Consider the following 57,671-nt stretch of genomic DNA (forward strand, 5'->3'; position numbering starts at 1 on the left):
GCTACGCTTTAAGCGCTCAGGCAGGTTGTCGCGCCCGAGAATGTACGTGATTTAGGTCAAATCTGGTACAAAATGCGGAAACAAAAGCAAGAATGTTAATAGTAAAATAAAAGATAAGTAACGCCAACAAAACCAACAAAACGGGGGAAACATGCAAAACGAACATGCGCAATGGCTGCGCGACGCCGTATTCTACGAAATCTACCCACAAAGCTTCTATGATTCAAACGGCGACGGAATCGGCGATATTCCAGGCATAATCGAAAAACTCGACTACGTAAAATCACTTGGCTGCAACGCAATCTGGTTAAATCCTTGCTACGATTCGCCATTTAAGGATGCAGGCTACGACGTGCGCGACTACAAAAAAGTGGCAGCGCGCTACGGCACAAACGAGGATTTGCAACGTCTTTTTAGCGAAGCGCACAATCGCGGAATGCACATTTTGCTAGATCTTGTTCCAGGGCACACAAGCGAAGAGCACGAGTGGTTTAAGCAAAGCTCGCGCGCGCAAGAAAACGAGTTTAGCAAGCGATATATTTGGACAGACAGCGCGTTTAGCGGCTATTCCATGCCGTTTATTGGCGGAGAAAGCGAGCGAGATGCAACGTATATTCTTAACTTCTTTAAATGCCAGCCAGCGCTAAATTACGGTTTTGCGCATAGGGATCGCGCATGGCAATCCGCGCCAGATTCCACGGAGGCTGCGCAAACGCGTGCCGCGATGGTTGATGTTATGCGATTTTGGCTTGCGCTCGGCGCGGACGGATTCCGCGTAGACATGGCGGATTCGCTTGTAAAAAACGACGACAACAATGGCGAAGGAAGCCTTGGCAAAGACAACACGATTCGCGCATGGCAAGAAATGCTGGGTGCTGTAAAGGCCGAGTATCCGCAGGCTGCTTTCGTTTCGGAGTGGGGCAGGCCTCGTCAGGCGCTGGCTGCTGGATTCGACATGGACTTCTATTTGAATTGGCGCTGGGATGGGAATCCTAACGGTTACGCGCGCTTGGCTCGCGATGTGGATAATGCGCTAGATAGCAATCCCGAGCACGACCACAGCTACTTTAATGCGCGCGGCGGTGGCAGTATTTGCCCATTTTTAGACGATTATTGCCCACAGTATGAGGCCACTTGCAACGAGGGCTACTTTAGCTTTATAACGTGCAATCATGATACTCCGCGCCTGGCTCCGCGATTAAGCGAGCGCGAAAGGCGGATTGCGTTTGGCATGATTCTTACAATGCCAGGCGTGCCGTTTGTGTATTACGGTGACGAAATCGGCATGAAATACCGCGACATTCCTACAAAAGAGGGCGGTTATGCGCGCACGGGCACGCGTACGCCAATGCAGTGGGATGATTCTAAGAATTTTGGATTCTCCACGGCCGCAAAGTCGAAGTTGTACCTGCCTGTTGAGGCGCGCGCGGATGGAAGGACTTGCGCAAACTCGCGTAAGCAGGCCGTGCAAAGTGGCGAAATTCCAACGGTTTTGGGGCAGGAGCAGAATGGCGATTCGCTGCTTAACTGGGTGCGCGCGCTGATTTCTTTGCGTCACGAGTGCGCGGCGCTGCACGCGGATGCCACTTGGCGAGTGTTGCACGCGCCTGTGGATGGTCGCAGTTTTGCGTACGAGCGATGCGCGGCTGAGTCGGATGGGTCTAATGGCGAATCCTCTACAGAACGAATCATTGTTGTTATGAATCCTGGATTAAACGAGGAGACGATTGCGCTTAGTTCGCTTGCAGGGCTTACGCCAGAGGCGATTTTGCAGCCGCGGCTTTCGATTGGGGCGGTTGCTTGCGATTCTTCCGCGCTTAAACTCGGCGCGCAATCCTTTGCCCTGTTTGCTTTATAATCCGTTTCATCGTTTGTTGTTGCGCGAGCGATGTGACGGGTTTTGTACCAAATTTGACCCAAATCACGTACAAAAAGCGGAACCAATTGACGCACTTTGTACCAAATTTGGCCTAAATCACGTACAAAGTGCGGAAAATATGTCGCGCAAACGTGCCACATAGATTTAAGTTAGGGTTTGATACAATTGCAATGATGTCAACGCTGTTGTCAACTCTGATGTCAACGCTGTTGTCAATAACGTTGCAATGACGGCAAAAGCTTATACGCACTAAACGCAACGAGTGCTAGCAAGAGGTGAATTATGGACGCGCTAAAACCAAAGATCCGCGCAGACAAGAACATAAAAATGGGGATTACGCTCAAAAAGTTCAAGCTGCTCGGCGCTGTAATGATGATGATCAGCGCGTTCGGTACAACCGTGATTCCGCACCTTTTTGGCGGCCTTTCCACTTCCAACATGTGGAGCCTCACCGCTGCCGTAGTGTGCGAAGTTATAAGCTGGTCGGCTCTGCCGTGGTACGCGTGGCTGCTCGTTCGCGGATATCAAAACACGCATAACCTCAACCTTTACACGCTCCGTCTGCTTGTGTTGGCTCTTATTTGCGAGGTTCCGTACGACTTTACAACCTTTGGCTGCGCTTTCGATATGCGCTCGCAAAACCCAGTGTTTGGGCTTGTTATTGCGCTTTTTGTGCTTTCGGGAATCGACATGGTTCGCGCGCGTTTTAAGGGCGCTCAAAAAGTGGCGTCAATCGCAGTGATCCTGGTTGCAGGAATATTGTGGAATCTTTTCGGCAAAGTCGGCTTTAGGCAGAATATTTTTTGGGGCGGAGCTTTACTTTTAGGATTTGTTTTGATTTTTAGGTTCCTAGAAAACCACGAGATTCGCATGGAGCTGATTGCCGGCGCTTTCGGTGCTATGTCGCTTTTGGCGCCTGGCGTTGGCGTGGCTGTGCTGCACTATCGCAGTCCATATGGCGACGGCCCTAAGCAAACTGAGCAATTCCGCTGGCTTATGTATGCGTGGTATCCGCTTATGCTTGTAATCGCAAGCTTGTTTACTATTTTGCTTTAGGCGCTGTCTTAGTATTCACGATTTTGCTTTAGGCTTTAGGCGCAGCCGTAGAATTTCTTATAATAAGTTGCACTGGGGCTGTAAGATGTCTTCGCGCTACAGCTTTACCTTCTATAAGAGATATCGCAATGTTCCCAGCTTGTTCTGCCATTGTTTTAGGATTTTGACGGATTGTGGTTAGTCCAGCCTCTTTTGCATAAGTGCCATTGTCGAATCCTATAATCGATAAATCTTCAGGCATGCGAATTCCTAGTTTTTGCAATCTAAACAGAAAGGGCATTGCTGTTGAATCCTGGTGGAAGCATATTGCAGTAGGCGGATTTTCTTGTGTAAAAAGCTCAGAAAGAGTGGCATCTATAGGGTCATCTTTTATGTCTATTGGCAGTACTTTCCCTTGTATTCCATAAATATTGTTGCACACGTTTTCAAAGCTTGTTATTCTTCTTGACGAGCTAAAGCGGAAAGATGAACAAAAATGCTCATACACGTATAAAAGACGCTTATGCCCTAATGTTGCTAAGTGTCGAATCGCAAGTTTTATACCCAGAGCATCGTCGATTCCGATTGATGCAGAAAGCACTTTAGAAGCTGTGCAGTTTATTCCAACAATTGGTACGTTTATGCGTTGTAATTGTTCGGCCTCGTTGCTGCTTATGTCAAATGACGATACGATTATTGCGTCTGTGTTTGCGCGTAAAGGCAGCTCTTTAAAGAAGTTTTTCCTTTGTTCAACTCCCTCTAAAAGGTGTATTACAAGGTCGTAGCCGTTTTTGTTAAGTACGCTATTTAATCCTTCTATAATTGCTGCGCTAAACCATTCGATTTTACTGCTTCCGATTAGTAGCGTTATGCGATACGATTTGCCTGTTTTAAGCTCTCCAGCGGTTCTAGAAACAGTGAAATCCATTTGTTCGGCTGCGCGCATGACTTTGGCGCGTGTAGATGCGGAGACTTTTTCTGGGTGTGCGAATGTTCTGGAGACTGTTGCAATCGATACTCCCGCCAGTGTTGCTACATCGCAAATACTAGTTTTTGACAAGTCGCACCTCTTTTAAGCGTTTTAGCTGAAGCGTTTTAACCGCATCTCTTGTAATCACCCTGCTTTTAGTTATCATAAATGAAAAGGTTTACATTTTTAGACACGCCGCCTAAAAAGTATTTATTCATGCAAAAATAGCCTAGTATTAAGGATTCAAAATGAAAACCTTTACATTTACATTTTTAATGTTTGACCGAGCTAAACGTAAAGCAATATTATAAAGTTACCCATCAATTTCACGAGGAAGTGGAGTAGTAATGAAAATTAAAAAAATATGCATATCCTGCATAGCAGTTTTAGGAATGATTTCTACGCTTGCCGCATGTGGGAATAGTGGTGCAGCAGGAGTAACCGATACAAAGAAAGACAAAGGCCTAGCTGTTATGGGTCAAGCTTTAAAGTATGATCCGAATCATTTAGTAAATCAAGGAAAGCCAATCCAACTCGAGTATTGGAGCTGGGGAGATGCATCCACCGATCCAATTTACGAAATGATTAAGGATTATCAAAAGATTTATCCAAATGTGAAGTTTAAGACTAAGAACGTTGCCTGGGATGATTATTGGACAAAGCTTCCACTTGCTCTAAAAGGAACAAAAGGCCCAGCTTTGTTTAATATTCACAATTCCAAAGATGAGCTTATTCGCCCATACGCTGCTGACTACAAGATTGACAAAGCTGCTATGGAATCGGATTACGCAACGGCTAGTGCGCATGAAGATGCTAAAGGTAATGTAAAGTACATTGATTCCGTAATCAATACGGGAAACATCTACTACAACAAGAAGCTTTGGAAGGAAGCTGGCTTAACCGAGGCAGATATTCCTGCTACTTGGGATGAGTTGCGCGAAGTGGCAAAGAAACTCACTAAGTGGAACGGTTCCAAGATGGAACAGGCTGGATTTAACGTGAATGGCGATGCTTATGCTGCAATCAATCAAGGATTGAACTATCAGCGTGGTGAACTTGCTTTTGATGCAAGTGGCAAGAAGCCTAATTTTGACAACAAAGTCACGCGTGAAAACATGAAGTTCTTGAAGAATTTGTACGACAAAGACAAGGTCATTTCTACCGACTTTGGCACGGATTATACGCAAAGCTTTGGAAACGGCCAATCTGGAATGGTTTATGCCTGGGGATGGCTCGAAGGTGTGCTAAAAGAAAAGTACCCAAATATTGAATATGGAGTCTTCCCAACTCCAACATTCACAAAAGAAAAGCCATTTGCGTACGATCGCTACAATGGAGAATCCACTCCAGGAATTAACGCGCATCAGTCGAAAGAGCAGCAAGAGGTTGCTCAAGACTTTATTAAGTTCATTCTTGCTAACGACGCGTTTATTCGCTCGGCAGTAAAGCATTTGAACTCGTTCCCAGCAAAGAAGTCTTTGCAAAACGATCCTGAGATTCTAAAGGCTCCAGTAATGGCTGCGATTCAGCCGCGTGCAAATCGCCTAATCTGGCCAGGAATCACGCCTTCTACCGTGGAAACAAGTAGCAAGGCTGCTTTCCAGAACGTTATGCAAAATGGTGAGTCTATTGATGATGCAATCAAAGAGGCTCAGGCAACAATGGTCAAAGATATGAAGAATTCTAAGTTTACGTCTGCAGAAAGTAAGTATGAGTTCTTCAAAGAGCACAAGTAAAAACAAAGCAGACTAGTTAGCTAGTTGTAAATCGTAATCACTGTGCTCAGTAGGTAAGGCAAGGAAAATCATGGAACAAGTTAATCAGGATTCTCATTTGAGCAAAATGAGAAAACATAATGGTGGTATGTTAAAAATAAGCACTGCTCTTTCTCGAACCTTCTCCTTTCGGAATATAGCAGTAGTGTTTCTGATTGTTTATTTTGTGATTTTTCTTGCCTATCCAATATATAAGGCTTTTGCAGGCAGCTTCCATGAATGGAATCCGCTTGTTGGAACATACAATTGGGTTGGGCTGGATAATTTTAAGCAGATTTTAGTAGATAAGTTATTCTGGAAGTCCATTGCAAACACTGCAATCTTTACGTTTGTATCTGTTGTATTCCGCGTTATTCTTGGCATTGGTTTTGCAATGTTGTTAAGCTCCAAGCTTGTTAAGTGCAAAGATACTCTGCGAGGTCTTTTCTACATGCCAACAATTACGCCGTTGGTGGCAGTGAGCTTTGTGTGGATGTGGATGTTTGACCCGCAGTTTGGCATGATTGATAGAGTTACGGGCTTAAATATCAATTGGCTGCACAGTTCCACTTGGGCTATGCCAGCAATCATAATAATGACAATTTGGAAAGATTTTGGTTACGCAACGGTGCTTTATTTGGCTGGATTAATGAACTTGCCAAAAGATGTTTACGAAGCGGCGGAAATCGACGGCGCTAATAGCGTGCAAAAATTCTTTAGAATAACAGTTCCATTGCTAAAACCAACAACACTTTTTATAGTAATCACATCTATGATTGGCTATATTCAAGCGTATGTTCAGATTCTTGTTATGACCAATGGCGGCCCAGGAACATCAACGTACACAATCAGCTATCTGATTTTTGATCAAGCGTTCCAAAAGTATAACTTTGGAATCGCATCTGCAATGAGCGTCATTCTGTTTATAATCACTGGAATCCTAACATTCATAATGTTTAAAGCGTCTAAGGATAGTGAGTTAGTATGAAAAAACAAAATCTTAAAAAGAGCATTATTGGATGGTTTCTAACAATATTCCTATTCTTATTGTCTTTCTTAACAATCGTGCCATTTATTTGGATGTTTGTATCTTCCTTTGCTCCAAACAGCGACATTGTGCGCATAGATGGTGGGTTGTTTCCAAAGCCGAGTACGTTTGGGAATTACGTTGGGATTCAAGAGAAATTCGACTTTTTGAGGCTATTCTTTAACTCATTGTTTATATCGGTAGTTAAAACGGTAATAGCCATTTACACGAGTGCCGTTCTTGGATATGTGTTTGCAAAAATGAGATTCCGTGGCAGAAATCTGCTTTTTGGAATAGTAATAAGCACGATGATGGTACCGTGGGCAGTAACAATTATTCCTCAATACGACATGATGACTAGCTTTGGTTGGCAAGACACGTATCGCGCGCTTATAGTTCCAGGCTTAATAAGCGCATTTGGAATCTTCTTATTCCGACAATCAATAAGCGGAATATCCGACGAATTGATTGAAGCAGCAAAACTAGATGGAGCTTCGGATTCTAGAATATTCCACAGAATAATTCTGCCAATGAGCCACAATACTATTGCTGCGCTCGCAATATTTACGTTCTTGTGGAATTGGGAAGACTATTTGTGGCCATTCCTTATGATTACAGACGAGAAAAAGCAGCTTCTTGCAGTTGGATTGAAGACGTTTAGCGGAAGATTTGGAACTGACTACGGCGGTTTGTTTGCTGCGGCATCGCTTGCTATTATTCCTGTAGTAGTAGTGTACTTGGTGTTCCAAAAACAGTTTATTGCTGGAATTTCAACTGGTAGTGGCAAGTAGAAGTGGTAAGTAGAGAAGTCGCAAGTAGATGTTGCAAGTAGATGTTGCAAGTAGAAAAGGGCAAACCGAATGACTTTACAAGATGCGCACAATCCACAAGACGCGCACATTTTTTACGATTACGCTAAAAATCCGCTGTCTAAGGCAAAAGAATCGCAGGTTATAAGCGGCAAAAATTGGCGAATCACGTTAATCACGGATTCGCTTGTGCGCCTTGAGTGGAGCGAAAACGGCGAATTTGTAGACGCGCCTACGCAAACAGTTGTAAGGCGAAACTTCGAGGCTGGCACGCAGTTTGCCGCGGAAAAGTCGCAAGCAACCGAAGATGAGGCCTTGCGCGCTTTTAATCCAAAATCTTCTAATCCAAAATATAGTGTAAAAAACTTGGAAAATGGCTGGATAGAAGTCGAAACCGAAAAACTGTTGATTTCGTACAACCAGCAGCCGTTTAGCAAAGAGGGCTTGAGCATTGTTGTGCGCGGAGTGCCAGGCTCGCAATTCAACACATGGCATTACGGCGACGAATGCCACGGCAATTTGCTCGGAACGGCGCGAACAGTGGACGAGGCGGATGGTGCCGTAAAGCTTGGAATGGGCGTAATATCTCGCGACGGATGGGCCGTGTTAGACGATTCGCGCTCGGCACAAATCGCGTACGCGGCTGCTGTTTATGGAAAAGAAAACCCATACGGGGCATGGGTGGAGCCGCGCGCAAAGGCGAATGGCGGCGTGTCTGGAGAAAACTCTAAAGACTTATACTTCTTTGGCTACGGTCACAACTATATAGGCGCAATTCGCGACTTTTACAAGCTTACGGGCGCGCAGCCGCTTCTTCCGCGATTCGCGCTAAGCAACTGGTGGAGCAGGTACTACAGGTACAGTCAAGACGAATATTTGCAGCTGATGAGCCGATTTAAGCGCGAAGGCATACCGTTCTCTACTGCCGTAATCGACATGGATTGGCACGTAACGGATGTTGACCCAAAGTATGGTTCGGGATGGACTGGCTACACGTGGAACCGCGATTTGTTCCCAGATCATCGCGCGTTTTTGCGCCGACTTGCCAGCGAAGGGCTTGCCGTAACGCTTAATTTGCATCCGCGAGACGGTGTGCGCGCGTTTGAAGAAGACTATGCGCAAGTTGCGCGCGATATGGGAATTGACCCTGCAAGCTGCAAGGCAGTTGAGTTTGACCTTACAAATCCGCGCTTTTTGCGAGCATACCTAAACATGCATCGGCGCATGGAGAACGAGGGCGTTGGGTTCTGGTGGATTGACTGGCAGCAGGGCGGAGTTACAAAGCAGGCTGGCTTGGATCCGCTTTGGATGCTTAACCACGTGCATTACCAGGATTCGGGGCGCGGCGGCGCGTGGCCGCTTACGTTCTCGCGCTACGCGGGGCCTGGCTCGCACCGCTACCCAGTGGGATTTTCGGGAGATAGCGTAACAACGTGGGATTCGCTGGCTTTTCAAACTTACTTTACTTCTACGGCCTCCAACATTGGCTACGGCTGGTGGAGCCACGATATTGGCGGCCACATGCTTGGCGTGCGATGCGATGAGCTGGAGGCGCGCTGGTATGCGTTCGGCGCGTTTAGCCCGATTAATCGCCTTCACTCCAGCTGCTCGCCGTTTGCAGGCAAGGAGCCGTGGAACTTCCCTGCTGAGACGCGAAATGCAATGGTTAAAATGCTGCGACTTCGAGCGCAATTGCTGCCTTATTTGTACACGATGAACTATCGCGCGGCGGTTTGCGGCAGGCCAATTGTAGAGCCAATGTATTGGCAATCGCCAGAAACGCTTGCAGCGTACGAGATGCCGAACGAGTACCGTTTTGGCAGCCAGCTTGTTGTTGCGCCAATCGTTAGCAAGGGATGCGCGCAGGTTGAGCGCGGGTGCACTGCCGTTTGGCTTCCAGAAGGCGATTGGTACGATTTCTTTGACGGAAGGCGCTATGTTTCGCGCGGCGGTGCGGGTCGCAGATTTGAGGTTTGGCGAGGAATCGACCGCGTGCCAGCATTTGCGCGCGCTGGGGCTATTGTGCCAATGCAAGTTTTGCCGAGTGAAGCGGATTGCGCAAGTAGCGAGCAGGCTGCGGCGCATGTTAATAGCGTTGAAAATCCGCGATCTTTGCGCGTTCTTGCATTCCCAGGGGATTGCGGCGAGTTTGTTATGCGCGAAGATAATGGCCGCTTTGAAGATGCGTGCGCTGGGAAAACTGCCGATACGCGCATGGAGCTTATTTGGCGAGATGGCAATGGATCTACACAGTTTGTGATTGATGCAGCAAAAGGATGCGCTAGTGCCGTTTCTTCGCTGCCTTCTAAGCGCGATTGGAGCGTAGTATTTAGAGGCGTGGCTTGCCCAGACTTTGGCAAAATTCGCGTTTTTGTTGGGGAAAATCAGCTTGAATCTGACTCTGTAGAAGTTTTATATGAAGGCGAAGAGGGCGACTTAAGTCTTACTGTTTCTGTGCGCGATGTGCCTGTTGGCGATTGCGTGCGAGTGATTGTGGATGGCGGACTGTGCATTGCGCAAGACCCTAAGATTGGCGATTGCTACAGGTTGCTTTTACAAGCGCAAATGCCGTACCGCGGCAAGGAGATTGCTTTTGATGCGATTCGCCAAGCTGGCGGTAGCGCGAGTGCTATAAGTGAGCTTTGCACACTTGAGTACACTAGCGAGAGCGAGTTTGAGCGACATCAGCAAAGCGTTGACTTGACTAACGCGCATGCACCGCAGCACCCAGAGGTTGCTAAGTGGGCGCAATGGAAGTGCACGCTGCCTGACTCGGTTAAGCGCGCGCTTGAGGAGATTTTAATTCGCAGCGCGCTTTGATTGATCTTGGTGTAGTGCGCGAATCGACTTGCATGGGCGCTTTGACTGAGCTTGAAATTGCATAACGCGTTTTAAGCTCCTTCAAAGCGTGATTTGGCTCAAATGTAAAGTCCAGTGGACTTTACATGCGGCGAAGACGTTAGCGCGCTTAGACCGCGCTAACGATTGCCTGTCTTGTAGTGCGTTTGTACCTAAAATACGGCGTGTCGCCATACAAACGCACTACATAAACACGCAGAACTGTAGTGTGTTTGTACTGAATTTTGGTGTTTTTTGATACAAACGCACTACATAAAACTGGAGTTGTCTTATATACAAATGTTTAGATAATTAGGCTAAAAACGGCGCTTGGCGTGTTAAAATCGCAAGTGTTTTCTAAAAAATTATCTCGCAAAAACCCTTGAAATAAAAGGCCTGGGGGGGGGGGTATGTATCTCCAAAAGCTATAAACATTTGTTTATGTAGTGTCAAAAATATTCTCTAAATGTTATAATGACTTGTTAAAGATTGCTGCTCCTTTATAGTTGCACGCTATTGAAAATTAAATAACTACCTTTAGAGCTTATGACTTTTTGTCACTCGTGGTTAGAGCGTTCAAAACTTTTTGACTATTTGTTCTAATAGAAAGAAGAGGAAAATGACTACAAAATCTGGTAAGCACGCAAACAAGATTGCAAAGAATGCATTGGATTCTGCAGCTAACAATGGTGTTGCAAAGGCTGTTGATATGCGCAAAGTGGCTGCTCTTTCGGTTGGTGCTGCTGGCGTGATTGCTGGCGCGGCGATTGCTTTTGGCGCAACTCCTGCAATGGCTGCGGATGCTACTACTTCTACGCCTGTTGATACGACTACGCCTGCAAATATGCAGGATGTAACTGCTAAGAAGGATGATGAAAAGCAGAAGTCTGGTGAAAAGCAGCAGGCTGATGAGACTAATAAGCAGGCTGCAGATAGCACTTCTGCACCAGCTTCAACTCCTGCAGAAACCCCAGCTACCACTGCGTCAGCTCCAAAAGGTTCTGATCGCGCAGCTACACCTGCACCTACTCCAACAGTTAGCAGCGAGATAACGCTTTCAGAAGGAACAAAAGACACGCTGCCAAACATGTACGCATGGGGATCTTCCGACAATGTGTATATTGAAAAAGGGCAAAACCAAGCAGTAACCTTTAAATTTGCAAAACCTTCTGACGGTAGCACCATTACTAAGGTAGCTATTTTCCCATCTGATGGTAATACTGTTGATAATACTAAGAGTAGAAGGTTTCTTGAATATTATTCTGATTCTACTGAGCGTCAGCCGTATTCAGGTGAATATGCATTTGCTACAAACCCAGACGGCTCTGCTACTCTTACCATGAACAAACTTTATAGAAACAACAACATGGCTGCGGAAAAATATGCTGCCAACCGCTGCATCTATGTGTATGGTAAAGACAAGGAAGGTAAAGATGTCTTGCTGTACAAAACGAATATTGCGCGTGCAGCAACACTTGTTCCGCCTAAAACAGCTGGCTCAATTGTTTTGAAGTATAACCAAGAACTTACCGCGGAACAAATTCAGAATAAGCTCAAGGATGCTTTAGATGCTCCTACAGAAGCTACTGGTAAGAAGTCAGTCAACAATCAGATTATAGCTGCAAGTAAGTCTAATGGTGTGGGTGGTCGCACTGGAGAAAATGGTAAATTCGTTCAGACACCAGATGACCCTGAAAACAAGGTAATTATTAACGATCAGCGCGCATACAATCCAACTGAGCTTAAGCGCTTTAATACAACAACATCGAAACCTGGTGCTGCTGAAACAACGTACATAACTACGGTACAAACTCTTAAAACTCGCCTTATAACCGACACAGGTTATACTTCTGATGATTTGCCGCTTACGGTTGCGCGCTACGATGATCGCATTGACAAGCCGATTGTTGAGGACACTGACCCGTCCAAGGTGTCCGATGAAGTAAAAAACGAGATTAAAAAGAAGCTTGCACAGCTTAATCATGTGTCACAAGACAAGGTGACCATTGGCGATGACGGCACATTTACCATCAACTTCGACGGCGTGGATGCTGCGGACGCTCCTAAGATTCCTTTGCGCAACCTCGTGTTGAAGAAGCTTGAAGAAAAAGACATTACTGTTCCTGCAGCCGACAAAGCAACCGTTATTTACAATCCACTTGGCTACTCAAAAGCAGAGCTTGCGCGCATTAAGCAGTCGATTCTTGAAGCGAACAAAAATAATACAGATCTTGGCCTTACCAGCGTAAATCAAATTACGCTTTCGTACGTTGAAGGCGATACTGTCATTGGTCATGAAAATATAGGTATTTCGAACGGTCAGCAAGAAAACAAGATTACCGTTAAGATCAAGACCGATAAAGCCTATGCAGAGTTTACTTCTGACGTAAAGGCTGGCAAGCTCACGCGTTTGGTGGATATTCGCAAAGATTACGACGTCTCGTGGGAGCAGGATAAGAATAAGATTGACGGTCGCACCTCCGATGAGGGATTATCCTGGGGCAACGATAGCCATACCACTATCATTTACCGCTACGACCCAACTAAAGCAGAAGAGTTTGATACAACAAAGATTCTTGGTTTGCTCAAAGCTACGCCGAAGAAAGGTGCAGATGGCAAACCTCTCGTAGCTGGCTTGCGAGATCTTACAGGCGGCGAGCAGCTTGATCACGAAGATGTAAACGGTAAGCCACGCAAGTCGCACATGAAATACGCCCTTAAAGGTGACGAGCCAACTGGAGAGCTTTCGGTGGGCAATATGAGCGGTGCATACTGGATAGGCAACCAAAAGGTGAGCCATTCCGACGAAAAACTCGGCGATAATCAGTCGATTGCTGGACCGTATTCGTGGGATCCAGAAGCTGGCCCTGTAACAGTAGCTGGTAAGAAGGATAAGATTTACAAGGCGCGCTTGTTCGTTCAGCCGTATGCAATGACATACTACAAGGACGTGTATATGGAATCAGGGCGCAATCCAGGAAATACTGCAAAGGCAATCAACGTTATCTTTGTGCCGCAGACGAATCATAAGAAGGATGATCTTTCGAAGTCGATTGGTGAGCACAAGACTATTACTGTTGAAGGCAAGGATGTTCCAACCGAGTCTACGTACTACAACGCTTCTGACAAGAAGAAAGATGCGTACGACGAGGCGTTGAAGGAAGCTAAGAAGGCTTTGGAGCTTGCTGGTAATACAGAAGATTCCAAGCTTAGTGAGAATCTAAAGGCGCTCATCGATAACGCGACGATTAATCTTAACAAGGCACGTGCCGAGCTTGATGGTGATCCAACTAATAAAGACGGCTTGAACACCTCGATTGAGGCAAATGGCAAGCCTGCTCAAGGTCAAACTCCTGCGTCTGGTACGCAAGCAACTGATAGGTATAAGAACGTTACGGATCCTGACTTTAAGACAGACGATGGCAAGCCTGATACTACCAAGAACGATAAAGCTAAGGCTGCTAAAAAAGCTTATGATGAAGCGCTTCAAGCAGCTAAAGAACTAAAGGATGACGCCAACGCCACGCAAAAGGATGTTGATGCTGCCAAAGCTAAGCTTGACGCTGCACGCGCAAAGCTTAACGACTTTACCACTAGCAAAGACAAGCTGAACGCTGCCATCGCTGAGCATGGCAAGGTGAAGGATGGTAGGGATGCTCAAGGCACTCAAACGATTGCAAACGCTGACCCAGCTTATCAAAACGCAACTGAAAAAGAGCGTGAAGCATACGATGCTGCTGTAAAGAAGGCAAACGAACTTTCGGCCGATCCAAACGCTTCCCAAAAGGAAGTCAATGCCGCCATTGAAGCACTTGAGGCTGCTAAGAAGGCTCTTGACGCTAAAGCAACTGATAAGTCGCAGCTGATAGCTGCCGAAAAGCTCAGTTTCGATAATCCTGTTGCTAATGACCCAAGCAAGCAGAGCACCTTCTACAAGAATGCTCTTAACAAGAAAGATAACGGCGCTAACGATCAAGAAAAACAAGCTGCTAAAACTGCTGTTGAAAACTATGACAACGCGTTAGATAATGCGCGCAAGGTTCTTAAGAACGATAAAGCAACTCAGGCTGAAGTTGATGAGGCTAAAAAGAAGCTTGAAGCTGCTGAAAAAGTATTGCATGATACTTATGCAACTGACCCTAACGAACTTACGAAAGTGCTTGCGGATAACTTTAGCGGTTACCTGATGCCTGCATACTTTAACGCTTTTGATAAGGCGCAAGCTGGCGACGCAGATGCCAAGAAGGCATTCAAAGACTACAACGATGCTTATCAAAAAGCTAAGGAGCTTAAGAAGAATTTTGAGGCAACTGATCCGTCTAAGCAGCCAACTGCTACAGACATCGCCGATGCCAAGACAGCTCTTGAAGAAGCACGTAAAGTCATCGACAAGTATGCAACTAATACCAGCAGGCTTTCGGCAGCTGTGTTTAATGACCTTGCAATACAAAACAGCCCAGCGTATAAGAACGTATCCGCAGATGATGCAAGTGAAGCGGCAAAGGCTGCTAAGCAGAAGTATGATGATGCCGTAAAGAAGCTAAACCAGGCGCTTAATAAACAGATGCCTAGGGATAAGCAAGGTAATACAGAAATCCCAACTTCTAATACTCCTGATGTGAATATTGATGTTAATAATGCGAATGCATTGGATAATATTCAGGCACATGCGCAAGGTGAGCCTCTGGATAGGGATGTTGACGCTATCCTTAAGGAAATGAACGCTGCAGCTGCTGAGTTGAACAAGTTTGCAACCAAGACTGACGCTCTGCTTAAGTCTGTCAACGAGCATGACAATACTCAGCAGACGCCTGCATTCAAGAATGCAAATCATCCTGATTTCAAGCAAGCTGACGGAACTGATGATACTGCTAAGAATACTGCTGCTAAGGCAGCTGTAGATGCTTATGGTGACGCTCTCAACAAGGCAAAGGAATTGCTCAAGAATCCTGCTGCAACGCAGAAGGAAGTCAATGATGCGTTGAAGAAGCTTGACGATGCTCGCAAAGAGCTTGACAAGTACAACACCGACACCACCAAGCTCGATGAAAGCGTAAAGAAGCACGGCTCTACAGAGGGCGCTGCACCTACAGAAGGAACGCAAACTTCTGATGCGTATCGCAACGCGTCTGATCCTCACTTCTTAACCGCTGATGGCAAGCCTGATACGGATAAGAACGCGAAGGCTGCTGCAGCCAAGAAGGCGTATGACGAAGCTTTAACAAAAGCTCAGGAGCTTTTGAAGAAGCATGATGATGAATCCACGCCGCAAGACGCAAAGCCAACGCAGAAAGAAATTAACAAGGCGCTTAATGCTCTCGATGATGCTCGTACCAAGCTTGACACGTACAAGACTGATACCACTAAGCTTGAGGAAGAAACTAGGAAGTCTACTGCGGAGAATGCTCATGCTGCTACTGAAGGCGACTTCGAGTATACACCAGAGTTCAAGAACGCTCAGGCTAAGACGAGCAACGGTGTGGAAAACGCAGATGTTACTGCTTACAAAGAGGCTCTCAAGAAGGCTCGCGATCTTGCAAAGGCTGCTCATCCTACAGATCCAGCTGCGAAGAACAGTTCTCATCCAACGCAAAAGCAGATTAACGATGCGCTTGACGCACTTAAAGCAGCTAAGAAGCAGATTGAAGACAACTACAAGACGAATCTTGAAGCGTTGACTGCTGCCAAAGACTTTGCAGATGGTGATTTCAAGAAGACGCCTGAGTATAAGAATGCTGTTGCTAAGAAGACTGCTGGTGACCAAGGTGCTACAGCTGCCTTAGGTACAGATGGTGGCGACACGGGCTTCGACAATGTTCTGAAGAAAGTTGCCGAAAAGCTTAATGACGAAGATTGGAAGAAAAAAGCAACTCAAAAGCAAGTAAACGCTCTGCTTAAACAGCTCCAAGACGCTCAAGAGAAGATTGCAAAGGATTATAAGACTGATGCAATTAAGCTTGAACGTGAAGTAGGCGATAAAGATCAAGATGGCAAGCCAGTTGTTCCTCCGTTCGAGGCGTCGGTAACGTACAAGAACGCGCTTGCAAAGGCTGATACCGAAGAAGACAAAACTTCTGATAGCTCTGCCACTAAGAAGTTGGAAAATTATAATGCAAAGCTCAAAGCTGCGCAGGAACTCATCAACAAGGTGAATAACCCTGATCCAAACGCAAAGCCAGAAGATCGTCCAACGCAGAAGCAGGTTGATGATGCTCTTGCAGCTTTGAAGCAAGCTAAGAAAGACATTGACGACAACTTCAAGACCAAAGTCGATAAGCTCCAAAATGAAGTTGATGATAAAAACGAGGATGGCTCTGCGCGTACTCCAAAGTTTGAAGAATCAACTGAGTTTGCAAACCTTCAAGGAAAGACTAAGAATGGCAAAGAACCTGAGGATCTAACTGCCTATAAGCAGGCTTTGGCAAAGGCTAAGGAACTCATTAAGAAGAACACGGGCAAGATGACCGACCCTCAGGATCCGACTAAGGAAGTTGACGTTCCAAAGGATCAACTTCCAACTCAGAAGGAAGTTGACGAGGCTCAGAAGGCTCTTAAGGAAATCAAGGACAAGATTTGTGATAACTACAAGACCAATCCACACGACTTGTATGAAGAATTCGACAAGTCGAGGGACGGCAAAGACGATACGCGCAATGGCTTGTTTGATGATACTCCAGAGTTCAAGAACGCTGATGCTAAGAAGGATGCAGACGGTAAGGATAATACCGACATGGCGGCCTACAAGAAGGCTCTTGCCGATGCCAAGGCTCTGCTTGACAAGTTTGATCGTAAAACTGGCAAGCCAAAGCAAGGAGAAACTTCGCCAACTCAAAAGCAGCTTGACGACGCTCTAGACGCCTTGCAAGCCGCCAAGCAGAAGATTACTGACGGCTACAAGACTAATAAGACTGATTTGAACACTGAGGCTGGTAAAGATGGCGACTTTGCAAAGACGCCAGAATTCCAGAACGCTGCAGGAAGCCCAGAGGCAGACGCGTACAAGAAGGCGCTCGACGAAGCGAACAAGGTTCTTGGCGATAAGAACGCAACTCAGGCGCAGGTTGACGATGCTTTGAAGAAGCTTAAGCAAGCTAAGGATGACATTACAAGCAAGCACAAGACGGATAAGAACAAGCTCTACCAAGAGATGGGCAATGACCCTGAATTCCGCAAGTCGATTCCGTTCTTGATTGCAGATGGCAAGGATATAGCTGAGTACAACAAGGCACTGAACGAAGCAAATGCTGTGCTCGCGGATCCAAACGCTACCCAGGCTCAGGTTGATGAAGCGCTCAGAAAGTTGCAAGCTATAAAACAGAGGATACTTGACTTCTACAACTCGCTTGGTTCGAGTAGTGATGACGATTCCGATGGCGGCAGCACGGGCGCAAACAACGCGAATGCGAATGCGAACGCTGCGAACGCGGTTGATAAGTCTATGTTGCATGCCGAAGTGAATGGTGCTCTTGCGGACATTGCCAATGGCGCGGCGAATGGCGCTAAGGGCACGAAGGGCGCACTTGTAGACGCAAGCGTGATGAAGGAGTTTAATGATGCTCTAGAAAACGCTCGCCGCGTGCTCGCTGACCCGAACGCTACACAGGAGCAGGTTGAAGCTGCGACTATGCGACTTCGTGCGGCTCGTGCTGCGCTTAATGCAGCAAAGGCAAACAAGGGCAGCAACTCGCGTGGAAACATGGGAGTGCAAACTGGCGTTGATTCCGCAACGTTAAGCGCGTTCGCTGCCGTGTTTGTTGGGCTTGCAGGACTTGGAGTGTCTGCTAAGCGCCGTAAGCACGCTAGGTAGTTGGCTGCGATGCGCGCTTGCGCTTATGTCTGTTAGTAGCTAATAACTGATATAGCACAAAATGGCTTGGAGATAATCTTCAAGCCATTTTTGTTGCGCGCTCCGACATGCCTTTTCGCTTAAAGCGTAGCGCGAGAGGCGCTTTGACTGAGCTTGAAATTGCATAACGCATTTCAAGCTCCTTCAAAGCGTGATTTGGCTTAAGGCATAAAGTCCAGTGGACTTTATGCGCCAAATCAGCCGAGCGGCTACTAATAGCCGCGAGGAATAGAGCGCTGAGCCGCTCAAACGTAAAGTCCAGTGGACTTTACGTGCGGCGAAGACGTGAGCGCGCTGTAACGCGCGAGCGGTATCTCCTATTTGGTATTGCGCGAGGTTTGAGTATTTCTCTCCTCGCAGGCGCGCCAATCTGCCTTCGAGCTTAGAGCGTAGCGCGAGAAGGCAATTTGGAGCGCTGAGCAGCTCAAGGTAGAAGCACTGCTTCTGCGCTGCGAAGACGTGAGCGCGGCTAATCCGCGCGAGCGATTTGACGGGTTTTGTACCAAATTTGACCTAAATCACGTACAAAAAGCGGAAAATAATACGCGCAACACCAAGTAAGGAAGGCGCGCTCGCTGCGCAAAGTTGAGTGGGGGAGTATTAAGTTTTTGCGAAACGCGCGCAAAAATGCTTGACTTTAATAACTTGAGTGTGTTAGACTCAAGTTTTGTAAAAAGAAAAAGCGGCTAGTCGCAAGGCTGGCTGCCAAGAATTTGAGTACATAGATTAAAAGGTACATAGATAAGATAGCTAGGAGATATTATGGGACGCGCAGTAGGTATTGATTTAGGAACAACGAACTCCTGCATTGCAACGCTTGAAGGCGGCAGCCCAACAGTTATTGTTAACGCAGAAGGTGCGCGTACAACACCGTCCGTGGTGGCTTTCAGCAAGTCGGGAGAAATCTTGGTTGGCGAAGTCGCTAAGCGTCAGGCTGTAACAAACGTTGACCGCACGATTAGCTCCGTAAAGCGCCATATGGGTACGGATTGGTCCGTTGAGATTGATGGCAAGAAGTGGACTCCGCAAGAGATTTCTGCTCAGGTTTTAATGAAGTTGAAGCGCGATGCAGAAGCCTACCTTGGCGAGCCGGTAACCGATGCCGTTATTACATGCCCAGCATACTTCAACGATGCTCAGCGTCAGGCAACTAAGGATGCAGGTAAGATTGCAGGCTTGAACGTGCTGCGTATTATTAACGAACCAACTGCTGCTGCATTGGCTTATGGCCTTGAAAAAGGCAAGGAAGACGAGCGCATTTTGGTGTTCGACTTGGGTGGCGGTACTTTCGATGTGTCGCTTCTTGAGATTGGTAAGGATGACGACGGCTTCTCTACAATCCAGGTACAGGCCACTAATGGAGATAACCACTTGGGTGGCGATGACTGGGACCAGAAGATTATTGACTGGCTTGTTAGCGAAGTTAAGAACAAGTACGGTGTTGATTTGAGCAAGGATAAGATTGCTTTGCAGCGCTTGAAGGAGGCTGCTGAGCAGGCAAAGAAGGAGCTTAGCTCTTCAACATCTACCTCGATTTCTATGCAGTACTTGGCAATGACTCCAGACGGCACTCCAGTGCATTTGGATGAGACTTTGACTCGCGCTCACTTTGAGGAGATGACCTCCGACTTGCTCGGTCGCTGCCGTACGCCATTTAACAACGTGCTTTCCGATGCTGGCATCTCCGTAAGCCAGATTGATCACGTGGTGCTTGTTGGTGGTTCTACTCGTATGCCAGCCGTCAAGGAGCTTGTAAAGGAACTTACGGGCGGTAAGGAAGCTAACCAGTCCGTGAATCCAGATGAGGTTGTGGCTGTTGGCGCAGCTGTGCAGTCGGGCGTTATTAAGGGAGACCGCAAAGACGTTCTGCTTATTGACGTAACTCCACTTTCTTTGGGCATTGAAACCAAGGGTGGAATTATGACGAAGCTTATTGAGCGTAATACCGCAATCCCAACTAAGCGATCTGAGGTGTTCTCTACTGCAGAAGACAATCAGCCATCCGTGTTGATTCAGGTATACCAGGGCGAACGCGAGTTTGCGCGCGATAACAAGCCTCTCGGCACTTTTGAGTTGACTGGTATTGCTCCAGCTCCTCGTGGCGTTCCACAAATCGAAGTGACTTTCGACATTGATGCTAACGGCATTGTGCACGTTTCTGCTAAAGATAAGGGCACAGGCAAGGAACAGTCCATGACGATTACGGGCGGTTCTGGCTTGCCAAAGGACGAGATTGACCGCATGGTTAAAGAGGCGGAAGCTCACGAAGCGGAAGATAAGAAGCGCAAGGAAGAAGCGGATACTCGCAACCAGGCAGAATCCTTTGCTTACCAGACTGAAAAGCTTGTTAACGACAATAAGGATAAGCTTTCCGACGAAATCTCTAAGGAAGTTACCGAAAAGGTGAATGCTTTGAAGGAAGCTTTGAAGGGTGATGACGTTGAGAAGATTAAGAGTGCGCAAAGCGAGCTTATGACGTCTGCGCAGAAGATTGGTCAGCAGCTTTACGCTCAGCAGGGTGCCGCTGGTGCTGGTTCTGCATCTGATGCAAATGCAGGTGCCTCTAAAGATGACGACGTGGTTGACGCCGAAGTGGTGGACGACGACAAGGACGATAAGGACAACAAGTAATGTCCGAGTTTAACGCCAACGACTACTTGAGCGGTTTGGAAGACGTGCCGTCGGCGGCTGGCGATTCGTGTGCGGCAGATAGCGCTGCAGATGGTGTTGCGGCGCATGAGGAAACTCATGAAGCAAAGCACGCTGCTGCTAACGCGGATGCGGCTGCTAACGCGGATGCTGCTGCTAGCGCAGCCGCCGACACGGAAAAGTCGCAAGCAACCGCAGATGAATCCAACGCGCGCAAATCTCAAGAAAATGACAATTCTGTAGACGCTCAAAGCAGCGAAGACGATTCCTTAACACCTCTTGGCAAAGCCAAAAAAGAGGCGGCGGATTATTTGGAAGCGTTGCAACGCGAGCGAGCAGAGTTCATTAACTTCCGCAACCGCGCAGCCAAAGAGCAAGATCGATTTAGGCAGCATGGAATAACAGACGTGCTTACGGCTTTATTGCCAGCTTTAGACGACATTGATAGGATTCGCGAACACGGCGCAATGGACGATTCGTTCAAGGCTGTGGCCGCAAAATTAGACAAGGCGTTTGAAAAGTTTGGCGTAGAAAAGTTTGGCGAAAAGGGCGAAGACTTTGACCCGACTAAGCACGATGCGATTCTACACAAGCCAGATGCGAATGCTACGAAGGAAACGGTTGATGTTGTTGTTGAATCGGGCTACAGGATTGGAGATCGAGTGATTCGCGCTGCAAGAGTTGTAGTGGCGTCTCCAAGTAATGAGTAGTAGTGTGCGCAGTGTAAAACAGTGTGAAACAATGCGTGAAACATCGCTAATGTCAGCGCTTGTTTGGATTGTTTAGCTCGCGCATTTCGTCAAATGTTTACTTATGCAAGTCCCATGCCTACTCGTGTTGGCGGTTTAGATTCTAAGCAGCTAGCGCGAGTAGGTTATTTAGATACAAGCTATAGATATAAGCTATAGATATAAGTTGTTTAGTAAATGCCAGTGGCTCAAAGAAAAAGGAGCTTAAATGGCTGAGAATGAATGGCTAGCCAAAGATTTTTACAAGGTTCTCGGCGTCTCTAAAGATGCCGACGAAGACACAATCACAAAAGCGTACAGAAAACTCGCTAGAAAATATCACCCAGACTTAAACAAAACTAAAGAAGCAGAAGAAAAATTCAAAGACGTATCCGAAGCGTATGACGTTTTGAAAGATAAGCAGATGCGCGCTCGCTACGATGCGATTCGCCAATTCGGTGCAGGCGGAGCAAGATTCGCTGGCGGCGCTGGCGCAGGTGGATTCGACGCAAGCGGATTCAGCGACATTTTCTCGTCGATGTTTGGCGGATCGCCAATGGGCGGCGGCTCACGAGTGCGATTCTCCACAAGCGGCGCGGGCCCAGATATGGGCAATATATTCTCCATGTTTACAGGCGGCGCGGGCGCGTCGCAAGCAGGATTTGGCGGAGCAGATTACGAGCAGTACGCTCAATCTGCTCAATCTGCTACGCAAAACGTGCCTGAACGTGGTGAAGACATTACAACGTCTATAAAACTAACGTTTAAGCAGGCGTTTAAAGGCGCTACAGTTTCGCTTCGATCGGGCGGAGAATCGTTCAAAACTCACATTCCTGCAGGCGTAAAAGACGGGCAAAAAATACGCCTAAAGTCAAAAGGTAAGCCAGGAAAGTTTGGCGGCGCTTCTGGAGACATGTATTTGCAAGTGCAAGTGGAAAAGTCGGAGCAATTCTCGATTGAAGGATGCGATTTAGTGGCCACTTTGCCGCTCACTTTAAGCGAAGCTGTGCACGGAGCAAAAGTCACGCTTAAAAACGTAGACGGCGAGTCGATTGTGTTTAAGGTGCCATCTGGAACTTCGAGCGGCAGCAGAATACGCGTAGAAGGCGCAGGCGTGCCAGGCAAAAATGGCGCGTTTGTTGGAATTGCGCAAATACATGTTCCAAAAAAGCCAACAATGGCGGTAAAACATGCTGCAAAAGAGTTTGAAAAGGCGTGTGGCGAAGATTACGAGCAAGAAGTGAAGGATTTGCGCGCATAGCAACAAATCGCTTAGCGTTTGTGTTTGCGTATGCGATTGCTCGTAGTCGTAGCAATTGCTCGTGGGAATAGCGTTTGCGTGTAGAAAGGAAAGTAATGGCTAGGTTGGATCGCCAAATTAGGGCGCTGTATGAGATGTGTGCAGTGGCGCTAGTGCGCGGAAATGCAACGCTTGACGGCGCGGACGAAGTGGGCTTTAAAATCGACATGCCGATTTTTACCGTGAGTCACGTAGCCAACCTAACCGACACGCATCCGCAAACGCTTAGGCAGTACGATAGATTGCGTTTGATTATGCCGCAGCGCACAGAAGGCGGAGCCAGAAGATACTCGCTTAGAGACATAGATAGGCTTGTGCAAACGCAAAAGCTGAGCCAAGAAAACGGCGTGAATCTTGCTGGGATTATGCGGATTTTGGAGCTTCAAGAAGAAAATCGCCAGCTTAAAAGGCAAGTGAGGCGCTTAGTTGACGAGGCGGCGAGTGCGGAGCGAAACATTTTTGCGGCGAGTGCAGACGGAAACATTGTAGAGGTTCAGCGCTCGCAGCGCGCAAAGGATTGGCGCCGAGATATTCGCGTGCCTCAGCGCGAGTTGACGTCGTCTTATGCAAGAGACAATAATGGCGATTCGCAATATAATGATTATGCGAGCAATGATTTAGAAGACGATAGGTCGATTGTTTTGTGGCGCGCGTTTGGTCTATAGCGATTACGCTAACAAGTGCCTATATAAACATTAGTTTAGATTTTTCTAAATACTAGTCAAATGCTTAAATAGATGGTGGATATGTGGATAATCGCAAAATCATATGCGCAAATAAGTGCATAAGTGGATAAGTATTATAAGAATATAAGAAAATAAGTGTATAAGTGGATAAAGGGGATTAATGGTAACGAGCGCAACCGAGGAAAATGCATTGACAGAGTTAGCTGCAGAAAAATCGGCAATTGAGATGGCAGCTGCGGCAAATCGCAAGTTGGCAGCAGTTTTTTGGGATATGGACGGCACGCTAATCGACTCAGAGCCGTATTGGCACGAGTCCGAAATCCAAATCGCAAAGAAACACGGCGGCGAGTGGAGCGAAGAGCTTGCATGGCAATACTCGGGCGGCTCTCTAAAAGACGTTGCCGAAGCTATGATTGCGCGCGGAACAAAGATGGGCGTTGAAGAAATTGGCAACGCAATGGTGGACTATGTTGCCGAGCGCGAAAGCGTGGAAGTTCCATGGGTGCCAGACGTTCTAGATCTTTTGCAAAAGCTTGCCGACGCAAAAATCCCTTCGATTTTAGTGAGCAATTCGCCAAGGCGACTTGTTGAAAACATTGTGAACCATGCGCCAAAAGGAGCGTTTGCTGGTTTTGTTTGCGGAGACGATGGGTATGCTACAAAGCCAAGCCCCGAGCCGTATTTGGCTGCAGGTAGGCTGCTTGGCATTAGCGCGCAAAACATGAAGTATTGCATTGCGATTGAGGATTCGTTCGCAGGACTAAAGTCGGCAGCGGCTTCGGGGGCGACCACTCTTGCGCAAAGAGCGTATTCTAACTTAGACGTTAGCGGCGGGCCGCAGTTTGCAGACTTAGACGGCTACAAAGACCTTACGCCGCAAGCGCTTGAGCGCTACATTATTGATCGCATTGCGCAGTAGCGCGCCAACCTGCCTTTTCGCTTAGAGCGTAGCGCGAAAAGGCAATTCGGAGCGCTGAGCTTGCTTAAGGTTGAAAGCACAGTGTGCTTTCAACGCAAGCGAAGACGTTCGCGCGCTTAGACCGCGCGAACGATGTGACGGATTTTGTAGCTCTAAACGGTGTGTTGAACAACAAACTCGGGAAAATACGGATTAATCGCCGCCGCCACTTTGCGTTTGGTTAGCTCCGCCGCTTCCAGAAGATGATGCTGCGCCAGACCCATCGCCAGCGCTTCCGCCGCCTACAGTAGTGCCACTGCCGGCCGAGCCGTTGTTACCATTCGCCCCAGAACCATTCGCGCCATCTTCACTACTCGCGCCATTTTCGCCACTTGCACTATCTGCTTTATCTTTATCTTTAGCTTTATCCTTATCTTTGCTACTCGAACTATCTTCCTTATTTTCGTTATTCGCAACTTCGCTATCGTCGTCCGCAAATTCGTGCTTGCTTCCGCCAAGCCCCCAAGTGCCGTCTTCACCGCCAATTTTGCCGTTATCTTTAGCTTCTGGGAACTTTTCCGCAGCCGTTCCAGCCAGCGCCGCACGCATGTACCTTGTAAACAAATGCGCAGAATACCCAATTCCACCAGGGTATCCTCGGAAAGTTGGAACAGGCAAAGGATTTCCTTGCGCATCTGGGTGCCAAATAGCAAACACAGTCAAAACACTCGGCGTAAATCCAACAAAACTACACGCCGAAGCATCGTTAGCGGTTCCCGACTTTCCAGCAATCGGCTTTCCAACGCCCCTAACTTCTGGCGAAGTACCGTATTGCACAACGCCTTGCATGGCCTTAATAGCAAGCGCCATGTCTGCCGCAGCAAACACCTGCTTTCCAACGGTTGGCGCCCTATAAAACTCTTTACCGTCTGGGTTCTTAACGCTAGAAACAATGTGCAAATCTGGCCTGCGCCCCTGGTTTGCAATCGTGGAATACGCGCGCGCAATCTCACTAATATGCACAGGGTCGTTTCCAAGAACCGTAAACGGATTCTTGCCGTTAACGCGCTGCGCATTTAGTCCAGCCAGAACAGCCGTATTTGCCACGCCTTTTTGCCCTAGCTTTTCTTGCAAAGCCATAAATGGCGTGTTTACAGAGTTTGCTGTTGCTTTATAAAGGTTGATTATTCCCCAATTTGTGTTTGCAAAGTTGTTTACTGGCTTGTCGATTCCCTTAAACTTTAGCCCAGTATTTCCATTAAACAGCGTGTTTAGGTTTGTTCCAGCCTGAATCGCGCCAATCAGCGCAAACGGCTTCATGGTACTTCCAGGCTCGTAAAGCGCTTGAGTGGCGTTATTTAGCGGCTTAGAAAGGTAGTCGTCGCCCGCGTACACAGATATAATCGACCCATCTTTAGGATTTACGCTCATTGCGCCCGTTTGCACTCCTTGCGGCGTAATTCCGCGCGCGCCAGCAGTCGGGCTTGCAACGTTAAACATTAAATCTTGCTTAGCTTTGTCGATTGTTGTAATAATGCGGTATCCGCCTGTGTCTAGGTCTTCTTTTGTAAACGCGCCGCCGCTTGTAAGCTCGCTGCGAACCATTTGCAAAAGGTATCCTTGCGGCCCCGCGTACATGTTTTGCTTGGTTTGATTAATGGTTTGCGGCATTTTAGCGTTTTTGTATTCTTCGCTTGTAATGTACTTGTCTTTAAGCATGATTCTTAGCACGCGCTTGAATCGAATATTCGCCTCTCTAGGCATGATTGCAGGGTCCCAGCTGCTTGGCGCAGGGATTATTCCAGCAAGCATTGCCGCTTGAGATAGCGTAAGATCCTTCGCTTCCACGCCAAAGTACGCTTTTGCTGCCGCCTGGATTCCGTACGCTCCGCGGCCCAGATAAATCGTGTTCATGTAATTGCATAGAACGGTGTTTTTGTCTTGTGTTTGCGCGATTTTTAGCGCAAGAATGGCCTCGTGCAGCTTTCCTAAATACGTTTTTGTTTCACCAAGATAGTAGCGTTCCGCGTATTGTTGCGTAATCGTAGAGCCGCCCCATCTGCCTTTAGACGTTACGTTGTGGATTATTGCGCGCCCAATTCCCTTAAGATCGATTCCGCCGTCTTTGTAGAATGACCTGTTTTCGCTTGCGATTATTGCGTTTCCAACATACGGTTTTAGAACAGAGCAGTTTATGATTTCGCGATTTTGCTCTGCAAAGCTGCCGATTTCCGTTTTTCCGTCCGCGTAGTATACCTTTGTTTTATCCGCCATTGCGATTTTGTCTGGCTGTGGAATGTCTGTTGTTACGTACATCCACGCAACCGTTAGAATTCCAAGGATTATTGGCGTAAAAACTACGATTAGTGCCCAAAATAGAATCGGGTGTTTTGTTCTAAAGTTTTTTTGGATTCTTCTGTGGCTTCTGCGATTGTATGGTTGATTGTATGGTCGCCTTGCGCTTCCGCCGTTTCTTCCGCTGTTTCTTCCGCCGTTTCTTGCGCCTGCTCTGTTGCCTGCGCCGTTGCCAGCAGCATCGCCAGCGCCCGCGCTTCTTACGGTGCGCCTTGTGCTAGAAGAGTGCGAATTTCGTCTATAACTATTTGCAACCATATAATCCAAGTTAGCGCTTGGCGAGGAACTTTAATCATATTTAACGAGGAATTTTAATCGTACGCAACATCATACCTAAATCATACATAACGCGGAATTTTAATCATACTTAATATCGTATGTAATATTTGTAAAAGCTAGTATTATAAAAGTGTATTAGTGCGGCGTTTTTGTGCCGATGATTTTTGTTAAGGAGTTTATATGAGTATCCGCGTTGCCATTGCCGGTGTTGGCAATTGTGCTTCGTCGTTAGTTCAGGGCGTTGAATACTACAAGAATGCCAATGATGGCGATAAAATTCCAGGATTAATGCATGCTGTTTTTGGGCAATATCGCGTGCGAGACATTGAGTTTGTAGCCGCTTTCGATGTTGACGCTTTAAAAGTTGGTCATGACTTAAGCGAGGCGATTTATGCTTCTCAAAACAACACGATTCGCTTTGCAGACGTGCCTAATCTTGGAGTTACAGTGCAGCGCGGCCCTACTTACGATGGCTTGGGCGACTACTACAAGCAAATGATTGAGGAGTCTAAGGAAGAGCCTGTAAATGTTGCAGCGGTTTTGCGCGATTTGCACGTAGACGTGCTTGTTTCTTACTTGCCAGTTGGCTCCGAGCAGGCAGATAAGGCGTATGCTACGGCGGCTATGGAAGCTGGATGCGCGTTTGTAAATTGCCTTCCTGTTTTTATTGCTTCCGACCCAGTTTGGGCGCAAAAATTCCGCGATGCAGGCGTTCCGATTATTGGCGACGATATTAAAAGCCAGGTTGGAGCTACGATTACGCACCGAGTTATGGCGCGACTTTTTGAAGATAGAGGAGTGCGTTTGGACCGCACTTACCAGCTTAATGTTGGCGGAAACATGGACTTTATGAACATGTTGCAGCGCTCTAGGCTTGAGTCGAAGAAGATTTCTAAGACGCGCGCGGTTACTTCGATTGTTCCGCACGATATGGATGACCACAACGTGCACATTGGCCCTTCGGATTATGTTGCTTGGCTTGACGACCGCAAGTTTGCGTTTGTGCGCTTGGAGGGCACCACTTTTGGCGATGTTCCGCTTAGCTTGGAGTACAAGCTTGAGGTGTGGGATTCGCCTAATTCTGCAGGCATTGTTATAGACGCTGTGCGCGCGGCGAAGATTGCGCTGGATCGCAAGCTTTCGGGCCCTATTTTGGCTCCTAGCTCTTACTTTATGAAGTCGCCAGCTGTTCAGCACGAAGATAGTGAGGCGCGCGAACTTGTTGAGCGCTATATTGCTGGAGATGTTGAGGCAGACGAGTCGCAGCTTAATGCGGATGTTGAGGATGCAAAGAAGAGCGGTAAAAGCGTGTGGCGCGCCTAGCGGCGTGTCTAACGGTGCGGTTACTTGCGACTTGTGATTGTGTCTAGCGATGCATCTTGTTGCGCGCTCCATCTTCGGTTGCTTGCGACTTGCGCTCGGCTTGCGCTCGACTTTTATCCAGAATCGTGTAATATAGGTAGAGCCTCCGCGTGGCACTACGTCACCCAATCCCCCCAGGGCAGGAATGCAGCAAGGGTAAGTGGCCTCTGGTGGGTGCGCGGGGGTTTTCTGTATTCTGCGCTCCGAATTGCCTTCGCGCTACGCTTTAAGCGCTCAAGCAGGTCGTCGCGCAAACGCACTGCATAAACACGCAAAACCGTAGTGTGTTTGTACTTAAAATATGGCGTGTCTATATTGACTCTTGAAAAATTCCATGGGAAAATCGTATTAACAGAACCTCTCCACGCTTAATGTATTTTACATGCGGACCACGGAGAGGGCTTTTTGTATTGCGCCATGCGCCTTGCCCGCGCGCTTAGAACTCCAACTCGGGATTCTTTAACAACTCATCAAACATCGCATGATACAAGCGCAAAGGCAGGTCGTGTCGTTCGCGCGGTCTAAGCGCGCGAACGTCTTCGCCGCGCAGAAGCAGTGCTTCTGCTTTGAGCGGCTCAGCGCTCCGAATTACCTTTTCGCGCTACGCTTTAAGCGAAAAGGCAGGTCGGAGCGCACAAAGGTAAACAGCCTCATCGTCTGTTCCATAATCTATAGCCACATATCTATCGTGATACTTTCTGCAAGCAGTCTTAAACTTCAAATCAACACTAGGATAATCGCTTACAAAATCATGCAACATACTTTCCGTAAGCATATTCTTGTTCCTAGCATTATCACTAAAAACTACAATTTCAACCCCTTCACTGGCAAACCGCAATAGCTCCAACGTTTTAAGACCAATATAATTATCTACAACATAAATGCTTTTCTTAGCCGACTTATATATTTTGCAATATGCAAGATCCGCTTCTATTTTATTGCCGTCCATAAGAAGAAAATGTTTATACGTATTTGGATTAATAAAATTATCCATTACCTTATTAAAATCTTCCTTCGTTGCCATTTGAGATTTTATTTCCGCTATGTCTTTAGTATTCCGGCTTGTTTGAATCGCAAGCTTAGCTAATTCATTCTCGCCAATAAAATCCTTATTTTCAACAATATAATCCTTCATTTGCTTAAAGGTTCTAATAAGAGCTTTCGACTGCATTGTGGCAAGTTCGCCTCTTAGCACAGTCATGAGCATATAAATACCTTGCTCCGTAAAAGCATAAGGCAACTTTCTGCGACCGCCCCAACTTGATGTAGAATTTTTCGACATCAAGTTTTTGAACTCATCAGCAGTTAGCTGAAACATAAAGTCGTTATCAAATTTTTCTATGTTATTTTTTACCTGCTCGTTGAATCTCGCTGTAGTATACCCATAGATTTCAGCAAGCTCAAAATCAAGCATGACTTTCTGATTGCGAATGTTGTAGATTTTCTCTTTTATCGCTTTAGCATCTATTATCATTCCAATAGACGCGTTTTTAAATTCCGCAATCGTTAAATTTTTATTCTGCTCTACCATAAGACCCTCCTAAAAATGTACGTAAAACCTAGCGCCATGCAACAAAAACTACACTTCTGACACAATCCCCATGAATCACAAGCAATCAGGGTTATTCCCCAAAATCAAACACAAGACACATAACATATAACAACTAGCAAAACTAGCATGCATCAGCGCATAAATGTCATTTTATAAGATTTTATAGATAAGAAGCAACAAAAAAATAGGTTTTTCATTCCAAAGCGCGCGAGAAGGTAATTCGGAGCGCTGAGCCGCTTAAGGTAGAAGCATTGCTTCTGTGTGGCGAAGACGTTCGCGCGCTGTAACGCGCGAACGGTTGACGCTTTTTGTACCATTTTTGACCTAAATCACGTACAAACTCGGGAAAATTAACTGCGCTATTGTTGAACGACACGCGCGGAAATCTTTCCTTAAAAAAACCTGGGAAAATTCTTCAAAAACCTTGAAATGCGCATTTTTACGGTTTGAGCGTTATTTATCTACAAATTTTACGGCGAGTGTGGCCTAATTGTGAATTAGTTTGCGTATAACATCATTTTTTTCGGTTTAGCACGTGTGGCTGGTGCTTGACTTTTTCAAACGGGGGGGGGGTATGTTAATAGCAACATCACACGGTGGATAACCGTTGGTGAAAATGCGCGAACGCGCGTTTTATATTTTCCTCGCCGCATTGCGAGTTGTTCGCTTTGCGAGTGGTGGAGAAGAAGAAAGGAAATAAAATGATGAATAAGAAGGCTATCGCCGCTTTCGCCGCTGGCGCAACTTTGCTTGCCGGCTTTGCAATGGCAACCCCAGCATTCGCTGCTGATAAGACTGAAGCTCCTAAGAAGGAAGCTGAAAAGGAAATGTCTGGCCTTGAAAAGGCTCAGGATGCTGTTAATAAGGCTCAGGCTGCTCTTGATAAAGCTAACACAGATAAGGCTGCTAAGGATAAGGCTGCTAAGGATGCTTCCGATGCTTGGACTGCAGCTAAGAATGCTGGTGCTCCAAAGGGCGCTAAGGAAGATCAAACAACCCATGTATATGCTAAGGATGACACTGTTGCTTTGACAACAGAAGAGGGAAACACTCTTCAGAAGTTCTTGGATAAGCAGACTGCCGTTAAGACTACAGCTGATGCTGCTGCTAAGGCTGATGAGGCTGTTAAGACCGCTGATGCTAACTTGAAGGCTGCTCAGACCGCTCTTGTCAACTACAAGGATCCAGTCAAGCCAGCTGACCCATCTGAGTCCACTCTTAAGGCTGCTTTGGTAAAGACCAGCGCTGATTTCGACGAAGCTAACGGCAAGCTCGAGAAGGCCTACACCAAGTTCGATGCTGCATACTCTGATGTAAAGGCTGCTCAAGCCAAGCTTGATAGCGCAAATGCTGCTCTTGCAAGCTTCAAGACTGCTCATGACGAGTATACCAAAGCAGATAAGGTTGAGTTGGCTCGACTTGGTAAGGCTGTTAAGGACGCTACTGAAGAAGTAAACGACGCTACTAAGGCTTACAACAAGGCTAAGGACGAGCTTGGAAAGGCATTTACCGCTGCTCACAATGCTTGGTCTGCTTACAAGACTGCATTCAAGGCTGCTAAGGATAAGAATGCTGCTTTGGTTGCTGGCTATGCTTTGCCAGATGACTTAGAGCCACTTGCTGCTAACTACCAGCCAGGCGTTGCCCACGTTACACCAGGCGCTGCTGGCCACACTGCCCCAGGTGCTCAGCCAGGTAAGGCTGGCGCTGCTAATGGTGCTGCCGCTGCTGGTTCTAAGGCTGAGGTTGAGAACAAGAACGGCAAGGACAAGCGCGGTAACACCCACACTGGTACTGGTGTTGGCGTAACTTTGACCGCTTTGGCTGCCACCATGCTTGCTGGCATGGGTGCTGCTGTTCGCAAGGCTCGTCACTAAGCTAAAAGTGTAAAACTAAATTTGTCTAGCTGCGTAGTTTAAGCATTGCGATTTATGCGCTTAGTAGTAATTATTAATCGCATTATTAATCGCGTTGCTAATTGCGCAGCTAGATAAATACCCTCGGCTCGAAATTTAAGAGCGTTTATACTTGCGCTCAACGGTTGGTAAGGGGTTTTGTAGGGAAGCGCCTTGCTGATATGCCAATTGCGTGCTTACTAATTGCTTAAACTCTGATTTGCTATTAATTTTCTTTCTTCTTGGAGTTTTAGCGTTAGATAGTGTGTTTTAGGTGTTGAGCGTGTTGCTTTCGGTTTTGTTTGCTACTAGGGGCATTCAAAGCCGAAAGCTTTTTTGTTATTTGTCTCTGTAGTAAAGGCCTATAGTAAACCCCTATAGTAAAAGAGAGAATCCATGAAAAAGCAAACTCCAAAATCTGCCGAAAAAATGGCTTTCAATTCATTTTCTAACAACTCTTTCAGTTCATTTTCTAAAAAATTCACCGCTGCAACCGTAGCCGCAATTTTGGCTGGTTCAGCGGTTTCTATGTTTGGAGCTACTGCAAACACCGCTTTTGCTAGCGATGTAACAGTATCTAGCTACGCGCACCCAGTAACCAGTTACGATAGCACCAGCGCAAAAAGCACTGCTAGCGGGCTTTTTGCAAGCGTAATGGATAATGAATCCTTTACGCGTGCTCAGCGCGATGATGCAGCTAAAGCTTTTGCCATATTGCATGGTTTTACAGAAAAGCCAAACTGGTACGATTCAAAAGTAAAGCTTAATAGCGGCGAAGAATCCCCTGATTACATTACGCGCTTGAACAATTCAATATCGTATATGCGCGCGATTAACGAGTATCGCAAGAGTCGTGGGCTTAATCCTCTTGGCGTAAGTCTTTACATGACGGCAGTCGCAATAAATGACGCGTTCTATTCTGCCAATATTTTTGACCACGCAATGCACTATAAGACGTTTGAAAATTTGGCTTGGGGTTCATACGATAGCGGAACCTACGATGGCGGCAGCACCACGGATACCATGACTGGCGCAATGAAAATGTGGATTACTGACGAAAAAGCCAAGTATGATGACTTTATAGCTAAGGGTATGTCTGTTGGCGGAATAAATTCTGGCTATTATAGAGAGTTTGGCCACTACCTAAACTTCATTAATCCAACGCTTACGGCAATGGGTCTTACTAGCGGAAATATTAGCAACGAGTACGGCACTGTTATATCTTGGGAAGCTGTTCCAGCTAGCTACTTGGAAGGCAATAAGGCGCCATTTACGCTGGGCGAGTACCAAAAGCTTATTAATGCATACATTAATGGGCAGCCTTATGATGTGACGCCAAGCGAGGAGACGCCAAGTGATGTGACGCCTGCGCCTGCGCCTGTTCCTTCGGACGTGACGCCTTCTGACGTGACTCCTTCGGATGTAACGCCTTCTGATTTTGACTTCTCGCCAAGCTTTGATGTGACGCCAAGTGAGGATACTTATACGCCTTCTGACTTTGATTTCACTCCTTCGTTTGACGTAACGCCTTCTGAGGATACTCCGTCTGATTTTGACTTTACGCCGAGCTTTGATGTGACGCCTTCTGAGGATACTTATACTCCTTCTGATTTCGATTTCTCGCCAAGCTTTGATGTGACTCCGTCTGAGGATACTTATACTCCTTCTGATTTCGATTTCACGCCAAGCTTCGACGTAACGCCTGATGTGACTCCGTCTGAGGATACTTATACTCCTTCTGATTTCGATTTCACGCCAAGCTTCGACGTAACGCCTGATGTGACTCCGTCTGAGGATACTTATACTCCGTCTGACTTCGACTTCTCGCCAAGTTTCGACGTAACGCCTTCAGAGGATACTCCTTCTGACTTCGACTTCACGCCAAACTTTGATGTGACGCCAAGTGAGGATACTTATACTCCTTCTGATTTTGACTTCTCGCCAAGCTTTGACGAGGCGCCAGCTAGTGATTCTGATTCAAACGTGACGTCAAGTGATTTTACGTTTGATTACAACTTCGACACTGTAGACGCTCGGCGCTTTGACTGAGCTTGAAATTGCATAACGCATTTCAAGCTCCTTCAAAGCGCTGAGCCGCTTAAGCGTAAAGTCCAGTGGACTTTACGCGCGGCGAAGACGTGAGCGCGGCTAATCCGCGCGAGCGACATGACCTGTCTGTGCGCTTAGAGCGTGCTATTCCTCACGGCTTAATAGTCGTGAGGAATAGCGCTATGGAGCGCATGGAGTGTTGTTTGATAAAATATTGCGTATGGGTCAATTTGAAGGCAGCAAGATTATCGGCAGCGCCGACGACAGTGATAATAGCCAGATTATCGGCGATATCCAGCTAACTCAAAACTCTAATAGCAGCAAAGTCAATCAAGATATTTCTAAGCTCGATCCATTGATGAATCGCCCTAGAATATCAACAATCGTGTTATGCGCTATATTCGCATTGATTTTTGCTGCATCTGCTAGTGCTGTATGGCTTCTAGCTGTTAGAACACCAATCGGCCAATCGTACGAAGAAATGGTAATCAGCACTTTTGGATATAGTGCCATTCCGCCAACATTCGCCGCAATTTTAGCGCCGCTTAGAAGTTCCATAATCGTTATAGTTTTATCTGCACTAATTTGCGTTGCGGCATTAATAATATCAATCATAAGAAAACGATGGTTGCTGCTTGCACAATGCTGTGCAATATTCGTGCTATCGCTTGCTGCAGAGCCATTAAAACGCATTCTTCCTAGGCAAATGCTTGTAAACATTGCTACTCTTGCAAAAAATTCCGCACCTTCTGGCCACACTCTTTTAATGGCGGCTGCTTGCGCAATACTTGTTTGCGCGGCGTCTCGCGCGTTTAGAGCATGGGCTGCAGCTGGAGCAGCGTTAATAACGTTTTTGCTGGCTGTGGCACTTATGGGAGGCCGCTGGCATAGACCTGCAGACGTTGTAATGTCGGTACTAATAGTAGGCGCAATCTCTTGCGCTGTAATGGCTTTTACGCGCGGTTCTGCAATGGATTTGCCTGGACGCAGAAAGTCGTCTATAAGCGTGCAAATTGTTGGAAGCGCAATGATTACAATGGGCGTTATTTGCATCTCGTATTTTGCGTACATGTTTTATCAAATCATGCCAGGCATTGAGCTGGGCGCAAAATGGGCGATTGGCGTTTCGCACGTTTTAACATATTGGGCTGTTGCAGGTGCGTGTAGCCTAACCTTCGGCGTTTTAATGGTTATTAAGCAATGCGCGGCCGCTCCTTTAAGCAGACTCGGATTAGTTGGAGCGCCTCCTATGCCTCCTGCTGCACCATCAAAAAGCGATGAGCAAAGTCAGTCTAATGAAAGCGATTTGTTAAAAATGCTATCGTCTAATTGAATAAAAAATAATTAAAATTGAATAAAAAATAAGTAAAGTGGTATATATAGGAGTATATGCTGATATTTCGCAAAGTTTGATTTTGTTGATTTTGCAGAATTTGCAGCGCGTATTGCGTTAGAGTTGGCGTGGATTTAGTAATAAAAGCGCGGAATTGCATATAGAATGCATATGAATGAAAGGAGAGAGTATGACAGAGCAGAATAAGCTTGTCATTGTGGAGTCTCCCACTAAAGCGCGTAAAATAGGCGGATATCTTGGAAGCGGATACACGGTTATGGCGTCTGTAGGCCATATTCGCGATTTAGCACAGCCAAGTCAGGTTCCAGCCGCTAAAAAGGCGGAATTTGGCAAGTTTGGCGTAGATGTAAACAATGGTTTTGAGCCATACTACGTTGTTGGCGCAGATAAAAAGAAAACAGTTTCGGACTTAAAGGCTGCGCTCGCAAAGTCGGGCGAATTGTTCCTCGCAACTGATGAGGATCGCGAAGGAGAGGCGATTGCTTGGCATCTTGTGCAAGCACTTAAGCCAAAAGTTCCAGTAAAGCGCATGGTGTTTCACGAGATTACAAAGCCCGCGATTCAAGCTTCGCTTGCTAACACGCGAGACGTTGACAACCACATGGTTGACGCGCAAGAAACGCGCCGCGTGTTGGATAGATTGTACGGCTACGAGCTTTCGCCAGTTTTGTGGCGTAAAGTTGGGCCAGGTCTTTCGGCTGGTCGAGTGCAATCTGTTGCAACGCGTTTGATTGTTGAGCGCGAGCGCGAGCGAATGGCGTTTAGAAAAGCAAGCTACTGGGATGTTTGCGCGGATTTGAGTGCAAACGGCGTTGATTTTACGGCGCGAATGACGGCTCTAAACGGAGCGCGTTTGGCTGGTTCTAAAGATTTTAACTCGCTTGGAGAGCTTCAAAAAGCCAAGGGCGAATCTGCTTTAGCGCACTATTTAAGCGAGGCAGACGCTTGCGCGATTGCACAAATCCTTGGCGCGGCCGATTTTGTTGTAAACTCAATGGACACTAAGCCGTATCGCCGCCGCCCATTGCCTCCGTTTACAACGTCTACTCTTCAGCAAACTGCTGGAAACCGCTTGTCTATGAGCTCTCGCCAAACTATGCGCGCGGCCCAATCTTTGTACGAAAACGGTTATATAACCTACATGCGTACGGATTCTGTAACGCTTTCTAAAGAGGCGATTTTTGCGGCTCGAGATTGCGTTAAGTCTAGTTTTGGCAGCGAGTATTTAGCGGATTCTCCAAAGCAGTATGCTACGACTTCTGCAGGCGCTCAAGAAGCGCACGAGTGTATTCGTCCTGCTGGATCTACTTTTAGGAATCCTGCGGATTTGGCTGGCGTGCTGCCTGCCGATCAGCTTAAGCTTTACACGCTTATTTGGCAGCGCACGCTTGCGTCTCAAATGGCGGATGCTACTGGTTTTACAGCTACAGTTAAGCTAGACGCTTTAGCTGGCAGCTTTGGAACGGCTAATTTCCAGGCTTCTGGAACCGTTATTGAGTTTGCTGGATTTATGAAGGTGTTTGGCGGATTTAGCGAAGACGAGCAGTCTAAGGCTTTGCCGCCTATGGCTAATGGCGATGTTCTTAAAGCTTTGCAAGTTAGTGCGGATGGTCATGAAACTCAGCCGCCAGCTCGCTATACGGAAGCGTCTTTAGTTAAAACGCTTGAAGCTAAAGAGATTGGTAGGCCGTCTACTTACGCTAGCATTATTTCTACGATTATTGACCGCGGATACGTGTATGAGCGTGGGCGTGCGTTGATTCCAAGCTGGCTTGCTTTTGCGGTTATTAAGCTTTTGGAATCTAATTTCCCAACTTACGTTGACTACGCGTTTACAGCAGACATGGAAAATGGCTTGGACCGCATTGCGCATGGCGAGGAAGCTGGTAAAGATTGGCTTTACAAGTTTTACTTTGGAGATGATGCGGCGGCTGCTTGCGATTCTGCGGTTGCTGGCGACTTTGCAATGCGTGAAGGCTTGCAAAAGCAGGTTGATCAGCTTGGTGAGATTGACGCTCGAGAGATTAACACGATTGATATTGGCGGCGGATTGCACGTGCGCGTAGGCAGATACGGCCCATATTTGGAAGATACTAAGAATCTAGACGAAGAGGGCAATGCGCGCAGAGCTTCGATTCCAAGCACTTTAGCTCCAGACGAGTTGAGCGAGCAGGTTGCTAGAGATTTGATTGAGAACAACTCTGACGGCCCGCGCGTTTTGGGAACAGATCCGCAAACTGGCGGCAGTGTAGAAGTTAGGAACGGGCGTTTTGGCGCGTACGTTGCGCTTGTTGAGGCTGCGGATGAGGCTTCGGGCGAGGGTAAGTCGCAAGCAACCGACGATTCCGCTAAAACTGGCGCAAAGTCTTCTGCAAAGTCTTCTGCAAAATCCAAGAAGACTGCTAAAGCTAAGCCAAAAATGGCGTCTTTGTTCAAAACAATGGACCCTGCAACAATAACTTTGCAAGACGCTTTGAAACTTTTGAATTTGCCGCGATTAGTTGGCGTTGTAGAAGAAGTTGACGAGCAGGGCGAGGTTAAGCGCGCAAGGATTGAGGCGAATAATGGGCGATACGGCCCGTATTTGACTAAGACTTACGAGCGAACGGATTCTGGCGATTCGGCTGCGGATTCTAAGCCAGATAACCGCTCACTTGCAAGCGAAGACGCGATTTTTAGCGTGACTTTAGACGAAGCTAAGGAGCTGTTTGCGCAACCAAAGTACGGCAAGCGCACGCGTGGAGCTGCAAAACCGCCACTTAGGGAGCTTGGAGAAGACCCAGAAAGCGGCAAGCCAGTTGTAATTAAAGATGGCTTCTACGGAGCTTATATTACGGATGGCGTTACGAATCGCACGCTTCCAAAGCAATACACGCCTGAGTCGATTGAGCCGCAAGTTGCGTTTGAGCTTTTGGCGCAAAAGCGCGCGGCAGGGCCTGTAAAGCGCAAGAGAGCGGCCGCTAAGAAGACGGCAACAAAGAAGACGGCAACAAAGAAGACGGCTGCTAAGAAAACAGCAGCTAAAAAGCCTGCTGCAAAAAAGAGCACAGCAAAAAAGTCTACGACTAAATCCGAGTAAACCCGTAAGAGGTATGCGAAAATGGCTATATGTCTTAAAAAAAGCGGGCTTAGTGGCTTAAACAAGGGTCTTAAGGGTCTTTTTATATCTTTTGAAGGTATAGACGGCGTTGGGAAAACAACGCAAGTCGAAGCTTTGCGCGATTTTTTGCAAGCGCGCGGGCTTGAGGTTGTTGTGACTAGAGAGCCTGGCGGCACGCAATTGGGAAAACAGTTGCGAGATATTCTTTTGCACGGAGATTCGATTTGTGCGCGTGCCGAAGCTCTGCTTTTTGCAGCGGATCGTGCTCAACACGCTGCGCAAATCATTATTCCAGCATTGCAGCGCGGTGCGGTTGTTATAACGGATCGCTACATTGATTCTTCGCTAGCGTACCAATCGGGTGGGCGCGAGCTCACTATGCAAGACGTGCGCGATTTAAGCGAGTGGGCGTCTAATTGCCTTTGGCCAAATCGCACGTATTTGCTAGATATGAGCGAGAAGGATGCTGCTGTGCGATTGCATGGGCAGGCGGATCGCATGGAAAGTGCAGGGCTTGATTTTGCGAAGCGCACGCGTGAAGCGTTTTTGGATCTTGCTGCAAAAAATGCGCAAAGATTTTGCGTTTTAGATGCCACTTTGCCAGCTTGCGATTTATCGAAGTTGATTGCTAAAGACGTGTGCGAGTTGATGGATAATGCTGGCGTGCGTTACTGTTGCGAAAAATCGCCAGAAACCGCAGAAAATCAAGGATTTTAGGATTTTAGGACTTTAGCAATGGACGTTTGGGAATCGGTAGTTGGTCAATCGCAAGTTGTTGAGCGTCTTAAAAAAGTAGCGCAAGGCGATTCAAGCAAAATCGCGCAATCGTGGCTTATTTGCGGTGCAGCTGGATTTGGGTGCGCAAAAGTGGCAAGAGCGTTTGCAGCAGCATTGCAATCGCGCGGAAAAATTGCAAGCAACCGAGCCGCCGAAAATTCCGCCACTCAAATAAATACTCAAATAAATACTCAAATAAATCCAGATAAAATCGCAAGTGAAGTATTGGCTGGAACAAGCCCAGACGTAAACATTTTAAGCACAGACAAAGTTACAGTAAGCATTGACGAAGTGCGCGAAATAGTGTCCATGTCGGAGCAAATGCCAAGTGTTGCGCCGTGGAGAATCATAATAATCGAAGACGTTGGGCGTATGCTTGAGCGCACAACAAACGTTTTGCTAAAAGAAATCGAAGAGCCAGCACCTCGCACAATTTGGATTCTTTGCGCAGCAAGCGCGGCGGATGTTTTGCCAACAATTAGGTCTAGGTCTCAAATAGTGAATTTGTCGCAACCAAATGACCAAGATGTTCAAGAATACGTGCAACAAAGCGCACACATTGATGCAAAAACGGCGGAAAATGTGGCTCGCGTAGCTCAAGGAAACGTTGATTTAGCAATGCTTTATGCAACAAGTGAGCGTGCTAGAAGCAAGCGAGAAGAGCTTGTGGCTAGTGTTTTGCGACTTGGCCGCTCAATAGATGCGATTATGCTTGCGCAAACGCTAATCGAAGACGCTAAAGCGCAGGCAGAAGACGAAGTGCAAAAATCTGTTGAAGCCGAGCAAAGCGAGTTTTTGCGCATAAATGGCATTAAGCCAACAGATAAAATTCCGCCTAAAATTCGTAGCGCATACAATGCGATTGGCAAAAAAGACGACGTTAAGCGCAAAGTCACTCGCGTAAGTAGAGATGTTCTAAACCGCGCAATAGACGCGATTTGCAGCATTTACAGAGATGTGCTTGTTGTTCTAAACAATGCGCAATTACAAACGCCGCTTGTGAATCAAGAATTTAAAGCAGAGATTATGCAGCTTTCTAAAAAAATTACAGCAGAGCGCGCGCTTAAATGTCTTGATGCGCTTGCTGTGGCTAAAAAGCGACTTGCTGGGAATGGCAATGCAACGCTTGTTTTTGAAGCGCTTTTATGCTCGCTGTAATCTGCCTGAGCGCGCTGTAATGCGCGAACGATTTTCCGCTTTTTGTACGTAAATTGGGTCGATTTTGGTACAAAGTGCGGAAAATAACTCCGGGTTTTGTACGTGATTTAGGTCAAATATGGTACAAAGTGCGGAAGTGCATTTGTGTAAAAATGAATTATTTTGTATAGTCACAGCGGTAGTAGATACTTAAATTATGAATATTTCTACAGATTTCACCACTATTCCAGACAACTTTGCAAAAGCTGCGCCGAAAGAAAACAAGATTAACGGCGTTCCAGTCGTGTCTTTTCCATTTTATGTAGACAAGTTGCCTGATTTTGTGCACTACTTGCATTGGCGATTTGTAGACGACGACGCTATACCAGTGTGCGGATTCCAGTGGATTCATTGGGTTGTGGCAAATGTTCCAGTGGAAGCGCTTATGTTTGACTTTAACGACTCGCGCGCTTTGCAAATTCCTCAGGACTTTTCGCGCACAATGCCAACCATGATTCCAGAAGTTGTGCAAGGGCGAAACTCGCAAGCTAGCCGATTTGTGGGATGCACGGACCCTTCTATTACTATGCGTTACAACGGTCCGCAGCCTCCAGACAAGGATCACGACTACATGCTAGAAGTGTTCGGCACGCAAAAACCTCTTCCAAATCTTAAAGAGGGCTTCTACCTTAACGAAATGATGAATGAAATCAGGCATTATGATTCGTATGTAGACGTTAACGGATTATATTTGCGAGGAAAAGCTTAGAGTTTAGGATTTTGTGATTTTAGAATTTTGGTCTTTGTGCTTATGATTTAGGCTTTATATGGCTTCGCGCGGATTAATCGCAAGCAGCTTACGACTAGATGCGCGTGTGTAAAATAGTCAAAACTAAGCAAAACTAATCTAAACAAACAAAATTATCTAAAATAATCAAATAACCAAAATAATCAAAAATTAGAAAAATGAGGATGCAAATATGGCATGCACAACAATTTTAGTAGGACGCAAAGCGAGCTACGACGGCTCCACGCTTATTGCGCGTAACGAAGACTCCGCAAACGGCGAGTTTAACCCAAAGCGCTTAGTAGTAGTTAAGCCGCAAGACCAGCCTCGCGTTTATAAGTCCGTGCTTAGCCACGTAACAGTAGAGCTTCCAGATAATCCAATGCAATACACAAGCGTGCCAAACGCAGACTTGCGCGAAGGAATTTGGGGAGAAGCTGGCATTAACGAAGCAAACGTGGCAATGAGCGCTACAGAAACGCTTACATCCAACGAGCGCGTGCTGGGCGCAGACCCAATGGTGGAGCTTCAAAAAGCGCAAGGCAAGGAAGGCGACGCTGATTATAAGCCAGAAGTGCCAGGCGGAATTGGAGAAGAAGACTTCTTAACGCTTGTTTTGCCTTATATTCGTAGCGCTCGCGAAGGCGTTGAGCGTTTGGGCGCGTTGCTAGAAAAGTACGGCACTTACGAGATGAACGGCGTTGCGTTCTCGGATGTAAACGAGATTTGGTGGATGGAAACTGTTGGCGGACACCACTGGATTGCTAAGCGTGTGCCAGACGAGGCGTATGTTGTTATGCCAAATCAGCTTGGAATTGACGAGTTTGATTTAGAAGACGCTCTAGGAGACAAAGAAGAGCACATGTGCTCGGCTGATTTGCTTGAGTTTATTGAAGAAAACCACTTAGATTTGTCGGTAGAAAACGCTTCGCCGTTTAATCCTCGAGATGCTTTTGGATCCCATTCAGATGCGGATCACGTGTACAACACGCCGCGCGCGTGGTTTATGGAGCGTTTCTTGAATCCTTATGATGAAGTGTGGGATGGTAAAGACGCGGATCATAAGCCAGATAGCAACGATATTCCGTGGGCGCGTCAGCCTGAGCGCAAAGTGACGGTTGAAGACGTTAAGTACGTGCTTAGCTCGCACTATCAGGGAACTGAGTACGATCCTTACGGCAAGCTTGGCGATGAGCATACGCGTCATCTTTTCCGCCCAATCGGCATTAATCGCCAAAGCCAGCTGGCTGTTATGCAAATCCGCCCTTATATGCCAGAAGCGTTCCGCACAATTCAGTGGATGGCGTACGGCTCTAACCCGTTTAATGCTTTAGTTCCGTTCTACGCAAATGTAAACGAAACTCCAAAGTATTTGGAAGATACAACTACTCGCGTAACAAGCGAAAACTTCTATTGGGAAAATCGCATTATTGCAGCTCTTGCGGATGCTGCATTTAACGACACTGCAAATGCGATTGAGCGTTACCAAGAAGTTGTTGGTTCTCTTGGCCACGCAATGGTTAAGTCTACGGATGCTGCTGTTGCAAAGATTCTTGGCGTTTCTTTGAAGGATTACGAGCCAGAGCGCGAAGGTGATGAAGGCGAAGATTATGATGATTTAGTTCGGAATGTGGATGCTATTATTGCGCAGCTTAGAAACGAAGACGTGCGCGCGGCTTTGGCTAAAGCGAACGAGGGTATGGCAGCAAAGTTAAAGAAAGAAACCGATTCTTTGCTTGACACAGTTCTGTACATAACTAGCATGCGAATGAAGAATGGTTTTAATCGCTCCGATCACTAATCGCAAGCCGTTATAGACGTTACTAATAACGCGCATAGTTTTAATGTAATATTGCTATACCACGCCTATGCAATCGTATAGTATAAAAATTGTTCATTTACATTAGCTATGCGCGTTTATTATTGAGCGCTTATTGAGCATCTGTTATTGAACGTTTGTTGTTGAGTATTTGTTGTTGAGCGTCTATTAGGCGTTTTGCCTGAAAGTGGGGAATATGAGCATTCTTGATTCGTTTACTGCACAATTTGGACTGGTTAAAAAAATCGACGCTTTTGGATTTATGGATTATCTAAAGAAGAATCCAAGCGAGCCAAGAAAGCACGGTAAAGTGTTGCTCGTTACTGCAGATACTCCTCTTAAGGCTTCTAGAGGAGAAGGCAAAACAACCACCACTATTGCGCTTGTAGACGCTTTGCGCGAACGCGGAGTAGATGCGGCGGCTGTTTTAAGGCAGCCAAGCATGGGCATTACTGCGGCGGGTTCTAAAGGCGGCGCTAGTGGCGGCGGAAAGTCATCTCTTGCACACCCTGAGCTAATCGATTGGGGATTGTGCGGAGAAATGGCGGCTATTGAATGCGCGCAGAATTTGCTTGTTTCTTTTGCAGAAAAGGCGATTGACGACGGTATTTTAGACACGATTTTAGTGCCGCGAGTAAGCGAAGTGCCTTCAAGATCTTTGCGTAGTATTGCTGTTGATTTTGGCAAGAGCACGGTTGCAGAGCGCGTTGTGTTAACGCCAACTTGCGAACTTATGCAAATCGTAGTGCTTTCTAGAAGCATGGAAGAAATCGCAAATCGCGTATCTTCTATGATTGCTGGAACAAAAGACGGGAATCCTGTTAAATTTGGCGATTTTGTTGACTTGTGGCGAATCACAAATATTCTTGCTGATGCTGTAAAGCCTGCAAAAACAGAGACGATTAATGGTTCTCCGATTTACGTTCATTGCGGGCCATTTGCCAACGTTTCTCTTGGAATTCCAAGCCTTGTAAGCGTTGAGATGGCTTGCGCATTGCACGATATTGTTGTTGTGGAAGCAGGCTATGGCACGGATGCTGGCGCGCAAAAGTGGCTAGATATTGCTGCTCGCGAGTTTGGTGCAAAGTGGCCTGCTGCTGCGGTTGTTGTTACTCGTGCCAGCACTTGGCGAGATGACGAAACGCTTGCGTGGCGCTACCCGTTCCACGTTTCGCGCCTTGAGTCGCTTGATATTCCTACTTTCCCTCTTATTAATTTGTGGGATGGGGAAGATGGGCAAGTTCCAGATTTGCTTGAACAAGCTAAGACTTTGGGATTCCGAAAGCCGATTGTTGGCAATCTTTTCCGAGATGGCGGAGATGGATTGGCAGATCAGCTAGACGATTTTGTGTCTGTGATTACAGATGACGCAGAAACAAAAGTTCCACAAAGCAGACGTGGAAAGTCGCTTCGCGAGCGTATTAATTTGCTTTGCTTCGAGGCGTATGGAGTGCCTTCTGAGCGTGTAATCGACAAAGCAGGTTTTGCTGATTCGTTGAAGGAAGCGCAGGATTGGTGCAATAAGGCTGGTGTCGATTTTGATAGCTTGGCTCTTGTTGCTGTAAAATCGCCAGCAACCATGACGGATGACGACCACGCGCCTGCTGATTCTCGCACTGTAACACTTAAAAAGGTGGAAGTTCATTCTGGCGCAGGCGTTGTTCAAGTCAACCTTACAGCTTCACTAACAACGCCAATGCCAAAGATTGTGTGATTAAAATTTCTGTAGTGCGATTGTATTAAAAAACACCAAAATTCGGTACAATCGCACTACAGTTTTGCGTGTTTATGTAGTGCGATTGTATGGCGACACGCCGTAAACTCGGTACAAACGCACTACATGGTTGCATAGGCACACCAATCTAGGTTATGAAAGCGGTGCAAAAGTGCGACGCAGCCAATCGCAAGCAAGATCAATCCATTGCTGAACTTCTGGCTGAACAAACTCAGGCAGCACTGCGCCATTTTCATCGCGCTTAGCTGTCTCTTTAACCGCCAAAGCCAAGCCGTGCGGGCCCTTAGGGAACAAATGTGCTTCCACGCTTACGCCAGCTTTAACGCAAGCATTAATAAACATAATCGAGTTTTGAACTGTAACCGTCTGGTCTGTAATCGTTTGCCAAACGAACACAGGTGGAGTCTTAGAATCAACGTGATTTTCAAGCGAAAGCTGCTCCACGAGTTGCTCGCGAGTACTAGAATCTACGTCTCCAAAAAGACGGTCGAAAGTTGGCTTATGCGCGTATTCGCCAGCAGAAATCACAGGGTAAGCAAGCATAAGAGCATTTGGGCGCACGTCATTTGCGTTATATCCATTTGCTTCTTCAACATCGTCGCTAACGCTAGTCGCAAGATTTGCGGCTACATGGCCTCCTGCAGAGAATCCAATAATCGCCACTTTTTGCGCATCTACATGCCATTCTGCTGCATTATTGCGAATCAATTGCATAGCTTGCGCGGCTTCCAAAAGCTGAGTAGGGTGTGCGCTAGGCACAAGCGAGTATCGCAAAACAAAAGCGTGGAATCCAGCGGCAGCAAACTTCATAGCAATAGGCTCTGCTTCTCGATTAGAAACGCGCAAGAATCCGCCGCCTGGCAAAATCAGCACTGCTGGTCGCGTTTGATCCCCTTCGCTATCTAAATTATCGTCTAAAACATATGCAGTTAGAAGCGCGTTACTGCCATCAATGCCTTTAATTTGGCGTTCTATAATCTTCATGGTATCTCTTTTCGTTTTGCGCGATTGCAATTTATGTTAAGCATAATTACTGAGCATAAACTTAAGCATTACTAAGCATAAACTTAAGCATAATTCTAATCAAATATCTTGTTTTTAGTGTGCATTATGTGCGTTATTTTATAAATTCGTGTAGAGTCTTAAGAGGTTTTATAAGGAGATTTAAGATGAGCAGTGAAGAAGATAATTTAGGAAAAGTTGTTCTTGCAGCAACTCCGATTGGGAATATGGGAGATGCCTCTGCGCGCTTAATTAATCTTCTAGAAACTGCGGATATTGTTGCAGCAGAAGATACGCGTAGGCTTTACGACCTTGCAAATCGCCTTGGCGTGCACGTTTCTGGGCAAGTTGTTGCGTATCACGATCACAATGAGCGCAATAAGTCAGATGGTTTACTAGACAAGGTTGAGCAAGGCAGCACTGTTCTTGTTGTTTCCGACGCTGGCATGCCTACGATTAACGACCCAGGGCTTGCGATTGTTCGCCGCGCAATAGAGCGCGATTTGCCTGTTACTTGCGCGCCTGGCCCGAGTGCCGTATTGGATGCTTTGGCGCTTTCGGGTTTGCCAACAGATCGTTTTTGCTACGAAGGTTTTTTGCCGCGCAAGTCGGGGGAGCGCATGCAGCATTTGCGCTCGCTTCTTTTAGAGAGGCGAACAATCGTATTTTACGAGGCGCCGCACAGGATTGCGGAGTCAATGGCAGCTCTTCTTGCAGTTTTTGGAGCAGATCGAAAAATGGCGTTGTGCCGCGAGCTTACTAAGGATTTTGAAGAAGTACGTCGTGGAACTATTGAGCAGATTGCAAAAAGCGTAGAAAATGATCCTCCTCGTGGCGAGATTGTGCTTGTGCTTTCGGGCGCTAGCGAAAGTGATGTTGCGCAACAAAGCGTTGATTTAAGCGTGGATCAGCTTGCTAAAATGGCTTGCGATCTTTCACAAAACGAGGGCTTGCGAATAAAAGACGCTATAACTCGAGTTGTTTCACAAAATCCTCTTTCAGACGGCTCTTTTGCTAATCGTAAAGAAGTTTATGCAGCTTGCTTAAAAATCAAGGAAAATGTGGACAACTAAATAGGAAATTAAGCAAAAAATGTGCAAATGTGCAAAAGTTGTATCAATAAAAGCAAAAAATGTGCAAATGTGGAAAATTAAGCAGCAATTAATCCCCATTTTTTGCATATTCGTATGCTTCTAAAAGCACATCTAGACTTTGTTTAACGCCTGGCCCTCCTTGCTGAGATATGTATTCCAGCATTTTTGCGTCCGCGACTGGGTTTGCAACAACCCATTTTCTTAATTCAGGCACGTTCTTAGCAATATGCCATAGCACGTCTTTGCTTGTGTTTTCGCAGCACGCGACTTGCGCAGTGAGCACAATTGGCGGTTTTGGCGGCATTGCGCTCGCTTTATAATTCTTAATATTTTCTCTAATAGTCATAAAGAATATTGTCCTTGTCTATTATGTATTTAATCCACTCTTTTGCCTTCGCAGCTCCTGGAAAATAAGGATTGCTGTCTATGATTTTTTCGCAATCTTTAAAACTGGTGTTGTATTTTTGCGCCAATTCGCACACAGTATCTACTCTTCTTATTTCTTCGTAAATGTTTTTTGATGGCGTTAGTGCAATGTCGCAAATAGTTCGCGCTGGAGAAGTTACGTGCAAGTCTTTAATCACCCTTTGTTCTTTTTTCATTAGTTTTCTTCTAAACACTTGTAGTCGGTGATCGTACGGCTTTATTCGATAATGACTTTTGGATATTATCTCTAGTATGTTTGGGATTTTTCCGCCAAGCCAAATCCAAGATGCTGTAAATGCGCATGCAACTGTTCCGTTTGGAAGCAGATTTTTTAGCACGTTGCATCGTCCTTCTGGGGTTTTTGCGGTAGATTGTGTAAATCCAGTGCGTATTGAAACGTTGTTGAATGCTCCAAAATTGCATAGTTTCTTCATGCTTAGTGGCCCTGGTAGGTGTTTTGTGTCTATAAGAATAGGCAGCTCCTCGTTTTGTTTTTCCGAAAATAAAATCATCTCTTCGTTTTTGTAGTCTTTGTATTCTTTATAGTTTTTGTAGTCTTCGTATTCTTCGCGAGTTTTGTATTCTTTGCGTCTTTTGTAGTCTTTTATTGCTTTTTTATTTTTTTCGTCATTGTGTATTGTGCGTTTTTTGTTCAACGTTGAAGTGCTCATGTTTCTCCTTTCTGCGTAATGTGCTTAATACGACAACTTTTTTAGTGCTGTAATGTTTTAGTGTTGCAATGTTTTAGTGCCGTAATTCTGTAATGTTCTGCTGTTCTAGGTTTTAATCTTCTAAGTTTTATACACAATATCGTGTTTTACTTTTTTGTCTACGCGATTTTTCGTAATTGTGGAAAAGTGGATTTTTAGCTTTTTACATCAAAAAATGTGATTATATGTGACTAAATCATATGTGACTAAATGTGGTTGTGTGCGATTGTGCTTGATTACACGTGATTATGCTTGATTTATCTACTTTGCTATGCGATTTTATAGTGATTTTATAGCGATTTTTATAGTGATTTTTTAGTGTGATTTTTCGGTGTGTTATTTAATGTGTCCTCGCTGAACAAGATAATATTTGGCTATGAGTCATATTTTGGTGAATGTTGCATGGCCTTACGCAAATGGCCCTCGTCATATTGGTCACGTTGCAGGATTTGGTGTACCTTCCGACGTGTACGCGCGTTACGAGCGCATGAAGGGAAACAGCGTGCTTATGGTTTCTGGAACAGACGAACACGGCACGCCGATTTTAGTTGAGGCAGATAAAGAAGGCGTGAGCGCGCAAGAGCTTGCAAACCGCTATAATCGCGTGATTACTAAAGACTTGTGCGATTTGGGTTTAAGCTACGATTTGTTTACGCGCACAACAACAGCAAATCATGAGCATGTTGTTCAAGAGATGTTCCGCCAGTGCCTTAAGAATGGTTATATTTACAAGGGAACTCAAAAGGTTGCGATTTCGCCTTCTACAGGCCGCACTCTTCCAGACCGCTACATTGAGGGTACATGCCCGATTTGCGGCGCGGACGGCGCGCGAGGCGACCAGTGCGATGCTTGTGGAAACGAGCTGGATCCAGACGAGCTTATTAACCCTGTTTCTAAGATTAACGGTGAAACTCCGCGATTTGAAGAAACAGAACATTACTTCCTTGATCTGCCTGCTTTAGCAAACGCAAACTTGGAGTGGCTTAATTCCAGGGATGGTTGGCGTACAAATGTTATTAACTTCTCAATTGGCCTGTTTAAGGAAGTTAAGCCTCGAGCAATTACGCGAGACATTGATTGGGGCATTCCAGTTCCTGTAGAAGGCTGGATTGATAACCCAAATAAGCGCTTGTACGTGTGGTTTGACGCCGTTATTGGCTACTTGTCTGCATCCATTGAGTGGGCGCGTAGGCAGGGCAAGCCAGACGCTTGGCGCGATTGGTGGTGCGATCCTAAGTCTCCTGGCTACTACTTTATGGGCAAAGATAACATTACTTTCCATTCTCAAATTTGGCCTTCAGAGATGCTTGCGTATAACGGCGCTGGCTCTAAGGGTGGCGAGTCTGGCGTTTATGGTCCACTTAACATGCCAGAGCAGGTTGTTGCTTCCGAGTTTATGACCATGGAAGGTAAGAAGTTCAGTTCTTCGCGCGGAATTGTGATTTACGTTAAAGACATTTTGGCGCGCTACCCAGTGGATGCTGTGCGCTACTACATTTCCGTTGCGGGTCCAGAAAATTCTGACGCCGACTTTACTTGGGCAGAGTTCGTTCGCCACAATAACGAAGAGCTTGCAGCAAGTTGGGGCAATCTTGTTAATCGTGTTGCAAATTTGATTAATAAGAATTTTGGAGAGATTCCGCCGTTGGATGAAAATTCAATGACAGATATGGACCGTGCGCTTTTGGATCAAACTTCTAACGCTTTTGAGATTGTTGGTGGTTTGATTGAGCGTCATCATCAAAAGAATGCTCTTAATGAGGCTATGCGCGTTGTGTCGGATATCAACAAGTATATTTCTGCTACGGAGCCTTGGAAGATTAAGGATGACGAGTCTCGTCTTGGAACGGTTTTGCATGTTGCTGCACAAGCTGTTTCGGACGCTAATCATTTGCTTGCTCCATTCTTGCCTCATTCTGCGCAAAAAGTTTGGGAAGCTCTTGGTGGAACGGGAGTGTTCTCGCCGCTTCCAAGAATCGAAGAGGTGAGCGACTTAGATAATCCAGATTTTAAGTACCCGATTATTACTGGCGACTATGAGCTTGGAAAGACTGTTCATCCATGGGAAAGTGAGCCGTTGGTTACTGGTACTCCTGTTGCTAAGCCAACTCCGATTTTTGCCAAGATTCCTAAAGAGGCGATTGATGAGGAGCTTGAGCGTTTTGAGTCTGCTCTTGCTGCTCGTCGTAAAGCTGACGAAGAAAGATTGGCTGCAGCTAAAAAATCGTTGGAATCTGAGTGATTTTAGCGGAAAATTTTAAGGAAGAGTGACGTATATAACAAAAAATTGGCATACTGCCAGGAATATGAAAAAATTTTCAGGAAATTTTTAGTTTATATGCGTGTTTTGCGAGAAAAATGTGGTTATAATGAATATTGCTGATGGTTCTTCCATCAGTGAGGTTCGTTCGCGAACCCCATAACTGAAACCTTCTTCTCTCTTTCTCTCTGCCCCGGTGGGTTTTCTCTTTCCCACCGGGCTTCTTTTTTATCTTTTATCTTTTTCAAGTGTTCGCCGCTTACCCATGACTTCGATCTGCCAAATGTGTCATTTTTCTCTTTCTGTTGTGCATCTTGTAGTGCGTTTGTACCTAAAATACGGCGTGTCGCCATACAATCGCACTACAGTTTTGCGTGTTTGTGTAGTGCGTTTGTATCAAAAAACACCAAAATTCGGTACAATCGCACTACATGATTACGCTAAGTGAGGTAGAGATTCGAGATTTTTCGCAGCGAAAGAGGCGTTTCGTTCGCGCGGTCTAAGCGCGCTCACGTCTTCGCAGCGCAGAAGCAGTGCTTCTGCCTTGAGCTGCTCAGCGCTCCGAATTACCTTTTCGCGCTACGCTTTAAGCGAAAAGGCAGGTCGGAGCGCACGGCTATTAGTAGCCGCTCGGCTGATTTGGCATGTAAAGTCCACTGGACTTTACATTTGAGCCAAATCACGCTTTGAAGGAGCTTGAAATGCGTTATGCAATTTCAAGCTCCTTCAAAGCGCAATAAAATAAAAAACGCAGACTGCGTTTGTAATTTGCGAATGCAATCTGCGTTTGTAAATCAGCTTGCGCTAAATCAAGCTAAATCAAGTTTAGCGGCAGCGCTTTGTAAGTGGCACCCACGGATCAAGCATTACAGGCTCCTGATCCAATATTGCTCGCGTTGCTTCATCAAGATACTTCTTGTTAATAATGATTTCTGTAACGTAGCGGTCAAACCACTGCGCGGATCCAACGTAGTATCCATCTTCGCCGTTATCTTTACCCCAGCTGTTTTCAATCTTCCAGCGGTCTGGCTCGCCATCTTTGTTAAGATTTACGCCAGTAAAGGTCATTGCGTGGTTGCCTGGGCAATCCATGTATTCCAAACCTTTAGCTTTGTCGAATGTAAACTCTACATCAAATAGCTCGTCTACGCGCACAACTGCTGGGTCAAAGAAGCCCTCTTGCCTTAGCGAGAATTGCGTGCAATCGCAAGCAAACCAAATTGGGTGTCCGTCTTTTAGCTGATCAACAGCGGCTTTGCGGAACACTTCTAGCGCAACGTTTGCAAACTCCATTTCCTTAGTCTCGGCAACGTTTGTTGTGTACTTGAGTTGGTAGAGCTTGTTGAACGGAGTGCGTTCCATTGGGGAGTTGCACAAGCTTACAAAGTCGTTTACGTCTACTGGCACGTATTTCTTTGCAAACTCGAGTGGCGTAATGCCGTATTCGCAAATCATTGGGCGATCGTCTTTACCGCTCTTTGGCTTTTCGCTGCTTTTATCGTCTTTCTTTTCGTCGCTCTTCTTATCGTCCTTCTTATCGTCGTCATCTTTAGTGCGTGCAAAGAAGTCGAAACGCTCTGGTGGCTCGCCAAGAGCAATCGCGGTCATGCGGTACACAGTTTCCAAGTCGCGAATCTTCATTTTTCGCAACTCTTCCATAGAAGTGCCATTCTTGTGTGCTTCGCGCAACTCGCATGCAAACTCGCGAAGCTTGCTATTAATGTATTGCACGAATGCTTCGGAATCGGTAGCGTTTTGCGAATCTGGGTATGCACTCTTTGGCATAAGTCCGTACTTGTTTACCAAGTTAACGAACATTTGCCACCATCCGCCGTCGTCAATCGGACCGTAGTTAATGCTCTCAAAAATTCGGCTATCTAATGTCTCATCTAAAGTCTCCAAAACGTTTTCCAAGTATGCGTTTGCTTTTTCAATCTTGTCCCAGAAGAACAAGTAGCTTTCGGAAAACTCAAAGTCTTCTAGATTCCACTTATGCATAAGCTCGTAGCGCAAAGTGTTAAGCGATGCAAACATCCAGCAACGTCCAGAATGCTGTTGGTTTGTTATTGTTCCTTGCTTGAGTTCTATAGAAAATTCGCGTGGAAGTGCGCGCTGACCCTGGTAGCTTGTTGCTGCTTTAAGAACGCCGCTCGATACCGAAGCGTTTGCTGCTACTCGATTTGCTCGCTGTTCGTTAAAATGCTTAGAATATTCGCGAACGTCGTTTAGTGTAACGGCTTTTACGTTTTCAGACATATATCTCCTTGTTTTGATTGTTTTGAAAGTAATGAATAAGTGTTATTGTAGCTTGCTCAATGCACGAGTCGCGTTTTGCGCGGCTTTAAGTGTTTGCGAGTGTTTGTGTTTCGTTTATGCAAAATATGCATTTTTATGTGTTTATGGCGATTTGCGCAACTAATTTTCGTAAATTTTAAGTAACTTCGTTAAATATTTTGATATTTTGCCAATTTTATGTATTAATTTTGGTTAAGATTACTATTTATTACGTGTTATTACATGTTTATTTTAAGCAATGTACATAGGTTAGCTAAAAATATACTAATTACACGTCCAAATTATTAGGGCTTACTTAAGTGTGCCTTAAACGCTTATGATTTGCCTTTTTAATTAGTGATTAAATGATGGCAGTGTGCAAGCGTAAGTTTGCAGTTACCAGATGGAGGTAACAATGTTTAGACGTAGAAAAGAGTCACAATGATACGATACATCGTTAAACGATGCCTGAATTATGTTGTGATGCTGTTTGTGTCCGTATCCATGACGTATTTCTTGGCAAGTGCATTTATGGATCCGAGATCGAACTATATGTCTAGGCATCCGCATCCGCCAATTCCTTCGATTAACCGTTCTTTGGATTTAGCAAATATTAACGACCAAACTCCAGTTATTACAAGGTATTTGCGTTGGATTACTGGCGTTCTTACTCGTTGGGATTGGGGATTAAGCCCAGAGCAAGCGCCTGTTGGTCCTGCGATTGCTGCGCGAATCGGTGCATCGGTGCAGCTGGTTACTTGCGCAACTGTTCTTGGTATTGTTTTAGGCGTTAGCGTTGGTGTTTATACTGCTATTCGCCAATATAAGTGGCAAGACAGGGTTCTTAACTCTATTGCTACGTTCTTGCTTGTTGTTCCAGCCGCCGTGTTTGGATTACTTATTGTTTTAGCTGCAATCAGCGTTAATAACGCTGCTGGTTCTCGTTTGTTCTTTGTTACTGGATTACATTCCTATCAGGGTTCTAATCCTATTGCTTTTATTCTTGACTTCTTGCAGCATTTGATTTTGCCAACAATTGTTATGACCGTTCCTGGCATGGTTGGCTACCATCTTACGCAGCGCACCTATTTGCTCGATACTATGAATGCTGATTACGTTCGTACTGCTCGCGCTAAGGGTTTGCCTCTAAATGTGGCTATTCGTCGTCACGCTTTGCGTACTTCTTTGATTCCTACTGCCGTAGACGTTGCCTTCTCTATTGCAGGCGTGTTTACGGGCGCTGTGATTACCGAAACCGTGTTTGCAATTAACGGTTTGGGTAGCTACTTCGTACAAACTATTTCTAATAACGACATTAATGGTTCTGTTGCTATTGCTGCGTTCGGAGCCGTGTGTACTTTGGCCGGAGCCTTGTTGGCAGATATCTTCTCCGCTTGGCTTGATCCTCGTATTCGTTTGAGCTAATTGCGCAACAGTGTAGGTGTATTGATATGAGTAAAAAAGATGTATCTTCAAAGGCTCAAGAGTCTGCTGCTGATAAGAAGGCAACTGCTAATTCTTGGGGTAATTTTAAGCGCACAGGCAAAATAACGCTTTATACGCGCCGCTTCTTTAGGCGTCCATCCGCTGTTGTTGGCTTAGTTTTACTTGTTCTCTTGATTCTTCTTGCTTTGTTTGGCTCTAAGATTAGCAAGTGGGGCTACGACGAGCCTGATTTTACGGCTCTTGCAACTCCTCCTAGCGCCGAGCATTGGCTTGGAACTACGCCTGGCGGATCAGACATGTATGCAATGGTTGTTCGCGGACTTGGTCGCTCGCTTTCTATTGGTATTGTAAGCTCCATTTCGATTACGATTATTGCTGCTTTGGTTGGTACTGCTATTTCTTACTTTGAAGGTTGGTTTGAGCAGGTTGGCATGTGGCTTCTAGACATGCTTTTGATTGTTCCATCCTTCTTGCTTATTGCTTTGATTGTTAGCTCTGCTACTGGCGGCAACGATTGGTTGTGGCTTGCATTTGGCATGACTTCCTTTGGCTGGATTGGTTACGCTCGTACGCTTAGAACTTTGACTTTGAGCTTGCGCGAACGCGAATATGTGCGTGCCGCTAAGTTTGAAGGCGTTTCTTCGTTCCGCATTATTGTTCGCCATCTTGTTCCAAATCTTGGTTCCGTTTTGATTATTAACACGGTTCTTGGTGTTATTGGTGCAATCAATGGCGAAACAGCATTGAGCTTCTTGGGTCTTGGTATTAAGGCTCCAGATACTTCTTTGGGTACTCTTCTTAACGTTGGTCAAAGTAGCGTTATGACATCTCCTTGGGTTCTTTTGGTTCCTTCTGCGGTTTTGGTTGTTTTGACTTTCTCCGTTCAGCTTATTGGAGATGGCTTGCGCGATGCGATTGATCCATATTCTAGGTCTGTTGGTAAGGCCGAGTAAGGCTTGTTGGAGGTTTAAACATGACTGATATGGGTAATAACGCAAATAAGGAAGACTTTGCAATGGAAAATCAGAACAACGAACCACTTCTTTCTGTACGCAACTTGCAAATTAGCTTTGCTTCGGAAGCTGGTACAGTCCACGCTGTTCGCAATATGAACTTTGATTTGTATCGCGGCAAAACAATTGGTATTGTTGGCGAATCTGGATCTGGTAAGTCTGTTACTTCTTTGGCTGTTATGGGCTTGCTAGATAAGAATGCTTCTGTTAAGGGTTCTGTTGTTTATAAGGGCGAAGAGCTTTTAACAAAGTCTGATGCAGAGATGAGTAAGATTCGCGGTAAGAACATTGCAATGGTGTTCCAGGATCCTCTTTCTGCTTTAACTCCAGTGTTCTCTATTGGAGATCAGCTTAAGGAAGCTTTGGTTATTCATAATCCAAATATGACCGAAGATCAGATTCGCGATCGCTCTATTGAGCTTCTTAACTTGGTCGGTATTACTAAGCCAGCTGAGCGCTTAAAGGCGTTCCCTCATGAGTTTTCTGGCGGCATGCGTCAGCGCGTTATGATTGCAATGGCAATTGCTAACAACCCAGATATTATTATTGCTGATGAGCCTACTACCGCTTTGGATGTTACGATTCAGGCTCAGGTTTTGGATGTTTTGAAGAAGGCTCAGAAAGAAACTGGCGCCGCAATGATCTTCATTACTCACGATTTGGGCGTTATTGCTGGCGTTGCAGACGAAGTTATTGTTATGTATGCGGGTCATTTGGTTGAGCATAATAGCGTTGAGGAGATTTTTGCTCATCCAACTCAGCCATACACAATCGGCTTGCTTGGCGCTGTTCCGCGCGTTGATCAAAAGCGCACTCGCCGCTTAACTCCAATCTCTAAGCCAACAATGGATATGTTGATTGCAGAAGAAAAGAGTGGCGATACCAGCGATATGATGGGCCTTGAGGCAGAAAGCGAAACTGTTCGTGCGATGCTTCATGCAGAAACCGAAAAAACGATTAAGCCAATGTTTGAAGGCATTCCTCGCGAGGATCGCAAGGTTGTTTTGGATGTTAAGGGCTTAGTTAAAACATTCCCAATTACAGGTGGCGGTTTCTTGCGACGCAAGGTTGGCGAAGTTCGCGCTGTTGATGGCATTGACCTTGAGATTCGCGAAGGCGAAACGGTGGCTCTTGTTGGAGAATCTGGATCGGGTAAGTCAACTACTTTGATGGAAATCATGAGCTTAAAGAAGCCAGAAGCTGGCTCTATTACCGTCTTCGGTACTGAACTTAACGATAAATTGACTAAAGAGCAGCGTCGCGAGCTTCGCTCTAAGATTCAATACGTGTTCCAGGACCCTATGAGCTCTCTTGATCCTCGTATGCTTGTTTACGATATTTTGGCAGAGCCTCTTCATGTTCAAAAGAAGTCGAAGGAAGAGATTCGTCAGCGTATTGCGGAGCTTATGCAGCTTGTTGAGCTGAATCCGGATCAGGTTGATCGCTTCCCAACGCAGTTCTCTGGTGGTCAGCGTCAGCGTATTGCTATTGCTCGTGCTTTGGCTGTAAACCCTAAGCTGCTTCTTCTTGATGAGCCTGTTTCGGCTTTGGATGTTTCTATTCAGGCTGGAATTATTAACTTGCTTGAAGATTTGCAAGACAAGTTGGGTGTTGCTTACTTGTTTGTGGCTCACAACATGGCGGTTGTTCGTCATATTTCTAGCCGAATTGCTGTTATGTACCACGGACGCATTGTTGAATCTGGCGAAACGGATGAGGTGTTCGATAATCCTAAGCATCCGTACACTAAGGCTTTGATTAGCGCTGTGCCAATTCCAGATCCTGTTATTGAGAAGAATCGCAAGCGTATTATTCTCAACGAAGAAGATTCGTTTGATGACGTTGCAAGCGTCTGATTCTAATCTTTTGTGAATACGCCTAAACTTTTGTTTAGGGCAAGTTTGATCGCGTGTGTTATGCAAGACACACGCGATTTTTTGTTACAGGCACATAAATTCTAAAAAAAGTAATATATTTTGTTTTTTAATCAAAACAAACTAAAAAATTTTCTGTTTTGCTGTTTTCTGCATTTAATTTTCTTTTTCTGGATTAAATCTTAAGTAACAAAAGCTTAAATTCAGCATTTGTTAAAAAAGTCGTAACACAAAATGTCAAAAGATTAGATATACTCTACACACATACCAGAAAGTGGACATCATTTCTGGGGAATGAGAGGAATCATGAAAAAAACTAATGCAGGTAAATTAACTGTATTCGCCGCAGCTGCACTTTCTGTTGCAATGCTGCTCGGCGCTTGTGGTGGTACAACCGCCACTACGGCAGATAAAGCTAAGGGCGGAATGACCGAAGAGCCAGCCGCAGGTGTAGATACTTCCTACACTGGCGCTCTTCCAATGCCTAAGGTTGACAAGCGTTACGACAATCCACAGCCTCGTGACAATGTTAAGGATGGCGGTACTTACACGTTCTCGCTTTCTGACATGGGTCCAAACTGGAACTACGCTTCTAACGACGGTAACACCGCGTATATGAGCACTTTGTGGGGCTTCTACCAGCCATCGCTTCCTTATTACGATACCGTTAAGGGCGAGAAGGTTAAGTACAACCCTGATTACATTACTTCTGTTAAGAAGGTTAGCGACAAGCCACTCGTAGTTCAGTACGATTTGAACCCAAAGGCTAAGTGGAACGATGGTACAGACATCGATTACACTGCTTTCAAGGCTACTTGGGAAGTTATGAATGGCAAGAACGAAGCCTACTCTGTACCATCTCACGAGGGCTATGACTGCATTGAGTCCGTTGAGCAGGGTGCAAATCCTAAGCAAGTAATCGTTAAGTACAATAAGCCATGCGCAACTTGGG

The 57,671-nt window shown here is 46.0% G+C and carries 37 protein-coding genes and 1 other RNA gene (1 of these 38 only partly in view); 29 read left to right on the top strand and 9 right to left on the bottom strand.

Features of this window, described 5'->3' with window-relative positions; genetic code table 11:
* Positions 1-151: 151 nt before the first annotated feature.
* Positions 152-1,858, top strand: coding sequence for an alpha-amylase family glycosyl hydrolase (locus HXT23_RS00220; protein WP_422112865.1), 1,707 nt, complete (start codon positions 152-154; stop codon positions 1,856-1,858).
* A gap of 303 nt (positions 1,859-2,161) precedes the next feature.
* Complete coding sequence (locus tag HXT23_RS00225) at positions 2,162-2,935, top strand: TraX family protein (RefSeq protein WP_422112866.1); 774 nt, start codon at positions 2,162-2,164, stop codon at positions 2,933-2,935.
* Between the two features lie 28 nt (positions 2,936-2,963).
* On the opposite strand, the gene HXT23_RS00230 is transcribed toward HXT23_RS00225, so the two are convergent.
* A complete protein-coding gene (locus HXT23_RS00230) occupies positions 2,964-3,974 on the bottom strand; it encodes a LacI family DNA-binding transcriptional regulator (RefSeq protein ID WP_422112867.1) in 1,011 nt (336 codons plus the stop codon).
* A 257-nt stretch (positions 3,975-4,231) separates the two neighbouring features.
* Here HXT23_RS00230 and HXT23_RS00235 point away from each other — a divergent pair, with 257 nt between their 5' ends.
* From HXT23_RS00235 to HXT23_RS00280, 10 genes are all read left to right on the top strand, one after another.
* The gene (locus HXT23_RS00235; RefSeq protein WP_020758077.1) at positions 4,232-5,620 is read left to right on the top strand and encodes an extracellular solute-binding protein; all 1,389 of its coding nucleotides are present in this window, start codon (positions 4,232-4,234) and stop codon (positions 5,618-5,620) included.
* Between the two features lie 70 nt (positions 5,621-5,690).
* Positions 5,691-6,626, top strand: a complete 936-nt coding sequence (locus tag HXT23_RS00240) for a carbohydrate ABC transporter permease (protein WP_016798349.1) — start codon at positions 5,691-5,693, stop codon at positions 6,624-6,626.
* A complete protein-coding gene (locus HXT23_RS00245; RefSeq protein WP_004113800.1) occupies positions 6,623-7,456 on the top strand; it encodes a carbohydrate ABC transporter permease in 834 nt (277 codons plus the stop codon). Before HXT23_RS00240 ends, HXT23_RS00245 begins: the two co-directional genes overlap by 4 nt.
* Positions 7,457-7,525: 69 nt before the next feature.
* Complete coding sequence (locus HXT23_RS00250; protein WP_422112868.1) at positions 7,526-10,294, top strand: TIM-barrel domain-containing protein; 2,769 nt, start codon at positions 7,526-7,528, stop codon at positions 10,292-10,294.
* Between the two features lie 637 nt (positions 10,295-10,931).
* Entirely contained in the window at positions 10,932-18,119 is a 7,188-nt protein-coding gene (locus HXT23_RS00255) for a peptidase (protein ID WP_422112869.1), read from the top strand.
* Between the two features lie 801 nt (positions 18,120-18,920).
* Positions 18,921-20,789 (top strand): molecular chaperone DnaK, encoded by a 1,869-nt coding sequence (gene dnaK, locus HXT23_RS00260; protein WP_422112870.1) that lies wholly within the window; start codon positions 18,921-18,923, stop codon positions 20,787-20,789.
* Positions 20,789-21,517: a nucleotide exchange factor GrpE gene (gene grpE / locus HXT23_RS00265; RefSeq protein WP_422112871.1), complete on the top strand. Its 729-nt coding sequence runs from the start codon at positions 20,789-20,791 to the stop codon at positions 21,515-21,517. The genes dnaK and grpE overlap by 1 nt, the downstream gene beginning before the upstream one ends.
* Before the next feature lie 247 nt (positions 21,518-21,764).
* Positions 21,765-22,796 (top strand): DnaJ C-terminal domain-containing protein, encoded by a 1,032-nt coding sequence (locus HXT23_RS00270; RefSeq protein WP_422112872.1) that lies wholly within the window; start codon positions 21,765-21,767, stop codon positions 22,794-22,796.
* A 95-nt stretch (positions 22,797-22,891) separates the two neighbouring features.
* The gene (locus HXT23_RS00275; protein ID WP_016789920.1) at positions 22,892-23,500 is read left to right on the top strand and encodes a heat shock protein transcriptional repressor HspR; all 609 of its coding nucleotides are present in this window, start codon (positions 22,892-22,894) and stop codon (positions 23,498-23,500) included.
* 247 nt (positions 23,501-23,747) lie between these two features.
* Positions 23,748-24,440 carry an HAD family hydrolase gene (locus HXT23_RS00280; protein ID WP_422113060.1) on the top strand — a complete coding sequence of 231 codons (693 nt, stop codon included), beginning with the start codon at positions 23,748-23,750 and terminating at the stop codon, positions 24,438-24,440.
* A gap of 192 nt (positions 24,441-24,632) precedes the next feature.
* On the opposite strand, the gene HXT23_RS00285 is transcribed toward HXT23_RS00280, so the two are convergent.
* On the bottom strand, positions 24,633-27,032 hold the full coding sequence (locus HXT23_RS00285; RefSeq protein ID WP_422112873.1) for a transglycosylase domain-containing protein: 2,400 nt from the start codon (positions 27,030-27,032) through the stop codon (positions 24,633-24,635).
* A gap of 201 nt (positions 27,033-27,233) precedes the next feature.
* On the opposite strand from HXT23_RS00285, the gene HXT23_RS00290 reads away from it, so the two are divergent.
* Positions 27,234-28,376, top strand: a complete 1,143-nt coding sequence (locus HXT23_RS00290) for an inositol-3-phosphate synthase (protein ID WP_422112874.1) — start codon at positions 27,234-27,236, stop codon at positions 28,374-28,376.
* 136 nt (positions 28,377-28,512) lie between these two features.
* Positions 28,513-28,609, top strand: an RNA gene (gene ffs, locus HXT23_RS00295) — signal recognition particle sRNA small type.
* Between the two features lie 407 nt (positions 28,610-29,016).
* Here the strand turns inward: ffs and HXT23_RS00300 are convergent.
* Positions 29,017-29,946, bottom strand: coding sequence for an ORF6N domain-containing protein (locus HXT23_RS00300; protein WP_422112875.1), 930 nt, complete (start codon positions 29,944-29,946; stop codon positions 29,017-29,019).
* A gap of 722 nt (positions 29,947-30,668) precedes the next feature.
* Here HXT23_RS00300 and HXT23_RS00305 point away from each other — a divergent pair.
* Positions 30,669-31,844, top strand: a complete 1,176-nt coding sequence (locus HXT23_RS00305; RefSeq protein ID WP_422112876.1) for a hypothetical protein — start codon at positions 30,669-30,671, stop codon at positions 31,842-31,844.
* Between the two features lie 414 nt (positions 31,845-32,258).
* A complete protein-coding gene (locus HXT23_RS00310; RefSeq protein ID WP_422112877.1) occupies positions 32,259-33,911 on the top strand; it encodes a CAP domain-containing protein in 1,653 nt (550 codons plus the stop codon).
* Between the two features lie 330 nt (positions 33,912-34,241).
* Here HXT23_RS00310 and HXT23_RS00315 read toward each other — a convergent pair whose 3' ends face one another.
* Positions 34,242-34,631, bottom strand: coding sequence for a hypothetical protein (locus HXT23_RS00315; RefSeq protein WP_410294402.1), 390 nt, complete (start codon positions 34,629-34,631; stop codon positions 34,242-34,244).
* On the opposite strand from HXT23_RS00315, the gene HXT23_RS00320 reads away from it, so the two are divergent.
* The 7 genes from HXT23_RS00320 (at position 34,618) to HXT23_RS00350 (ending at position 44,599) form a co-directional block, all read left to right on the top strand.
* Complete coding sequence (locus HXT23_RS00320; protein WP_422112878.1) at positions 34,618-35,244, top strand: phosphatase PAP2 family protein; 627 nt, start codon at positions 34,618-34,620, stop codon at positions 35,242-35,244. The genes HXT23_RS00315 and HXT23_RS00320 overlap by 14 nt on opposite strands.
* A gap of 190 nt (positions 35,245-35,434) precedes the next feature.
* On the top strand, positions 35,435-38,344 hold the full coding sequence (gene topA / locus HXT23_RS00325) for a type I DNA topoisomerase (protein WP_422112879.1): 2,910 nt from the start codon (positions 35,435-35,437) through the stop codon (positions 38,342-38,344).
* Between the two features lie 21 nt (positions 38,345-38,365).
* The gene (gene tmk, locus HXT23_RS00330) at positions 38,366-39,082 is read left to right on the top strand and encodes a dTMP kinase (protein ID WP_422112880.1); all 717 of its coding nucleotides are present in this window, start codon (positions 38,366-38,368) and stop codon (positions 39,080-39,082) included.
* Positions 39,083-39,100: 18 nt separating this feature from the next.
* Positions 39,101-40,300, top strand: coding sequence for a DNA polymerase III subunit delta' (locus HXT23_RS00335; RefSeq protein ID WP_422112881.1), 1,200 nt, complete (start codon positions 39,101-39,103; stop codon positions 40,298-40,300).
* 196 nt (positions 40,301-40,496) lie between these two features.
* Positions 40,497-41,048 carry a YbhB/YbcL family Raf kinase inhibitor-like protein gene (locus HXT23_RS00340; protein WP_115757704.1) on the top strand — a complete coding sequence of 184 codons (552 nt, stop codon included), beginning with the start codon at positions 40,497-40,499 and terminating at the stop codon, positions 41,046-41,048.
* A gap of 211 nt (positions 41,049-41,259) precedes the next feature.
* Positions 41,260-42,867: a C69 family dipeptidase gene (locus HXT23_RS00345; RefSeq protein WP_422112882.1), complete on the top strand. Its 1,608-nt coding sequence runs from the start codon at positions 41,260-41,262 to the stop codon at positions 42,865-42,867.
* Between the two features lie 214 nt (positions 42,868-43,081).
* The gene (locus HXT23_RS00350; protein WP_422112883.1) at positions 43,082-44,599 is read left to right on the top strand and encodes a formate--tetrahydrofolate ligase; all 1,518 of its coding nucleotides are present in this window, start codon (positions 43,082-43,084) and stop codon (positions 44,597-44,599) included.
* Positions 44,600-44,752: 153 nt separating this feature from the next.
* Here HXT23_RS00350 and HXT23_RS00355 read toward each other — a convergent pair whose 3' ends face one another.
* A complete protein-coding gene (locus tag HXT23_RS00355) occupies positions 44,753-45,604 on the bottom strand; it encodes an alpha/beta hydrolase (RefSeq protein ID WP_119529588.1) in 852 nt (283 codons plus the stop codon).
* A gap of 185 nt (positions 45,605-45,789) precedes the next feature.
* Between HXT23_RS00355 and rsmI the strand changes: the two genes are divergently transcribed.
* Positions 45,790-46,695 carry a 16S rRNA (cytidine(1402)-2'-O)-methyltransferase gene (gene rsmI / locus HXT23_RS00360; RefSeq protein ID WP_119529589.1) on the top strand — a complete coding sequence of 302 codons (906 nt, stop codon included), beginning with the start codon at positions 45,790-45,792 and terminating at the stop codon, positions 46,693-46,695.
* An 88-nt stretch (positions 46,696-46,783) separates the two neighbouring features.
* Here rsmI and HXT23_RS00365 read toward each other — a convergent pair whose 3' ends face one another.
* Positions 46,784-47,062 (bottom strand): hypothetical protein, encoded by a 279-nt coding sequence (locus tag HXT23_RS00365; RefSeq protein ID WP_020757442.1) that lies wholly within the window; start codon positions 47,060-47,062, stop codon positions 46,784-46,786.
* The gene (locus tag HXT23_RS00370) at positions 47,052-47,813 is read right to left on the bottom strand and encodes a hypothetical protein (RefSeq protein WP_119529591.1); all 762 of its coding nucleotides are present in this window, start codon (positions 47,811-47,813) and stop codon (positions 47,052-47,054) included. The genes HXT23_RS00365 and HXT23_RS00370 overlap by 11 nt, the downstream gene beginning before the upstream one ends.
* A 415-nt stretch (positions 47,814-48,228) precedes the next feature.
* Between HXT23_RS00370 and metG the strand changes: the two genes are divergently transcribed.
* Positions 48,229-50,094, top strand: coding sequence for a methionine--tRNA ligase (gene metG / locus HXT23_RS00375; protein WP_016838482.1), 1,866 nt, complete (start codon positions 48,229-48,231; stop codon positions 50,092-50,094).
* A gap of 152 nt (positions 50,095-50,246) precedes the next feature.
* Here the strand turns inward: metG and HXT23_RS00380 are convergent, their stop codons facing one another.
* Both HXT23_RS00380 and HXT23_RS00385 read right to left on the bottom strand, forming a co-directional pair.
* A complete protein-coding gene (locus tag HXT23_RS00380) occupies positions 50,247-50,465 on the bottom strand; it encodes a hypothetical protein (RefSeq protein WP_422112884.1) in 219 nt (72 codons plus the stop codon).
* 472 nt (positions 50,466-50,937) lie between these two features.
* Positions 50,938-52,368: an aminopeptidase C gene (locus HXT23_RS00385; RefSeq protein ID WP_016838477.1), complete on the bottom strand. Its 1,431-nt coding sequence runs from the start codon at positions 52,366-52,368 to the stop codon at positions 50,938-50,940.
* A 459-nt stretch (positions 52,369-52,827) separates the two neighbouring features.
* On the opposite strand from HXT23_RS00385, the gene HXT23_RS00390 reads away from it, so the two are divergent.
* From HXT23_RS00390 to HXT23_RS00405, 4 genes are all read left to right on the top strand, one after another.
* Positions 52,828-53,811, top strand: a complete 984-nt coding sequence (locus tag HXT23_RS00390) for an ABC transporter permease (protein ID WP_032813401.1) — start codon at positions 52,828-52,830, stop codon at positions 53,809-53,811.
* A gap of 26 nt (positions 53,812-53,837) precedes the next feature.
* Positions 53,838-54,785 carry an ABC transporter permease gene (locus tag HXT23_RS00395; protein WP_004132192.1) on the top strand — a complete coding sequence of 316 codons (948 nt, stop codon included), beginning with the start codon at positions 53,838-53,840 and terminating at the stop codon, positions 54,783-54,785.
* A 20-nt stretch (positions 54,786-54,805) separates the two neighbouring features.
* Positions 54,806-56,701 carry an ABC transporter ATP-binding protein gene (locus HXT23_RS00400; protein ID WP_016795340.1) on the top strand — a complete coding sequence of 632 codons (1,896 nt, stop codon included), beginning with the start codon at positions 54,806-54,808 and terminating at the stop codon, positions 56,699-56,701.
* A 324-nt stretch (positions 56,702-57,025) separates the two neighbouring features.
* Positions 57,026-57,671 carry the beginning of an ABC transporter family substrate-binding protein gene (locus HXT23_RS00405; RefSeq protein WP_422112885.1) on the top strand. It continues 1,103 nt past the right edge of the window, so 646 of the gene's 1,749 nt are visible here — the first part of the coding sequence; it begins with the start codon at positions 57,026-57,028; its stop codon lies beyond the right edge, outside the window.

It is taken from the genome of Gardnerella sp. DNF00257 (assembly GCF_049262745.1).
GTDB lineage: Bacteria > Actinomycetota > Actinomycetes > Actinomycetales > Bifidobacteriaceae > Bifidobacterium > Bifidobacterium piotii.

What these genes read in the sequence shown, in the direction of transcription:
- topA (WP_422112879.1), top strand. Translation starts at nt 35,435, where the DNA reads ATGACAGAGCAGAATAAGCTTGTCATTGTGGAGTCTCCCACTAAAGCG.
- HXT23_RS00285 (WP_422112873.1), bottom strand. Translation starts at nt 27,032, where the DNA reads ATGGTTGCAAATAGTTATAGACGAAATTCGCACTCTTCTAGCACAAGG.
- HXT23_RS00370 (WP_119529591.1), bottom strand. Translation starts at nt 47,813, where the DNA reads ATGAGCACTTCAACGTTGAACAAAAAACGCACAATACACAATGACGAA.
- HXT23_RS00380 (WP_422112884.1), bottom strand. Translation starts at nt 50,465, where the DNA reads ATGGCGACACGCCGTATTTTAGGTACAAACGCACTACAAGATGCACAA.
- HXT23_RS00335 (WP_422112881.1), top strand. Translation starts at nt 39,101, where the DNA reads ATGGACGTTTGGGAATCGGTAGTTGGTCAATCGCAAGTTGTTGAGCGT.
- HXT23_RS00290 (WP_422112874.1), top strand. Translation starts at nt 27,234, where the DNA reads ATGAGTATCCGCGTTGCCATTGCCGGTGTTGGCAATTGTGCTTCGTCG.
- HXT23_RS00345 (WP_422112882.1), top strand. Translation starts at nt 41,260, where the DNA reads ATGGCATGCACAACAATTTTAGTAGGACGCAAAGCGAGCTACGACGGC.
- HXT23_RS00245 (WP_004113800.1), top strand. Translation starts at nt 6,623, where the DNA reads ATGAAAAAACAAAATCTTAAAAAGAGCATTATTGGATGGTTTCTAACA.
- HXT23_RS00250 (WP_422112868.1), top strand. Translation starts at nt 7,526, where the DNA reads ATGACTTTACAAGATGCGCACAATCCACAAGACGCGCACATTTTTTAC.
- HXT23_RS00385 (WP_016838477.1), bottom strand. Translation starts at nt 52,368, where the DNA reads ATGTCTGAAAACGTAAAAGCCGTTACACTAAACGACGTTCGCGAATAT.
- HXT23_RS00320 (WP_422112878.1), top strand. Translation starts at nt 34,618, where the DNA reads ATGCTTGTAAACATTGCTACTCTTGCAAAAAATTCCGCACCTTCTGGC.
- HXT23_RS00280 (WP_422113060.1), top strand. Translation starts at nt 23,748, where the DNA reads ATGGCAGCTGCGGCAAATCGCAAGTTGGCAGCAGTTTTTTGGGATATG.
- HXT23_RS00395 (WP_004132192.1), top strand. Translation starts at nt 53,838, where the DNA reads ATGAGTAAAAAAGATGTATCTTCAAAGGCTCAAGAGTCTGCTGCTGAT.
- HXT23_RS00275 (WP_016789920.1), top strand. Translation starts at nt 22,892, where the DNA reads ATGGCTAGGTTGGATCGCCAAATTAGGGCGCTGTATGAGATGTGTGCA.
- HXT23_RS00390 (WP_032813401.1), top strand. Translation starts at nt 52,828, where the DNA reads ATGATACGATACATCGTTAAACGATGCCTGAATTATGTTGTGATGCTG.
- tmk (WP_422112880.1), top strand. Translation starts at nt 38,366, where the DNA reads ATGGCTATATGTCTTAAAAAAAGCGGGCTTAGTGGCTTAAACAAGGGT.
- HXT23_RS00350 (WP_422112883.1), top strand. Translation starts at nt 43,082, where the DNA reads ATGAGCATTCTTGATTCGTTTACTGCACAATTTGGACTGGTTAAAAAA.
- HXT23_RS00305 (WP_422112876.1), top strand. Translation starts at nt 30,669, where the DNA reads ATGATGAATAAGAAGGCTATCGCCGCTTTCGCCGCTGGCGCAACTTTG.
- HXT23_RS00220 (WP_422112865.1), top strand. Translation starts at nt 152, where the DNA reads ATGCAAAACGAACATGCGCAATGGCTGCGCGACGCCGTATTCTACGAA.
- metG (WP_016838482.1), top strand. Translation starts at nt 48,229, where the DNA reads ATGAGTCATATTTTGGTGAATGTTGCATGGCCTTACGCAAATGGCCCT.
- HXT23_RS00270 (WP_422112872.1), top strand. Translation starts at nt 21,765, where the DNA reads ATGGCTGAGAATGAATGGCTAGCCAAAGATTTTTACAAGGTTCTCGGC.
- grpE (WP_422112871.1), top strand. Translation starts at nt 20,789, where the DNA reads ATGTCCGAGTTTAACGCCAACGACTACTTGAGCGGTTTGGAAGACGTG.
- HXT23_RS00300 (WP_422112875.1), bottom strand. Translation starts at nt 29,946, where the DNA reads ATGGTAGAGCAGAATAAAAATTTAACGATTGCGGAATTTAAAAACGCG.
- HXT23_RS00315 (WP_410294402.1), bottom strand. Translation starts at nt 34,631, where the DNA reads ATGTTTACAAGCATTTGCCTAGGAAGAATGCGTTTTAATGGCTCTGCA.
- HXT23_RS00355 (WP_119529588.1), bottom strand. Translation starts at nt 45,604, where the DNA reads ATGAAGATTATAGAACGCCAAATTAAAGGCATTGATGGCAGTAACGCG.
- HXT23_RS00255 (WP_422112869.1), top strand. Translation starts at nt 10,932, where the DNA reads ATGACTACAAAATCTGGTAAGCACGCAAACAAGATTGCAAAGAATGCA.
- HXT23_RS00310 (WP_422112877.1), top strand. Translation starts at nt 32,259, where the DNA reads ATGAAAAAGCAAACTCCAAAATCTGCCGAAAAAATGGCTTTCAATTCA.
- rsmI (WP_119529589.1), top strand. Translation starts at nt 45,790, where the DNA reads ATGAGCAGTGAAGAAGATAATTTAGGAAAAGTTGTTCTTGCAGCAACT.
- HXT23_RS00225 (WP_422112866.1), top strand. Translation starts at nt 2,162, where the DNA reads ATGGACGCGCTAAAACCAAAGATCCGCGCAGACAAGAACATAAAAATG.
- HXT23_RS00235 (WP_020758077.1), top strand. Translation starts at nt 4,232, where the DNA reads ATGAAAATTAAAAAAATATGCATATCCTGCATAGCAGTTTTAGGAATG.
- HXT23_RS00365 (WP_020757442.1), bottom strand. Translation starts at nt 47,062, where the DNA reads ATGACTATTAGAGAAAATATTAAGAATTATAAAGCGAGCGCAATGCCG.
- HXT23_RS00400 (WP_016795340.1), top strand. Translation starts at nt 54,806, where the DNA reads ATGACTGATATGGGTAATAACGCAAATAAGGAAGACTTTGCAATGGAA.
- dnaK (WP_422112870.1), top strand. Translation starts at nt 18,921, where the DNA reads ATGGGACGCGCAGTAGGTATTGATTTAGGAACAACGAACTCCTGCATT.
- HXT23_RS00340 (WP_115757704.1), top strand. Translation starts at nt 40,497, where the DNA reads ATGAATATTTCTACAGATTTCACCACTATTCCAGACAACTTTGCAAAA.
- HXT23_RS00240 (WP_016798349.1), top strand. Translation starts at nt 5,691, where the DNA reads ATGGAACAAGTTAATCAGGATTCTCATTTGAGCAAAATGAGAAAACAT.